The 57,671-nt window shown below is 69.2% G+C and carries 48 protein-coding genes, 1 tRNA gene and 1 pseudogene (1 of these 50 only partly in view); 25 read left to right on the top strand and 25 right to left on the bottom strand.

The window, feature by feature from the left end:
• The 11 genes from efeB to C5N14_RS04575 all read right to left on the bottom strand — a co-directional run.
• Positions 1-71, bottom strand: the start of a protein-coding gene (gene efeB / locus C5N14_RS04625; protein WP_117665822.1) for an iron uptake transporter deferrochelatase/peroxidase subunit. Its footprint begins 1,210 nt before the window's first position; only the first 71 of its 1,281 coding nucleotides appear in the window; it begins with the start codon at positions 69-71; its stop codon lies off the left edge, out of view.
• Positions 72-116: 45 nt separating this feature from the next.
• On the bottom strand, positions 117-1,250 hold the full coding sequence (efeO, locus tag C5N14_RS04620; protein ID WP_117665820.1) for an iron uptake system protein EfeO: 1,134 nt from the start codon (positions 1,248-1,250) through the stop codon (positions 117-119).
• Positions 1,251-1,270: 20 nt separating this feature from the next.
• Positions 1,271-2,215, bottom strand: a complete 945-nt coding sequence (gene efeU, locus C5N14_RS04615; RefSeq protein ID WP_243639160.1) for an iron uptake transporter permease EfeU — start codon at positions 2,213-2,215, stop codon at positions 1,271-1,273.
• Positions 2,216-2,395: 180 nt separating this feature from the next.
• Positions 2,396-3,895, bottom strand: coding sequence for an adenosylhomocysteinase (gene ahcY, locus C5N14_RS04610; protein WP_117665818.1), 1,500 nt, complete (start codon positions 3,893-3,895; stop codon positions 2,396-2,398).
• A 279-nt stretch (positions 3,896-4,174) separates the two neighbouring features.
• Positions 4,175-5,338: a mannose-6-phosphate isomerase, class I gene (manA, locus tag C5N14_RS04605; RefSeq protein WP_117665816.1), complete on the bottom strand. Its 1,164-nt coding sequence runs from the start codon at positions 5,336-5,338 to the stop codon at positions 4,175-4,177.
• A gap of 2 nt (positions 5,339-5,340) precedes the next feature.
• Positions 5,341-6,369, bottom strand: a complete 1,029-nt coding sequence (locus C5N14_RS04600) for a cation diffusion facilitator family transporter (RefSeq protein ID WP_117665814.1) — start codon at positions 6,367-6,369, stop codon at positions 5,341-5,343.
• Between the two features lie 25 nt (positions 6,370-6,394).
• The gene (locus C5N14_RS04595; protein ID WP_117665812.1) at positions 6,395-7,591 is read right to left on the bottom strand and encodes an SIS domain-containing protein; all 1,197 of its coding nucleotides are present in this window, start codon (positions 7,589-7,591) and stop codon (positions 6,395-6,397) included.
• Positions 7,588-7,773 (bottom strand): Trm112 family protein, encoded by a 186-nt coding sequence (locus C5N14_RS04590; RefSeq protein ID WP_117665810.1) that lies wholly within the window; start codon positions 7,771-7,773, stop codon positions 7,588-7,590. The genes C5N14_RS04595 and C5N14_RS04590 overlap by 4 nt, the downstream gene beginning before the upstream one ends.
• Before the next feature lie 61 nt (positions 7,774-7,834).
• Entirely contained in the window at positions 7,835-9,220 is a 1,386-nt protein-coding gene (locus tag C5N14_RS04585) for a phosphomannomutase/phosphoglucomutase (protein WP_117665808.1), read from the bottom strand.
• Positions 9,221-9,289: 69 nt separating this feature from the next.
• On the bottom strand, positions 9,290-10,432 hold the full coding sequence (locus C5N14_RS33930; RefSeq protein ID WP_117666873.1) for a hypothetical protein: 1,143 nt from the start codon (positions 10,430-10,432) through the stop codon (positions 9,290-9,292).
• A 217-nt stretch (positions 10,433-10,649) separates the two neighbouring features.
• A complete protein-coding gene (locus tag C5N14_RS04575) occupies positions 10,650-11,318 on the bottom strand; it encodes an endonuclease V (RefSeq protein WP_117665807.1) in 669 nt (222 codons plus the stop codon).
• Between the two features lie 215 nt (positions 11,319-11,533).
• On the opposite strand from C5N14_RS04575, the gene C5N14_RS04570 reads away from it, so the two are divergent.
• Positions 11,534-12,073 (top strand): hypothetical protein, encoded by a 540-nt coding sequence (locus tag C5N14_RS04570; protein ID WP_117665805.1) that lies wholly within the window; start codon positions 11,534-11,536, stop codon positions 12,071-12,073.
• A 90-nt stretch (positions 12,074-12,163) separates the two neighbouring features.
• Here the strand turns inward: C5N14_RS04570 and C5N14_RS04565 are convergent, their stop codons facing one another.
• Positions 12,164-12,889 (bottom strand): Clp protease N-terminal domain-containing protein, encoded by a 726-nt coding sequence (locus C5N14_RS04565; RefSeq protein WP_117665803.1) that lies wholly within the window; start codon positions 12,887-12,889, stop codon positions 12,164-12,166.
• 110 nt (positions 12,890-12,999) lie between these two features.
• Between C5N14_RS04565 and C5N14_RS04560 the strand changes: the two genes are divergently transcribed.
• Positions 13,000-13,335, top strand: a complete 336-nt coding sequence (locus tag C5N14_RS04560) for a hypothetical protein (RefSeq protein ID WP_117665801.1) — start codon at positions 13,000-13,002, stop codon at positions 13,333-13,335.
• Positions 13,325-13,858 (top strand): hypothetical protein, encoded by a 534-nt coding sequence (locus tag C5N14_RS04555; RefSeq protein WP_117665799.1) that lies wholly within the window; start codon positions 13,325-13,327, stop codon positions 13,856-13,858. Before C5N14_RS04560 ends, C5N14_RS04555 begins: the two co-directional genes overlap by 11 nt.
• Before the next feature lie 45 nt (positions 13,859-13,903).
• On the opposite strand, the gene eccCb is transcribed toward C5N14_RS04555, so the two are convergent.
• Complete coding sequence (gene eccCb, locus C5N14_RS04550; protein WP_117665797.1) at positions 13,904-18,256, bottom strand: type VII secretion protein EccCb; 4,353 nt, start codon at positions 18,254-18,256, stop codon at positions 13,904-13,906.
• 3 nt (positions 18,257-18,259) lie between these two features.
• Positions 18,260-18,745 (bottom strand): hypothetical protein, encoded by a 486-nt coding sequence (locus C5N14_RS04545; RefSeq protein ID WP_117665795.1) that lies wholly within the window; start codon positions 18,743-18,745, stop codon positions 18,260-18,262.
• Between the two features lie 275 nt (positions 18,746-19,020).
• Here C5N14_RS04545 and C5N14_RS04540 point away from each other — a divergent pair, with 275 nt between their 5' ends.
• From C5N14_RS04540 to C5N14_RS04525, 5 genes and pseudogenes are all read left to right on the top strand, one after another.
• Positions 19,021-19,848, top strand: coding sequence for a DUF72 domain-containing protein (locus tag C5N14_RS04540; protein WP_207892629.1), 828 nt, complete (start codon positions 19,021-19,023; stop codon positions 19,846-19,848).
• A gap of 296 nt (positions 19,849-20,144) precedes the next feature.
• Positions 20,145-20,267 carry a hypothetical protein gene (locus tag C5N14_RS33740; RefSeq protein ID WP_256371495.1) on the top strand — a complete coding sequence of 41 codons (123 nt, stop codon included), beginning with the start codon at positions 20,145-20,147 and terminating at the stop codon, positions 20,265-20,267.
• A gap of 572 nt (positions 20,268-20,839) precedes the next feature.
• A complete protein-coding gene (locus tag C5N14_RS04535; RefSeq protein ID WP_117665791.1) occupies positions 20,840-26,047 on the top strand; it encodes an ATP-binding protein in 5,208 nt (1,735 codons plus the stop codon).
• Entirely contained in the window at positions 26,044-27,210 is a 1,167-nt protein-coding gene (locus C5N14_RS31670) for a hypothetical protein (protein ID WP_128763515.1), read from the top strand. Before C5N14_RS04535 ends, C5N14_RS31670 begins: the two co-directional genes overlap by 4 nt.
• A 145-nt stretch (positions 27,211-27,355) precedes the next feature.
• A pseudogene (locus C5N14_RS04525) lies at positions 27,356-28,138 on the top strand (transposase family protein).
• Positions 28,139-28,234: 96 nt separating this feature from the next.
• Here the strand turns inward: C5N14_RS04525 and C5N14_RS31665 are convergent.
• Both C5N14_RS31665 and C5N14_RS04520 read right to left on the bottom strand, forming a co-directional pair.
• Positions 28,235-28,861, bottom strand: a complete 627-nt coding sequence (locus tag C5N14_RS31665; RefSeq protein ID WP_128763514.1) for a hypothetical protein — start codon at positions 28,859-28,861, stop codon at positions 28,235-28,237.
• Between the two features lie 591 nt (positions 28,862-29,452).
• The gene (locus C5N14_RS04520; protein ID WP_165878034.1) at positions 29,453-32,785 is read right to left on the bottom strand and encodes an NERD domain-containing protein; all 3,333 of its coding nucleotides are present in this window, start codon (positions 32,783-32,785) and stop codon (positions 29,453-29,455) included.
• Between the two features lie 414 nt (positions 32,786-33,199).
• Between C5N14_RS04520 and C5N14_RS04515 the strand changes: the two genes are divergently transcribed.
• Both C5N14_RS04515 and C5N14_RS04510 read left to right on the top strand, forming a co-directional pair.
• Entirely contained in the window at positions 33,200-33,733 is a 534-nt protein-coding gene (locus C5N14_RS04515) for a hypothetical protein (protein ID WP_128763513.1), read from the top strand.
• Positions 33,734-33,746: 13 nt separating this feature from the next.
• Positions 33,747-34,271 carry a hypothetical protein gene (locus tag C5N14_RS04510; RefSeq protein WP_128763512.1) on the top strand — a complete coding sequence of 175 codons (525 nt, stop codon included), beginning with the start codon at positions 33,747-33,749 and terminating at the stop codon, positions 34,269-34,271.
• A 186-nt stretch (positions 34,272-34,457) separates the two neighbouring features.
• Here C5N14_RS04510 and C5N14_RS04505 read toward each other — a convergent pair whose 3' ends face one another.
• The 4 genes from C5N14_RS04505 to C5N14_RS04490 form a co-directional block, all read right to left on the bottom strand.
• Positions 34,458-35,930: a site-specific integrase gene (locus tag C5N14_RS04505; RefSeq protein ID WP_117665781.1), complete on the bottom strand. Its 1,473-nt coding sequence runs from the start codon at positions 35,928-35,930 to the stop codon at positions 34,458-34,460.
• The gene (locus C5N14_RS04500) at positions 35,927-36,328 is read right to left on the bottom strand and encodes a hypothetical protein (protein WP_243639159.1); all 402 of its coding nucleotides are present in this window, start codon (positions 36,326-36,328) and stop codon (positions 35,927-35,929) included. The genes C5N14_RS04505 and C5N14_RS04500 overlap by 4 nt, the downstream gene beginning before the upstream one ends.
• Positions 36,325-37,221, bottom strand: coding sequence for a DUF2637 domain-containing protein (locus C5N14_RS04495; RefSeq protein WP_117666871.1), 897 nt, complete (start codon positions 37,219-37,221; stop codon positions 36,325-36,327). The genes C5N14_RS04500 and C5N14_RS04495 overlap by 4 nt, the downstream gene beginning before the upstream one ends.
• Positions 37,222-37,608: 387 nt before the next feature.
• Entirely contained in the window at positions 37,609-38,496 is an 888-nt protein-coding gene (locus C5N14_RS04490) for a replication-relaxation family protein (RefSeq protein ID WP_117665779.1), read from the bottom strand.
• A gap of 1,336 nt (positions 38,497-39,832) precedes the next feature.
• On the opposite strand from C5N14_RS04490, the gene C5N14_RS04485 reads away from it, so the two are divergent.
• From C5N14_RS04485 to C5N14_RS04480, 3 genes are all read left to right on the top strand, one after another.
• A complete protein-coding gene (locus C5N14_RS04485) occupies positions 39,833-40,489 on the top strand; it encodes an HAD family hydrolase (protein ID WP_117665777.1) in 657 nt (218 codons plus the stop codon).
• 262 nt (positions 40,490-40,751) lie between these two features.
• Positions 40,752-41,111, top strand: coding sequence for a hypothetical protein (locus C5N14_RS31660; RefSeq protein WP_128763511.1), 360 nt, complete (start codon positions 40,752-40,754; stop codon positions 41,109-41,111).
• Positions 41,112-41,335: 224 nt separating this feature from the next.
• Positions 41,336-42,031, top strand: coding sequence for a hypothetical protein (locus C5N14_RS04480; RefSeq protein ID WP_117665775.1), 696 nt, complete (start codon positions 41,336-41,338; stop codon positions 42,029-42,031).
• A 208-nt stretch (positions 42,032-42,239) separates the two neighbouring features.
• On the opposite strand, the gene C5N14_RS04475 is transcribed toward C5N14_RS04480, so the two are convergent.
• From C5N14_RS04475 to C5N14_RS04465, 3 genes are all read right to left on the bottom strand, one after another.
• Entirely contained in the window at positions 42,240-42,872 is a 633-nt protein-coding gene (locus C5N14_RS04475; protein ID WP_243639157.1) for a helix-turn-helix domain-containing protein, read from the bottom strand.
• Positions 42,873-43,278: 406 nt separating this feature from the next.
• Positions 43,279-43,941 (bottom strand): pentapeptide repeat-containing protein, encoded by a 663-nt coding sequence (locus tag C5N14_RS04470; protein WP_117665773.1) that lies wholly within the window; start codon positions 43,939-43,941, stop codon positions 43,279-43,281.
• Positions 43,942-44,313: 372 nt separating this feature from the next.
• On the bottom strand, positions 44,314-45,648 hold the full coding sequence (locus C5N14_RS04465) for an XRE family transcriptional regulator (RefSeq protein ID WP_117665771.1): 1,335 nt from the start codon (positions 45,646-45,648) through the stop codon (positions 44,314-44,316).
• Between the two features lie 480 nt (positions 45,649-46,128).
• Here C5N14_RS04465 and amcA point away from each other — a divergent pair, with 480 nt between their 5' ends.
• From amcA to C5N14_RS04410, 10 genes are all read left to right on the top strand, one after another.
• The gene (gene amcA / locus C5N14_RS33925) at positions 46,129-46,308 is read left to right on the top strand and encodes a multiple cyclophane-containing RiPP AmcA (RefSeq protein WP_117665768.1); all 180 of its coding nucleotides are present in this window, start codon (positions 46,129-46,131) and stop codon (positions 46,306-46,308) included.
• Positions 46,305-46,667, top strand: a complete 363-nt coding sequence (locus tag C5N14_RS33735; protein WP_371685797.1) for an NAD-dependent epimerase/dehydratase family protein — start codon at positions 46,305-46,307, stop codon at positions 46,665-46,667. The genes amcA and C5N14_RS33735 overlap by 4 nt, the downstream gene beginning before the upstream one ends.
• Entirely contained in the window at positions 46,574-46,906 is a 333-nt protein-coding gene (locus tag C5N14_RS33730; RefSeq protein WP_256371494.1) for an NAD-dependent epimerase/dehydratase family protein, read from the top strand. Before C5N14_RS33735 ends, C5N14_RS33730 begins: the two co-directional genes overlap by 94 nt.
• Before the next feature lie 425 nt (positions 46,907-47,331).
• Entirely contained in the window at positions 47,332-47,934 is a 603-nt protein-coding gene (locus C5N14_RS04440; RefSeq protein WP_117665764.1) for a DUF4254 domain-containing protein, read from the top strand.
• Positions 47,931-49,841, top strand: coding sequence for a nucleotidyltransferase domain-containing protein (locus C5N14_RS04435; protein WP_117665762.1), 1,911 nt, complete (start codon positions 47,931-47,933; stop codon positions 49,839-49,841). The genes C5N14_RS04440 and C5N14_RS04435 overlap by 4 nt, the downstream gene beginning before the upstream one ends.
• Positions 49,822-50,376 carry a phosphoribosyltransferase gene (locus C5N14_RS04430; protein ID WP_117665760.1) on the top strand — a complete coding sequence of 185 codons (555 nt, stop codon included), beginning with the start codon at positions 49,822-49,824 and terminating at the stop codon, positions 50,374-50,376. Before C5N14_RS04435 ends, C5N14_RS04430 begins: the two co-directional genes overlap by 20 nt.
• Positions 50,355-51,452 (top strand): glycosyltransferase family 9 protein, encoded by a 1,098-nt coding sequence (locus C5N14_RS04425; protein WP_243639153.1) that lies wholly within the window; start codon positions 50,355-50,357, stop codon positions 51,450-51,452. The genes C5N14_RS04430 and C5N14_RS04425 overlap by 22 nt, the downstream gene beginning before the upstream one ends.
• On the top strand, positions 51,440-52,585 hold the full coding sequence (locus C5N14_RS04420) for a hypothetical protein (RefSeq protein ID WP_117665758.1): 1,146 nt from the start codon (positions 51,440-51,442) through the stop codon (positions 52,583-52,585). Before C5N14_RS04425 ends, C5N14_RS04420 begins: the two co-directional genes overlap by 13 nt.
• Complete coding sequence (locus C5N14_RS04415) at positions 52,575-53,321, top strand: SDR family NAD(P)-dependent oxidoreductase (protein WP_117665756.1); 747 nt, start codon at positions 52,575-52,577, stop codon at positions 53,319-53,321. Before C5N14_RS04420 ends, C5N14_RS04415 begins: the two co-directional genes overlap by 11 nt.
• 17 nt (positions 53,322-53,338) lie before the next feature.
• Positions 53,339-53,932: a histidine phosphatase family protein gene (locus tag C5N14_RS04410; protein ID WP_128763510.1), complete on the top strand. Its 594-nt coding sequence runs from the start codon at positions 53,339-53,341 to the stop codon at positions 53,930-53,932.
• Here C5N14_RS04410 and C5N14_RS04405 read toward each other — a convergent pair.
• Both C5N14_RS04405 and C5N14_RS04400 read right to left on the bottom strand, forming a co-directional pair.
• Positions 53,898-54,338, bottom strand: a complete 441-nt coding sequence (locus C5N14_RS04405) for an NUDIX domain-containing protein (RefSeq protein ID WP_117665753.1) — start codon at positions 54,336-54,338, stop codon at positions 53,898-53,900. The two genes, C5N14_RS04410 and C5N14_RS04405, sit on opposite strands and share 35 nt — an antisense overlap.
• A 269-nt stretch (positions 54,339-54,607) precedes the next feature.
• Positions 54,608-54,683 (bottom strand) — tRNA-Lys (locus tag C5N14_RS04400).
• A 186-nt stretch (positions 54,684-54,869) separates the two neighbouring features.
• Here C5N14_RS04400 and C5N14_RS04395 point away from each other — a divergent pair.
• Together C5N14_RS04395 and C5N14_RS04390 are read left to right on the top strand one after the other, a co-directional pair.
• Positions 54,870-56,141: an Ig-like domain-containing protein gene (locus tag C5N14_RS04395; RefSeq protein ID WP_117665751.1), complete on the top strand. Its 1,272-nt coding sequence runs from the start codon at positions 54,870-54,872 to the stop codon at positions 56,139-56,141.
• Positions 56,142-56,350: 209 nt separating this feature from the next.
• Positions 56,351-57,649 carry an Ig-like domain-containing protein gene (locus C5N14_RS04390; RefSeq protein WP_117665749.1) on the top strand — a complete coding sequence of 433 codons (1,299 nt, stop codon included), beginning with the start codon at positions 56,351-56,353 and terminating at the stop codon, positions 57,647-57,649.
• Positions 57,650-57,671 lie beyond the last annotated feature (22 nt).

Genomic DNA, 57,671 nt, shown 5'->3' with positions numbered 1-57,671 from the left:
CCGGCCACCCCGGCGACCCCGGCGCCGGCGATCGTGATCGCCCGCCGCCGGGACACCCGGTTCCCGCTCATGCCGTCACCCTCCCGTGCTCTCGCTGCGCCCACCCGGGCGGTCGGTCATCGGGCGACGACCGCGGCGACCTTGCTGATCGGCTCGGCCAGCGCGTTGATGCTGTCCGACAGTTCCTTCAGCTCGGCCTTGCCCAGCGCGGTGTGCAGCTTCCAGCCGTCGCCGTCGCGGTGCTTGCCGAGCGCCGCCTCCACGTTGGCGAACTCCTTGTCGAGCTGGGCGACCAGCTCCGGGGAGCGCTGCTCCAGGGCCGGGCGGAGCGCCGCGATCGCGGCCTTCGAGCCCTCCAGGTTGGCGTTGAAGTCCCAGAGGTCGGTGTGCGAGTAGCGCTCCTCCTCGCCGGTGATCTTGCCGCTGGCGACCTCGTCGAGCAGCGCCTTCGCGCCGTTGGCGAGCTGGAGCGGGGTGAGCTTCTCGGCGTTGGCCTTGGCCACGATCGCCTTGACGTCGGTGAGGAGCTGGTCCGCGATCGGGCCGTCCTTACTGATGTCGCCGGTGGTCCACAGGTCCTTCTCGATGCGGTGGAAGCCGGTGAACTCCATGCCCTCCTCGACGACCTCCTCGCGGCCGTCGATCTTCGGGTCGAGGTCGCCGAAGCTCTCGGCGACCGGCTCGATCCGCTCCCAGTAGGTGCGGGCCACCGGGTACAGCGCCTTGGCCTTCGCCACGTCGCCGGCCTTGACCGCGGCCACGAACTCCTCGGTCTTGGTCAGCAGGGCGGCGGTCTGGCTGTTGACGTACCGCTGGTAGCTCGCGGTGGCCTCGGCCAGCGCGGCGTCGGGGGCGACGGTCGCGGCCGTGCCGCTGACCTTCAGCGCTCCCCGGATGCCCTTGCCGATCATCCCGGGCTTGCAGGCCGTCTCGTACGTCCCGGCGGGCAGCTCGACGCGCAGCTCGCGGCTCAGCCCGGGGGCGATGTTCTCCACCTCGCCCATCACCCGGTCCCCGGCCGCGTAGACGTAGAACTCGGTGACCTTGGCGCCGGAGTTGGTCACCTTGAAGGAGGTCTGGCCAGCGGGCAGCTCGGTCCGGCCGACCTCACAGGCGGTGTCGGTCGCCTTGACGGCGATCGGGCCCCCGTCGCCGGCCTCGGCGTCCTTCTCCGTGCCGCCACAGGCGGCGACGCCGGTGGTGGCCAGCACTCCGGCCGCGGCGAGCGCCATGAAGCGGGTGATACGCATCGGGGGTTCTCCTCGTGAGGTCAGGCGCGCGGCGACGCGGTCGCCGGCCCGGTTCCGCTGGTGGTGGAAGAGCCGGTGCCGGTGTGGACCGCCGGGCCGGGGGACGCGGCCGGCTCGGTGTGCGCGGGCCGCTCGGCGGCGTTCGTGGCGGTTCGGGCCGGGGCGGCGGGGCGGCGCAGGAAGAGCAGCAGCACCGGCAGGGCGTACGCGACCCAGGCGGCCGTCTCCAGCACGCTCGGCGCGGGGGTGATGTTGAACATCCCGGCGAGCAGGGCCGCGTACCAGGTGGTCGGGTCGAGGACCGAGGTGATGTCGAAGGCCAGGTCGTTCAGGCCGGGCAGCACGCCGGCCTCCTGGAAGTCGTGCACGCCGTACTTGAGGATGCCGGCGGCGACCAGGATCAGCAGGGCGCCGGTCCAGGTGAAGAACGTGGACAGGTTGATCTTCAGAGCGCTGAAGTAGAGGCCCACGCCGATGGCCACCGCGCTGGCGATGCCGCCGATCAGGGCCAGCAGCGGCCCGCTGTCCCCGGCCGCGCCCTGGGCGGCGGAGTAGAAGATGAGGGCGGTCTCCAGGCCCTCCCGGATCACCGCGAGGAAGGCCATCCCGGCCACCGCGACGGAGCCGACCGCGAGCGCCTCGCTCAACCGGCCGCGCAGCTCGCCGGCGATCGTCCGGGCGGCCCGGCGCATCCAGAAGATCATCCAGGTGACGAAGACGACGGCCGCGACCGAGGTGACCGCCTCGAACAACTCCCGGTCCTCGGAGCGGGCCAGCAGCGAGGTCGAGGTGTACTCGATCAGCCAGCCGAAGAGCACCGAGAGGGCCACCGCGAGGCCGACGCCCGCCCACACCTGGGGGAGCCGGTCCCGACGCTGCGACTTCACGAGGAAGGCGACCAGGATGCTGACCACCAGGGTCGCTTCCAGGCCCTCCCGCAGGCCGATCAGGTAGGTGGCGAACATCAGGGCTCCGTGATCGTCAGGTATGCCTCAGCTAACTTAGGGCAGCCATACCTTCCTCCTGTTCCGTGACCTCGTCAAGTCGTTCATGGCGACATCACCCGTCCGCGGCGCGGTCGCCCGCGGGCCCGGTACGCGAAGGGACCGGGCCCGCCGCGGCGGGCCCGGTCCCTGTCGTGCGGATCAGTAGCGGTAGTGCTCCGGCTTGAACGGGCCCTCCGGCGAGACGCCCAGGTAGGCGGCCTGCTCCTTGGTCAGCGTGCTCAGCTTCGCGCCGAGCGCGGCCAGGTGCAGCCGGGCGACCTTCTCGTCCAGGTGCTTGGGCAGCACGTAGACGCCGACCGGGTACTCCTCGGTCTTGGTGAACAGCTCGATCTGGGCGATCGTCTGGTTGGCGAACGAGTTCGACATCACAAAGCTCGGGTGCCCGGTGGCGTTGCCCAGGTTCAGCAGCCGGCCCTCGGAGAGCACGATGATCGCGTGCCCGTCGGCGAACTTCCACAGGTCGACCTGCGGCTTGATGTTCACCCGCTCGACGTCGGAGCGCTTGGCCAGGCCGGCCATGTCGATCTCGTTGTCGAAGTGGCCGATGTTGCCGACGATGGCCTGGTGCTTCATCCGGGCCATGTGCTCGTTGGTGATGACGTCGAAGCAGCCGGTGGCGGTGATGAAGATGTCCGCCTGCCCGACCACGTCGTCCAGGGTGGAGACCTGGTAGCCGTCCATCGCCGCCTGGAGGGCGCAGATCGGGTCGACCTCGGTCACCACGACCCGGGCGCCCTGGCCGCGCAGCGACTCGGCGCAGCCCTTGCCCACGTCGCCGTAGCCGAGCACGACGGCCATCTTGCCGCCGATCAGCACGTCGGTGGCCCGGTTGATGCCGTCGATCAGCGAGTGGCGGCAGCCGTACTTGTTGTCGAACTTGCTCTTGGTCACCGAGTCGTTGACGTTGATGGCCGGGAAGAGCAGGGTGCCGGCGCGGTGCATCTCGTAGAGCCGGTGCACGCCGGTGGTGGTCTCCTCGGTCACGCCCTTGATGCCGGCGGCGATCCGGGTCCAGCGCTGGCCGTCCTCGGCGAGGCTGCGGTGCAGCGTCTTCAGGATGACCGCGTACTCCTCGGAGTCGGCGGACTCGACCGGCGGGACGACGCCGGACCTCTCGAACTCGACGCCCTTGTGCACGAGCAGGGTCGCGTCACCGCCGTCGTCGAGGATCATGTTGGGGCCCTGGCCGTCCGGCCAGGCCAGCACCTGCTCGGTGCACCACCAGTACTCCTCCAGGCTCTCGCCCTTCCAGGCGTAGACCGGGACGCCGGCCGGAGCCTCGGGGGTGCCGTCCGGGCCGACGACGATCGCGGCGGCGGCGTGGTCCTGGGTGGAGAAGATGTTGCACGACGCCCAGCGGACCTGCGCGCCGAGCGCCACCAGGGTCTCGATCAACACGGCGGTCTGGATGGTCATGTGCAGCGAGCCGGTGATCCGCGCCCCGGCAAGGGGCTGCGCCTGCGCGAACTCGCGGCGGATCGCCATCAGGCCCGGCATCTCGTGCTCGGCGAGCTGGATCTCCTTGCGTCCGAACTCGGCGAGCGACAGATCCGCCACCTTGTAGTCGCCCTCGGCGAGGGTGCTCGGCCGGACCTCGGACGGCGTGCCGCTGGGGGCCGCCGGGAGGGTGCTGGTCATGGAAGCTCCTGTCGAACGAACGAAGTGCTGCGCGACCCTCCACCTTACGCGCGGTGGCGGACAGCGCACGGGGCGGTCGGTCGTGAACGGACTCTCCGCCCACTGTCCGGCCGCCCCGCGCATCCCCCCGGTTTGGTTCCCCGCGCGCTCTCGGACCTTCGTCGCGATAACGCTGCGTACCCATAGAGTCACACTGCGCCAGACTCGCGTCAAGCTATTCCGGGAATTTCGGATATGTGTCGGATGGCCGAGGCGACCCGCCCCGGAACGGGCGACGGATCAGTCGAGCCCGGCGGTGGCCACGTACGCCTCGCCCTCGCCGTCGAGGACGAGCGGACCGGCGTCGGCCGGGCCGATCGCGGCCTGCCCCGGCGCGAGGACGACGCCGCCCCGGCCGTCGTCGACCAACAGCTTCCCGGCCCGGCAGAGCACCACCCGGGGGCCCGGCACCGCGAGCCGGACCGGCGGGGTGTCGGCGTCCAGCCGCACCCGGTGCAGCGCGAAGTCGTCGACGGGCACCGGCCAGCGGACCACCCCGGCCGACACCGGCTCCGGGGCCACCACCGGGTCGTCGAGCACCTCGAAGCGGAGCACCCGCAGCAGCTCGTCGACGTCCACCCGCTTCGGGGTCAGCCCGCCGCGCAGCACGTTGTCGCTGGCCGCCATGATCTCCACGCCGGTGCCTCGCAGGTAGGCGTGCAGGTTGCCGGCCGGCATCCAGATCGCCTCCCCGGGGGCGAGCCAGACGTGGTGGAGCAGCAGCGCCACCAGCACGCCGGGATCGGCCGGGTAGTCGGCGGCCAGCGCCCGGGCCAACTCCGCGTCCGGCCCGGCGGCCTGCGCCGCCAGCACGTCCGACACCAGGGCGGCCCGCCGCGCCGCCGGCCAGCTCAGCAGCAGCCGGACGGCCTCCCGCAGCCCCGCCGGGCCGCCACGCAGCGCCGCCACCACCGGCTCCAGCGCCGGTACGCCGAACGCGGCCAGCGCCGCGGCCGACTCCGCCGGGTCGCGGAACCCGCAGAGCGCCTCGAACGGCGAGAGCGCGACCAGCAACTCCGGCTTGTGGTGCGGGTCGGCGTAGTTGCGCTCGCCCGCCGGGCGCGCCGCGTCAGCCGCGTACCCGGCGCGGGCCTGCTCCGGGTCCGGATGGGCCTGCAGGCTCAGCGGACCGTCCGCGGCGAGCACCTTGAGCAGGAACGGCAGCCGGGGGCCGAACCGCTCGACCACCCGGTCGCCGAGCCAGCGCCCCGGCTCGGCGGCCAGCAGGTCGACCAGGCTCGCCGCCGCGCCGTCGCGCCGCACCGTGGCCGGTGCGCCCGGGTGGGCGCCCAGCCACAGCTCGGCCTCCGGCCCGGCGCTGGGCACCGGGCGGCCCTGCAACTCGGCGATCGCTGAGCGGGAACCCCAGGCGTAGTCCCGAATCGACCCGTACAACGGCTCCATGCTCAGCTCCCAGCGCGGGACTCGCCGGCTGCGGGCTCCGCCGCGTACGGTACGGGGGCGGGCCCCTGGTCCGGAACGGCCGTCGGCGCCGCGGCGCCGGTGCCCGCCCGCTCGGCGGCGGCCGACCAGATGTCCGGCTCCAGATAGATCACCCGGGCGATCGGGACGGCCCCGCGGATCCGCGCCTCGACGGCGTTGATCCCCCGGGCCAGGTCCTCGGCGCTCTCGCACGCCGGGACCGCGATCTTCGCGGCCACCAGCAGCTCCTCCGGGCCCAGGTACAGCGTCTTCATGTGGATGATCCGCTCGACCTCGGGGCCGCCGGTGACGGCCTGCTCGATCGCGGCCAGGTCCTTCGGCTCGGCGCCCTCGCCGAGCAGCAGGCTCTTGGTCTCGATCGCCAGGACGATCGCGATGGCCACCAGCAGAATGCCGATCATGGCGGTGCCGGCCGCGTCCCACCTGCCGTCGCCGGTGATCAGGGTCATCCCCACGCCGAACAGCGCGAACACCAGACCGACCAGCGCGCCGAGATCCTCCAGCAGCACCACCGGCAGCTCCGGGGCCTTGGCCCGGCGGATGAAGTGCACCCAGGACTGGCTGCCCCGGATGTGGTTGGACTCCTTGATCGCGGTCCGGAAGGAGAAGCTCTCCATCACGATGGCCGAGACCAGCACGACGACCGGCACCCAGTGCCAGCTCTTGATCGGGTGCGGGTCGGCCGCCTTGTGCCACGCCTCGTACAACGCGAACAGACCGCCGACGCTGAACAGCACGATCGACACGATGAACGCGTAGATGTAGCGCTCCCGGCCGTACCCGAAGGGGTGCTCGGGGGTGGCGGCGCGCTTGGCCCGCCGGCCGCCGAGCAGCAGCAGGCCCTGGTTGCCGGAGTCGGCCACCGAGTGGATCGACTCGGCCAGCATCGACGAGGAGTTGGTCAACAGGAACGCGATGAACTTCGTGATCGCGATGCCGACGTTGGCCAGCAGGGCCGCGACGATCGCCTTGGTACCGCCGTTGGCGCTCATCTCTCCGCCTCGATGCCGCACGTACTCACTGGTTCGCCAGCTCCTTCATTTCTGTGATGGCCGGAACCGCCATCGGGTCCAGTCCGTGTGCCAGGGCCAGGTAGACGGAGGCGAAGTCCGGCACCGCCACCAGCGAGGCGAGCCGCTCCAGCGCGGAGCCGCCCTCGGCGGTCACCACGTCGCAGCGCACCCCACGCCGCTCGGCGAGGGTCTGCACGGCGTCGGCCCGGCGCTCCTCGACCGCCAACGGCTCGTCGGTGTCGTCCTCGGCGTTGAGGCCGCCGTCGCGCAGCAGCACCAGCCGCAGCCGGGTGCCCTCGACCTCGGCCTCCTCCCGGTCGGCGAAGATGTCCCGCTCCCCCTCGGCGAGGCCGCCGAACACGCCGTCGAGCAGACCGACCCGGCCCCGGCCGGCCTCGCCGAGCGCCCCGCTGACCACGGGGTAGCGGGCGTTGGCCGACAGGGTGTCGCCGAACCGGCGGGCCGCCACGGTGGCCAGCGGCGACGAGCCCCAGACGATGGGGATCGACCCGGCCAGGCCGAGGGCCAGCGACTTCGCGGGGTTGACGAACGACTCGGCCGTGGGACGGCACCGGTCGGCGTCCGCGTCGAGCCGCGCCGCCGTCTCGGCCAGATCCGCCTCGTTGACCTTCACGAGCCCGAGCGTACGGGCGGCGAGCAGGACCGGCACGGTGAGCGCCCAGAGGCTGGCCCGGGCCGGGGCGCGGCGGGGCACCGGGATGAACGGCGCGCGGGCCCGCTCGGCCACCGACTGCAACCGCGAGTCGGGGGCGCCGACGGCGACCAGCCGGGCGCCCCGGCGGTGCGCGGCCTCGGCGGCGCCGAGCGCCTCGGGGCTGCGGCCGGAGGCGCTGACCGCGATCACCACGTCGGCGGCGCCCACCCAACCGGGCACGCCGGCGCTGCGGTGCGGGATGACCGGGACCGGGCAGCGCGGCCCGGCGACCGTGGCCAGCACGTCCCCGGTGCGCCCGGCCGTGCCGATGCCGGCGATGACGACCGCCCGGGGGCGTCCGTCGTCGGCGAGCGCGGTCAGGTTCGCCTCGGCCGCCAGGGCGGCGGACTCCCGGACCTGCGCCCCGGCGGAGGCGGTGAACCGGAGCATGCCGCCCGGGTCGTGCTCGGCGAGGCCGTCCGCGTCGTCCAGCAGGGACTCGTCGGCGTCGCGTCGGCCGCTGACTCCGGCCGTTCCCTCCATCACGGCTGCTGCGCGGGTCCGCCGCGCGCCTCGTCGAGCAGCAGCACCGGCACGTCGTCGCGCACCTCGAAGATCCGGCCGCACTCGGTGCAGGTCAGCGTCTGCGCTCCGGCGTCGTAGTCGAGCGGGGCGTGGTGTGTGTCCGGACAGGCGAGAATCTCGAGCAACTGCGGGTCCAGGGCCACGGTGCGGCTCCTTCCACGGGTGCGGGGCGGCGGTCGGCGGTGCCGACCGGCGCAGGCGATCTTATCGGCGAACCCGGTCGAGCACCTCGTCGCGGAGCGAGATCATCCGTTCCTCGGTCGGTGCCTCGACGTTCAGCCGCAGCAGCGGCTCGGTGTTGCTGGCGCGCAGGTTGAACCAGGCGCCGTCGGGAAAGCTCAGGGTGAGCCCGTCCAGCTCGTCGGCGGTCGCCTCCGGGTACGCGGCACGCACCTCGGCCACCCTCGCCGCCTGGTCGGCCACCGTGGAGTTGATCTCGCCGGAGGCGACGTACCGCTCGTACTCCCGGGCCAGCTCGGACAGCGGCAGGTCCTGCTCGCCGAGCGCGGCGAGGGCGTGCATGGCGGCCAGCATGCCGGTGTCGGCGAACCAGAAGTCCCGGAAGTAGTAGTGGGCGGAGTGCTCGCCGCCGAAGACGGCGTTGGTGCGGGCCATCTCGGCCTTGATGAAGGAGTGCCCGACCCGGGTCACCACCGGCTTGCCGCCGTGCTCGGCGATGATCTCCGGCACCGCCCGGGAGGTGATCGGGTTGTGGATCACCGTGGACCCGGGGTGCCGGGCCAGCTCGCGGACCGCCACCAGGGCGGTGATCGCCGACGGGGAGACCGGCTCGCCACGCTCGTCGATGACGAAGCACCGGTCGGCGTCGCCGTCGAAGGCCAGTCCCAGGTCGGCGCGGTGCTCGCGGACGGCCCGCTGGAGGTCGACCAGGTTCGCCGGGTCCAGCGGGTTGGCCTCGTGGTTGGGGAACGTGCCGTCCAGCTCGAAGTAGAGCGGCACGATCTCCAGCGGCAGCGCCGGCAGCACGGCGTCGCCGAGCACGCTGGGCACCGTCCAACCGCCCATCCCGTTGCCGGCGTCGACCACGACCCTCAGCGGCCGGATGCCGGAGAGGTCGACCAGCCCACGCAGGTGGGCCGCGTACTCCGGGCGCAGGTCGCGCCGCTCGGTCGCCCGCGTCGACGCCTCGGCCGGACGCGCGGCGCCGGAGTCGAGCAGCGCCTGCGCCCGGTCCCGGATCTCGGCCAGGCCGCTGTCCTGCCCGATGGGGCGGGCACCCGAGCGGCACATCTTGATGCCGTTGTACTTGGCCGGGTTGTGACTGGCCGTGAACATGGCCCCGGGCAGGCCGAGGATGCCGGAGGCGTAGTAGAGCATGTCGGTGGAGGCGAGCCCCAGCTCGATCACCGACCGCCCCTGCGCCCGGACGCCGGTGGCGAACGCCTCGGCCAGGGCCGGGCCGGTGGCCCGCATGTCGTGCGCGATCACCACCGCGTCGCCGGGCTCCTCGGCGGCGGCGAGCACCTGACCGAAGGCGACGCCGAGCGCCTCGGCCGCCCGCTCGTCCCACTCGTCCGGCACCGTCCCCCGGACGTCGTACGCCTTCACGATCCGGGACAGATCAGACACGGGTTCCGCTCCTTGGCCGCAGGTCCTCAACGAACCCGAGCGTATCGGAGCGGCCCCTGTTCCCCCGCCTCAGCCGGGGAGGCGGGGCATGATCGTCGTCGCGTCGCCCCCACCGGCGGGCGCGGGCGGCTCGCCCGGTCCGCGCGGCGCCGGCGCCCCACCCGGACCGGGTGCCCCACCCTGCCCCGGCGCCTCGGGCTGGCCGGGCTGCCGGGGCGGGACGCCACCGGCCGGGTACGTCGTACCGCCGCCGTAGACCCCGCCGCCGCTGACCGGCCCGGCGGCGGGCGGGCCGGGGCGGGCGCCGTACACCCCGCCGGACGGGGGCGCGGCCGGCCGCCCGTACACCCCGCCGGCGGGTGGCGCGGGCGGGGCTGCCGCCCCACCTCCGGAGCGGTACGTGGTGCCGCCCGGGTTGCGCGGCACCGGCACCGGCGGGTATGCGCCCGGGGGGTCGGCCGGCTCCTTGTCGGCTCGGGACCGGCGCACCAGCAGCACGATCAGGCCGATGCCCACCACGACCAGGCCGACGCCGAAGAGCATGAACACCGACAGGCCGCCGGAGTTCTCCTCGGCGGCGACCGGGGTGGCCGAGCCGGCCCGGCCGGCGACCGCGGCCAGGGTCGGGCCGTCGGCGTCCACCGCCTCGGTCGGCGCGACGGTCGGGCGCGGCGACGGCTTACGCGTCGGGGTGGGTGACGGGCTCGGGCTCTTCTTCTCCCCGACCACCCGGGCCGTGGTGGCGTCCCGGCCGAGGGCGCGGCCGACCGCGTTGGTCGCCGCACCGGCCAGTTCCAGCCGGCCGCCCGGCGTGCCCGCCCGGAACGCCACGCGGTAGCGCACCGTGAGGCTCTTGCCCTTGCACAGCGTGGGGTTCGCCGGCGTCACCTGGCTCGCGGTCACCGCGCCCCCGCCGCCGGAGACCGACACCGGCCACCACCGGCCGGCCATGGCCACCTGGACGGCGGCATGGTCCCCGGCGAGGCCGTCGAGCCGCAGCCCCAGCCCGGTGCGGACGAGCACGCAGCCCTCGGTGCGCTTGCGCACCTCGACGTTGACCGCCCCCGGCGAGCCGCCCGGCCGGAAGCTGTCGGTCGAGCGCACCCGCACCGAGTCGCCGTCGGCCAGCGCCGGCGTCGCTCCGACGGCCACGAGGCCGCCCAGCATCACGCAGACCGTCGCGAGCCGCGTCGCCTGCCGACGTACCGCCATGATCACCTCGCCGTTCCTCCCCGGGTGGGGTCCGCGGGTCAGGTTACTACCGGGTGCGGGACCCGGTCGTTCGTCGAGCGCTCCGTATGTGCTCCGCGTTACGGAACCCGGCGCCGACAGCCGCCCGAGCGGACGCCGTAGGGGCCGGCGGAGGTCGGGGCGAGCCGGACGGCGGCGGGCGGGGCGCCCCGGACCGGGCCGGGCAGGCGGCGGGCCGTCAGCGGGCGGCGGCCAGCGCCTCGCGGCAGAGCCGGTCGGCGGTGCGGGTGGTCTCCGGCAGCCGGTACCTCGGCGTGAGCGCGAGCACCCGGGCGCAGGCGTTGTCCAGGCCCATCCGGTGCCCGACGCTGACGAAGACCGGTTTCACCCCGTCCCGGGTGCGCAGCACCCGGCCCACCACCTCCCCGCCGTCACGCAGGGGCGACCAGGCGCCCCGCCCGACGGCCGGCGGCTCCCACTCGCCGACCAGCGGCGTCTTGCCCACCCCGATCGCCGGCAGCCCGGTGACCACGCCCAGGTGGCAGGCGAGCCCGAACCGGCGCGGGTGGGCCAGCCCGTGCCCGTCGCAGACCAGCAGCTCCGGGCGGACGGTCAGCTTCTCCAGCGCGTCCAGCAGCGCGGGCAGTTCCCGGAAGGCGAACAGCCCCGGGACGTAGGCAAAGGCGGGCCGCCCCACGCCGACCGCCCGGTCCACCACGGCCAGCGTCCGGGCATCCAGCACGGTGACGGCCGCCGCGAGCCGGTCGCCGCTCTCGGCGTACGCGACGTCCAGGCCGGCCACCGTCGCGGGCGCGGTGGGACCCGGCCCGACCAGGTCGGCGAGGGGGCGCAACCGGTCCTGTACGGCGAGCGCCTCGGCCTCGGTGCGCGGCCGGGAACCGGTCACCGCTCCCCTTCGGTCCTCACCGGGTTGGGGCCGGTCGAGGCCACAACCGGTCGACGTGTCGGTCATGGGGCGAGCCTGGCCCACCGTTCCCGAGGGCGCAACGGCCAACGCCGGGCGGCGACACACCCGGCCCGGCCCAGCCCGGGTTTTCGCACACCTGTCGGGTAACTTCTTCTGGTCCGAAATTCCGGTCATCGACAGGAGAAGCTCAGCGCATGGGCAAGAAGACGATCCACGTCTCCGACTTCAGCGGCACCGTTCTGCGGCCGGACGACGAGGTGGTCCGCGTCGTGGTGCTGGAGCACCCCGACCTGGTCGCCGGCCCCGTGCAGCTCGACGCCACCACGGCCGAGGTGGAGAGCATCGACGACGCCGCGCTGGACGTCGCGGTGGTGGAGATCCACGACCGCCACGGCGGCGGCGAGCCCCGCCGGGTGGTGCTGACCGCCAGCGAGTTCGACGCGATGGCCACCGACGTGCCGATGGCCCAACTGCTGAAGACCGCCGAGCGGGTCCGCCCGCCCAAGGCCCGCAAGGCCGCCGACAAGCCGGACTACGGCACCATCGAGTACGCCGGCAGGCCGCACCGGGGCCGGGTCACCGAGGAGGAGGCCCGGCTGGTCCGCGAGCAGCTCGACGAGGTCAACAAGCGGCTCGCCGACGCCGGTATCCGGCAGGTCGACCCGGCCGACCCCGAGCACGCGCTCCGCTACGACTTCCCCGCCGCGACCACCACGGCGGCCACGGCCTCCTGACGCCCCTGCCCCCGCCCGCCAGTGGTCAGGACGGCGGGCGGCGGCGCGCAGGGCCCCTCCCCCGCCCCGAGGACGCGGGAGGGGCCCTTCCTACTCCTGCGCGGCGGCGAGAGCCTCGGCGACGGTGGCCTCGACGGCGGCCCCGTCCACGCCGAGGCCGGTGAGCACGCCGGCGCCGTTCTCCAGTTCCAGCAGGCCCAGCAGGACGTGCTCGGTGCCGACGTGCTGGTGGCCGAGCCGCAGCGCCTCCCGCATGGTGAGTTCGAGTGCCTTTTTGGCGCCGCTGTCGTACGGGATCAGGTCGGGCACCGCCCCGGCCGGAGCCGGCAGGGTCACGGTCGCGGCCTCCCGCACCCGCTCCAGCGGTACGCCCTGGGCGACGATCGCCCGCGCGCCCAGGCCGTCGGGCTCGCTGAGCAGCCCGAGCACCAGGTGCTCGGGGCGGATCTCGGCGTTGCCGGCGGCGCGGGCGGCCTCCTGGCCGGCCATCACCACGTTGCGGGCCCGCGGCGTGAAGTTGCCGAACCCGCGGTTGGGGTCGAGGGTCGACGGCTCGGTGGACGCCCTCGGCACGAACCTCTTCTGTGCCGCCTGCTTGCTCACCCCCATGCTGCGGCCGATCTCGGTCCAGGACGCGCCCGAACGGCGGGCCTGGTCGACGAAGTGGCCGATCAGGTGGTCGGCGACGTCGCCGAGGTGGTCGGCCACCACGACCGCCCCGGAGAGCTGGTCGAGGGCGTCGGTGTGGGCCTTCTTGATCGCCGCGATGAGGTCGTCGAGCCGGATCGAAGTGGTCATCTGGACAGGATTCGTCATGCGTCAACTCTAGGTTGACGACGCCCCATCGTCAACCTCAGGTTGACGCAGGCAGTGCCGGGCCGGTCCTCTACCGCTAGACTGGCCGCGGGCCGTGACGGGAGGACGCCGTGCGCAGGTACACCTCGCTCGACGTGGACGAGGCTGGCCTCGCCCGGCTGGCGGAGATCGTCGGGCTGGTGGCCGACGATCTCGCCGCCGCCGCGCCACCGGCCACCGGGGACGGGCCCACCACCCCCGGCCGCGCGGCCGGGCGCCCCCGGGCGGCCGGCGGGTCACCGGCCGAGCCCGGGGAAGCAGTCGCCGCCGGGCTGCGCCAGCTCGCCGCCGAGACGCGACAGGTCGCCGACCTGATGCGGGTCGTGGCGGGCTCGGTGACCGCCATCGACGAGATCGTGGCGGAGCAGTTCGCCGCGCTGGCCCGGGACCGACCCGATGACCGGTAGCGGGCCGGCGGCACCGGCCAGCACCGATGCCGACCGCCGCTGGCAGTGGCTGACCGGCGACCGGCCCCCGGCGGAGGCCGGCGGGGACGCGCGGTGGTGGGAGGCTGCCCGCACGGCGCGGGCCGCGGCGGAGGAGCTCAGCCAGGTGCAGCGAGCCCTGCCCGAGCACTGGCGCGCGGGCGAGGGCCGGGACGAGTGCGACGAGCGGCTGCGCCGGCTGGTCCACCGCCTGGAGGAGGCCCACGAGACGTACCGGATCGTCGCGGAGGCGCTGGCCGCCCGCGCCGACGGCTGGACGCTGGCCCGCCGGACAGTGCGGGAGGCCGTCGCGCAGGCGCACCGCGCCGGGCTGGTCGTCGCGCCGGACGGCACGGTCACCTCGCCGACCACCGCCGTGCCGACCATGGCGGTACGGGCGCTCGCCCGTCGCCTCTCGGCCACCGTCGTGACGGCGCTGGCCCGCCTCGACGCGGTGGAGTCGCGGGCCGCCGACCTGATCGCCACCGTCTCGCCGCCGCGCTGACCCCGGCTCCCCTCGACCCGCGCGCCGGTGGGCGCGGGCCGGGATTCAGGGCCGGGCGAGCGCAGTCTGGACCATCTGGCGGCCCTGCTTGCGCCGGACCAGGATCCCCCGCCCGGGTGGCAGCGGGCGGGGTCGCAGGGTACCCAGGATCTGCCCCTCCTCCGGGCTGCCCGACATCATCAGGCCGGGCGAGCTCAGTTCCCGCAGGCGTTGCAGCACCGGGTCGTAGAGCGCCCGGGCGGCGCCACCCATCCGCCGGGCGACGATCAGGTGCAGGCCGATGTCCCTGGCCTGGGGCAGCAGCTCGACCAGGGCGGTGAGCGGGTTGTTGCCGGCCGAGGCGACCAGGTCGTAGTCGTCGACCACGAGGTAGAGGTCCGGCCCCCGCCACCAGCTCCGGTCGCGTAGCTGGGCGGGGGTGACGTCACCGCCCGGCAGCCGGTTGCGCAGGGCGGTGGAGATCGATTCCAGCGACTGGGCGAACACCTGGTTGGACGGGGCGAACTCGAGCAGGTGCTCGCTCTCGACGGCGTCGAGCAGCCCGCGCCGGTAGTCGGCGACGACCACCCGGGCCTGTTCCGGGGTCTGCCGCGCGACGAGCTGCCGGACGATGAGCCGGAGCAGGTTGGTCTTGCCGCACTCCGGGTCGCCGAAGACGACCAGGTGCGGCTCGGTCTCCAGGTCGAGCAGGACCGGGGCGAGGGTCGCTTCGTCCAGCCCGATCGGCAACCCGGCCGCCACCGGGCCGACCGCCCGCTCCAACTCGGCCACCGGCAGCTCACGTGGCAGCAACCGCACCTGCGGCGCCGGCGGGCCGGGCCACGCCCCGGCGACCCGTTCCACCAGCTCGGCCGTGGCGTCGGCGAGGTCCTCGACGTCCCGCCGGCCGTCGACGCGGGGCAGCGCGGCGAGCGACTGGAGCCGGTCCGGGGACAAGCCCCGGCCGGGCGAGTTGACGGGCACCTGGGCCGCCGCCCGGCGGTCGAGGTAGGAGTCGGTCGGGTCGCCGAGCCGCAGTTCCAGCCGGGTCCCGAGCAGGTCCCGCAACACGGGCCGGAGGTCCATCCACCGGCCGGCGCTGAGCACCACGTGCACCCCGAACCCCAGCCCGCGCTCCGCCATCCGGGTCACCACGGCCTCCAGCTCCTCGTACTCCTGGCGCAGGGTGTGCCAGTCGTCGACCACGAGGAACACGTCGCCGTACGGGTCGTCGGCGAACTCGCCGCCCGCGCGCCGCCGCCGGTAGCCGGCCATGGCGAGCCCGTGCGACCGGAACAGCGTCTCCCGCGCCTCCAGGACGCCCTCCACCTCGGCCACCGTCCGGCGGACCGTCTCGGCGTCCCGCCGGCCGGCGATCCCGGACAGGTGCGGCAGCCCCGTGAGGCCACCCAGGGCGCCGCCCAGGTCGAGGCAGAAGAACTGCACCTCGCGCGGGGTGTGGGTGAGCGCCAGGGCGGCGACCAGCGTCCGCAGCAGGGTGCTCTTGCCGGACAGCGGCGCGCCGACCACCACGACGTTGCCGCCGGCGGCGGAGAGCTCGACCACCAGCGGGTCGCGGCGCTGCTCCCGGGGGTTGTCGACGACACCGACGGGGACGGTGAGCGGGGCCCGGTGATCCCGTTCGAAGGGCCGCAGGCCGTGCTCCGGGTCGACAGCCAGCGGCCCCAGCAGCTCGCCGATGCCCGGCGACTCGGCCAGCGGCGGCAGCCAGACCTGGTGCGCGGGCGGCCCGACCTCCCGGAGCCGGGCCACCAGGATGCTCGTGACGTCCCGCCCGGCGAGCTCCATGGGCAGCGGCTCGCCGTCGCGGTCGCGGGCACCGAGCGGGCCGGAGACGTACGTGGCCCGGAACCGGGTCATGGTGGTGCTGTCCGACTTCAGGTAGCCGTGCCCCGGCGCGTTCGGCAGCTCGTACGCGTCGGAGTTGCCCAGCACCGCCCGGCTCTCCATCGCGGAGAACGTCCGCAGCCCGATCCGGTACGACAGGTGGATGTCGAGCCCGCGCAGCCGGCCCTCCTCCAGCCGCTGGCTGGCCAGCAGCAGGTGGATGCCCAGCGACCGGCCGAGCCGCCCGATCTGCACGAAGACGTCGATGAAGTCGGGCCGGGCGGTCAGCAGCTCGGAGAACTCGTCGCAGACGACCAGCAGCACCGGCAACTCCCGCAACGGCCGCCCGGCCGCCCTGGCCTGCTCGTAGTCCCACCAGCTACCGCAGCCGGCGGCGCGCAGCAGCTCCTGCCGGCGCTGCACCTCCCCGGAGAGCGCGTCGGCCATCCGGTCGACCAGCGAGAGGTCGTCGGCGAGATTGGTGATCACGGCGCTGACGTGCGGCAGCTCGCTCAGCGCCGCGAAGGTCGCCCCGCCCTTGAAATCGATCAGGACGAGGTTGAGCCGGGCCGAGGAGTGCCGGGCCGCGAGCGCCACCACGATGGTCCGCAGCAACTCGCTCTTGCCGGAGCCGGTGGCCCCGATCAGCAGCCCGTGCGGCCCCATCCCGCCCCGGGCCGCCTCCTTGAGGTCGAGCAGCACCGGCGCGCCGGCCGGGTCGACGCCGATCGGCACCCGCAGGTGCTCCGCGCCCAACGGCGCGTCGGCCCCGGCGTAGGCGGACAGCGCGCGGTAGTCCGGGAGGCCGAGGGTGGTCAGCAGGTCGTCCGGCCGTTCCCCGGGCTGCCGCCGGCCGTCCGGGGTGGTCCCGCCCGACCGGACACCCGGCTCCGCACCGGCCCACGCCTCGGCGATCAGCGCCACCATCGCGGCCACGCCCTCCGGGCCCGCGCCGCCAAGCGCGGCGGCGGGATCGGCGGCGCCGGGGGCCAGGTCGGGCAGGGCGATGCGGAAGGTACGCCGGCCGTGCAGGGCCCAGCCCGGCAGGTTCATCGGCAGCCGGGCCGCCTGGTCGGGGTTGATCCGCGACTCCTGCGGCTGGGACAGCCGGGTCTCGATCCGGGTCTGGGGAAGTTCGAGCAGTTCCTCGGGGATCACCCGCCAGCTCCGCTCGACCACGGCGACGTGCACGCCGTACCCCAGGCCCTTGTTGGCCAGGTCGACCACCCGCGCGGTGAAGTCGGGCAGCAGGGTGGCGAAGTCCTGCCAGCGATCCACCACCAGGAAGACGTCCGGGTGCGGGCCGGCGCCGAGGGTGGCCCGGCTGGCCCGCAGGCTCGACGGCGACTCCAGCCCGTGCCGGCGGAACAACTGCTTGCGGCCCAGCACCTCCTGTTCCAGGTCGTCCAGCAGCTTGGCGACCTCGGCGACCTGGTCGTCACCGAGGACCTCGCGGACGTGCGGCAGCCTGCTCATCGACCCGAGCAGGTTCCCCCCGGACTCCAGGCAGTAGAACGCCACCTCGTCGTGGGTGTGGGTGAGCGCGAGCCCGCCGATGACGGTCCGCAACAGGGACGTCTTGCCGGTGCCGGTGCGCCCGACCACGAGGAGGTGCCCCTCGGCGGAGGCGAGGTCGAGCCAGACCGGCTCCCCGGCGGGCTGGTCGACCCGGTGGGCCTGGCCGACCGGCACCCGCAGCAGCCCGCGCCGCCGCCAGTCGACCGCGCAGAGCTTCACGTCGTCGGTGGGTTCCAGCGCACCGAGCAGGTCACCGAGCCGGAGGGCCCGCTGGTCGCGTCGCGGCCACTGGCGGTGCTGCCCGTCCCGGGACAGCGCGATGTGGATGTCGTCGCTGACCTGCCCGAACTGGCACGGCGACTGGGTGGTGGTCCGCCGGGGCAGCTCCATCCGCACGTACCGGGCCAGGTCGTCGGGGGTGATCCGGCCCTGGCCGGTCAGGTCGGCGGCGCCGGTACTCAGCCCCTGGATGACCGTCTCCGTGAAGGCCGAGCGACGCCCCGGGGACGTCTCGGACGCCGGCCGGCCGTCGTCGGCCCGCTCCACCGAGTTGGTGGCGGTGATGACGTACCGGCCGTTGCCCGCGTGCAGCTCGCCGTCGATGGCCAGGTCGTCGACGGTCTTCAGGCCGTGCCCCTCGAACGCCCCGCTGTAGCAGCAGTCGAGTAGGAGCACGGAGCTGGCCGCGTCGGACTCGTCCAGCAGTTCCCGGATGAGGGACGCGGACACGGACGTCGACAGCAGGCGGTCCCGTTCGGTGTTGGCCACCGCCAGGTAGAGCCGGCCCTTCTTGCCGCTGCGCAGACCGTGGCCGGAGAAGTAGAGCAGGACGAGATCCTCCGGGCCGGCGGCCCGCAGCATCGCCTCAAGGGCCCGCTCGATGGTGCTCTTCGACTCGTTCTCCAGCAGTTCGGTGTGGTCGAAGGCGCCCACGTCGGGGTCGGCCAGCAGGCTCAGCAGGTCCCGCGCCTCCTGGCGGGGCGAGAACAGGTTGCTCAGCGACTCGTCGATGTAGCGGTCGTTGGCGATCAGCAGGGCCCGTCGCTGTCCCACCGGTCAGCCCCGGGGTGACCCGCCCCGGGCGGCACCGGCGCCGTCGGCGGACCCGGGGGGCAGCGCGGCGGCGCCAGCCGTGGCCCCCGGGGGCAGCGCGGCGGCGGACGCCCCGGCGCCGGGGTCCGCGCCCAGCAACGCGGCCAGTTGCGTCACCAGTGCCTCGTCGACCTTCGTCGACCCGCTGATCACCAGCTCGCCGTCGCCCCGGCGCAGCCGGATGGAACGTGCCTTCGCCCGGTCGGCGTAGGCCACCGCGATCAGCGCGATCGTCCGCATCGTGGTCGCGGAGAAGACGCCGCCGACCACCAACATGCCCAGCTCCCAGGCCTGCTGGGACTTGCCGTGGGTGGTGACCGGGGACTGGGCGTGCGCGACCCGCAGCCCCCGCACGGTCCGTAGATCCTCCGCGAGCCCGTGGGCCAACTCGTCGACCCGTTCGGCGGAAACGGCCGCTGCTGGCTCCACCAGCAGGGAAAGCTCGGACACGCGCACCTCCCGGACGACGAGTGTCTACATTCAACACCACCCGGGCCAACGCAACCGCCCCACCGGCGCGGCGCCCACGCGGCCACCACACGACCCGGTGCCGGCTCCGGCGGCTCAGTGCCGCTGCGCGGGCGGTGCGGTCGCCACCACCGCACGGCCGTATACGGTGTCCGGTGCGGCCGGCGAGCGGGCGGGTGAAACTCGGGCAGACCGCCCCGGGGTGCGGTCCAGCTGTGGGAGGGGTCGGGGTCATGCGTCTTCACGTGGGCTGCGCGATGTGGACCCACAAGTCATGGCAGGGGCGGCTCCTGGCGCATCCCCTTGCACCGCACGAGCGCCTGCGTCACTACGCCGGTTGGTGCACCGCGGTCGAGGGAAACACGACGTTCTACGCGACCCCGGCCAGGGAGACCGTGGCGTCGTGGGCGCAGCAGACCGACCCCGACTTCCGGTTCGTACTCAAGCTGCCCAAGCTCATCACGCACGAACGCCGGCTCACCGACGTCGACGAGGCGGTCCGGGGCTTCCTGGACGCGATCGAGCCACTCGGACCGCGGGCCCACGCCCTCTGGATCCAACTGCCGGGATCGTTCGCCCCCACCGACGTCCCCGCGCTCGCCCGCTTCCTGCGCCGGCTCCCCGAGTCCCACCGGTACGCCGTGGAGGTTCGTCACCCCGCGTTCTTCGACGACCCCCGCTCGACGCGGCTTCTGGAGGACGCGCTCACGACTGCAGGTGCCGAGTGGATCCCGTTCGACACCACCGCGTTCTTCCGCAGCCCGCCGACCAGCGACGCGGAGCGGGAAGCGTGGACCAGGAAGCCGCGCATGCCGCTCCGGTCGCTCGCGCTCACCGACCGGCCGATCGTCCGGTACCTGGGCCGCGACGCCGCCGCGCAGACGATCGAGGGCTGGCAGCACTGGATCGACGTCGCCGTCGAGTGGCTGCGCGAGGGTCGCTCACCCACCATGTTCATCCACACGCCGGACAACGCCGACGCGCCCGTACTCGCCCGCCGCTTCCACGACGACGTCCGGGCGCGCGCACCCGAACTGGATCCACTGCCCCAGCCGATACCGGTCGAACCCCTGACCCTCTTCTGACCGCTGCCGGTTGCCGCCGACCGCCCCGCGCAGGGCGCTGTCGACGGTGGCCGAGCAGGCGCTTCACATGTCTCCCGCATGGCGGTGGCGCGGCAGAGAAAAGGACAGAGCCGCAGCCATCAAGGTGGCGCAGGAGGAACGGGGCACTCCACGGGCAACCGGGACCGGCGGGCTGAAAAGAAGCTGCGCGCCCTCTCTGATAGAGAGAACGCGCAGGTCATTGCTGGTGCGCCGCCAGGGACTCGAACCCCGAACCCGCGGATTAAGAGATTGATCTTGGTCGAGCCCTCGGGTCCATGTCGGTCGCTGGAGTCCACCTGTTCATGTTCATGGCCCTGCATTTCCAGGACGGCGTCCCGCTCAGTCCATCCGTTGCGAACCTGTCCCTGGCGGCGGAGCACCCGGTGAGCACCCACTAATGAGCCGGCGCAGGCGTGGCTGGCCACGCTCGCTGATTACGGCCGGACCTCGGGTCCGCTGTTCGTGTGCATCGATCGGCACGGCGGGGCTCGGCCGGGTACCTACCGGGCGGGCAGCGCCGACGGCCGGCTCACCGGCCAAGCCGTCGCGCTGGTCGTGGCCCGCACCGACACCGCCGCTGGCCTCGACCCGAAAGCCGCCTGGTCCGGGCACTCTCTGCGGCGAGGATTCGCCACCGAGACCTACCGGACCGGAGCGGATCCGCTAAATCGCCCGGGCCGGTGGATGGAAGGACGGCTACGCCACCCTGCTCGGCTACATCGACGACGTCGACCGCTGGCAGGCCAAACTAGCCCTACCAGCGGTTCATTTCGGCCACCGTACGGCGCGGACACCGGCACTATGCTGGCTCGAGTTCCGGTGCAGGATCCAGACCGTCCGGCGCACAGCTTGGACGGGGAAGGTCACGTGTCCAACATGGTCGAACAGACCATGATTGACTCACCCGAGCGAGACGGGGCCTCTCTTCCAGCACCCCACTCGCCGGATTGGGACCAGTTTGAGGACGCACATGAACCTGAGGGCGACGCACTACGGCTACGCATACCAGGACCTCATCACTGGCATCGCCCTTGTCGACCTGGTGCTTGGCACCGCCGAACACATCACGGTCGACACCAAAGGGTTCACTGGCGACCGGTTCGACGACCTGACTATCGCCTACAGGACCGGTCGGCGACTCCGTATCCAGATCAAGCACACGACTCTGGACCGCGAGCTGTCGAAGGACAGCTTTTCCGGGGACGGGAGGAGTCTCCGGCTCGACTTGCTGTTCGGCGCTCTCCTATCCGACCTTGACCAGCACCCCGGCACTACGTACCGGGTCATCGTCCGCGACGGCAACCCGGATGAGGACCTCGCCGTCGTGCTAAAGCCCGTTGACGCGGCAGGCGACCCTGGTCACCCGCTGCCGGGCGTCGCCACCCGCAGGTTCAAGTTCAACCCGACGGCCCTCCAGGAACTTGAACCCTGGAAGACGCGCCTTGCCGGTCTCACTGAGGATCGGATCCGCACGGCGTGCGAGCACCTCACGATCGACACCAGCGCCCCGGCTTCGACGCTCGACTTCTCCGCGCCCGGTCTGGCTGAGCGCGCGCTCCTACGTCGCGTTATCGAAGAGCTCGGCGCTGGCCGCACCCCTAACACCAACATTCGACCCGAGTATGCGGCGCTCGCCTTGGCTCATGCAGCCACTGGCGCCCGCGCACTCGACGGGAACGTCGCGCGGGAACACGTTCTACCCCAAGTCGGGCTCACCACCGACTTCGGTGCCGTCGCCGAAGGACACCCCATCGAACCGGCCATCGTCGTGCCCCGGGCCGGCGCTACCGCCGAAGTGCGTAAGCATGTCGACGCCGTCGCCCCCGCCGGCGGCCGCGTCGTCGTTACCGGAGAACCCGGTGTCGGCAAATCCTGGCTGTGCGAACAACTCGCAGACACCTACCGCGACGAAGGCTGGATTGTTGCCCGGCACCACTGCTGGCTCGGTGCCACCGACATCAACCGAGAGGAACGCGTCCTCACCGACGTTGTCATCGGAAGCCTTCTGCGGCAGCTCGAACAGATCGTGCCCGAAGCCACCACAGACCTGCGGCCCAGGTTCGCCGCTACCCTGGAAGCGCTCACCGTCGCAGTGCAGGCATGCCGCGAGACGCGCCCCGGGCAGAGCGTGCTTCTTATCGTCGACGGTCTCGACCACGTTGACCGGGTTCTGGGCCGGCGTACCAGCCGGAAGACGGACCCCTCCCGCCTACTGGTTGACCAGCTTGCCGCCATCGACCTCCCGCCCGGCGTTTGCATGCTCATCGCGAGTCAACCAGGTTCCCACCTCGCGAACGCAGCACCCGCGGCCGGGGACCTCGTCCAGATGCCCCGCATGTCGTGGGAGGAGATCTGCACTCTCGCGACCAAGCATGGGCTGCTCACCGAGCCCGGGGGGACCGAGCCGCTCGATGATGACGACGAACGCGCCATCGTCGATCTAGTCCACGGCCGTTCCGGCGGCAACGCGCTCTACGCCACCTACCTGTGCCGGTACGCGACCCGCACGTCACCGCTCGACGACGGCGCAGCGCCGGGCACGGTCAACGACATCATCCACCGGCTGGCGCGTGTCCCCGACACGGCCACTGACATCGAGGCGTACTACGAGTACCTGCTTGACGCCATGACCGACGACCAGTTGTTCGCCATCGGTATCCTCGCGCTGTGCGACTTCGCGCTGTCCGCGGACGAGCTCGGCGAACTGCTTCCCCCAATGGTGAAGACGTTGTTGGCATCCGCTCTCAAGACGCTCGCACCCGTGCTGAACTCGCAACCCGGCCTCGGTGGCCTGCGCATCCATCACGAAAGCCTTAGCCGGCACATCCTGCGCGGCAAGGACGACGAGTGGGTCGCGTCCATCCGTGAGAGCGCGGCGGCGTGGCTCGCGGCTCGCGGGTTCTTCACCGACGCGCGAGCGTTCCGGCACCTTCCCGAGCTCCTCGCGCGCTTGGACCGGTACGACGAACTGAAGGAGCTCATCCAGCCGGGGTTCGTCGCCGAAAGCATCCGCGCGTTACAACCGCCGGAGGCGCTGCAGCGGGTCGTCGGGATCGTTGCTCGTGAAAGCGAAGCACGGCTCGACTGGCCGACGCTGATCACCTGCGTCGAGACCCGCAAGTCAATCGACACTTACGAGACCGAGTCGCTAACCGACTCGATTGTCGAGTACGCGGACGTCGTGGTGGCCATCGTCGGTGCCGACGTCGTAGCCGAACGACTCATGTACGAAGGACGGCCCACATTCCCGTCACGGTGGGGGCTCCGCCTCTGTGAGTCAGTTGATCGAGCCGGAGCCGCGGCTCCGTGGAAAACGTACATCGACGCCCGAGAGTCCGAATCGAAACGCGAACGCTCCACCTACAGCTCGGACGGCGATGGCGCACTCCACCTGGCAATCCAGCTCGGTGCGCTCCGCCTCCGCAATCAGCGTGGTGACGTCCCGCCGGACCTGGCCGAACAGGTTGCCGAGAACCTAGAACTCGACCACGACGCGTCCCTTGAAGATCTGGTCGACGTGTTCACCGCCGGTCTCCCGGCGGGGTTCATGCCGGATGTTGCGGCGGCGATGACCGACCCCGACAAGGCAGCTCGGGTCTACCTGGCACTCGCCAACCTCGCCGCAGCCGGGACACCCGGCCTACCCGATCCGGCCGACCTCGCCCGGCAGGCGTGGGGGCTTGCGCCGGCACTCGACATCGTCGGGTACCTGAACCACGGCATCCCCGCCGGTGACGTTCTCGCAGGGCTGGGAACCATCGACCTTGACGCGGACATCCAGGCCGCCACCGACGCCATCCTCGGCCATCGTTCCGCCAACTACGGCAACATCCAGCGGTGGCTTTCGCTCCTCACGCTCGCCCACGCCCTCGACCGGAGCATCCCGCTCAAGTACGCCAGCCAGCTCGCGGGCGTCGGCTTCTATCGCGCCTGGCTGCGGTACGCGGTGGCGACCATCTGCGTCGCAGAGGACGTCGCCGCCGGCCTCACCACGGCAGAAGCAGCCTCCACGGCCGTCCAGGTCGCGCTCGCGGACCTCGCGGCTGAAGCACACCCGTTCACCGGTGACCCGCGGGCGTGCGACCTGTATTCCATTCACTCGCTCGTTCACAAGGTCGTCGAGAGCTCCCTCATCGTCGTCCAAACCAGCGATCTCGACCCGGTGCTCGCCCACCTCGTCGCCATCGGCGACGGCACCACCACCACGACCAACTTCGGACTGCCCGAGAATGGGCCCCTCGCAACCAACGACCTCCTCGAAATCCTGTCTCGCGTTTCCGACCACATCGGCGTCGGCGCCATCCACGCCCTGATCAAGGTCATCAGGGACCGACGCCGTGACACCAACACCCAGTACAGCATCACCGCCGGCTTCGAACTCGCGACCGCCCGCATCTGCGTCGCCGCCGGCGCGAAGGATGAAGCCGACGAATGCTGGCGCCGCGCCTGTCTACTCCTGGCGAGCTACGGCGGACATAAAGACCCCACCATCTTGGAAATCATCGACAGCATCCACGACATCGCCGACGTCGACATCGACGCTGCGCGCGCATGCCTAGAGAAGCTCGTCGATCTCGTATACCTGGTGCGGCAGCACACCAACGGCCGCGGCACCTCAGGCTTCGTGACCCGGTGGTGGGAGGAGGCTGCAACCATTGATCCGATTGCTGTGGGCATCGACGGCGCGGACACCCTCCTCGCCATGCTTGGGTTCGAGGACGTACGCGCGTACACCGCACACACGCACCTACTCGAAACCCAGGTCATGGCTGCGGACCCAATCGTCCTGGCGGCCCTCCGACTCACCGTCGGGACGGGCTGGCGTCGCCCGACCACGGACCTTGAGCTCCTCACCCGGCTCGCGAATGAGCTCGGCAGGAGCCCGCAGACGGACGTGATGCTCGCCATCGTCGCGAACAATGTCGCGGCGACCTACGACGACCAGCCGATGCTGTACTCCAGCGATCAGCCCAAGTCCGCGGTGACACCGGAGCTTGTCGACGCAGTCGTCCGATTGGGTGGCCCAGCTTTCCTGGCCCGGACGCCGCGCCCGGAGCAGAAGCGGAACAGCGCATGGGACTCCAGCCCGAAGCCTGACCCGCTGGAGTTGCAGAAGCGGCTCGTGAGTGACCAGCGTCCCGTCGTCCTCGATGGCCGGGCGGGTGCGATACTCGCGGCACGCGAATTCGACAACCAGCGGTATCGGGACAATGCGGTTCCCAGGTGGAACCTCGACGCGGTTACGAACGCCATCGGATGGCGCATCATTGAAGCGACCCTGACCTCTGGTGCAGAGGCGGGTATCGGGCTAGTTGACGACGTCGCCCGTGAGGTGTCCCGGTTTTCCGATAACGAGGTGTTCGCTGGTCTTGGCGAGGGCCTCGCCGCCCGCTGCAACGGCACCAGCGACGCGTTGAGGACGGTCGCGAGCTACTGTCTCACGCTCGCTTACATCCGTATCCGCGGCGGAGGCGGGTGGCGCTCGTTCGCCGGACGGGAACGTGTAAACCTGTGGACCACAGCACAAGAACTGGATTCGGTTACCGCGGAGAGGACGCTGGCGACGGCGGTCGCCGAGACGGTTGATTCAGATGCGCAGCGTACGTACGGGGTGACGCAGGCTGTGGTCGCAGCGTTCGCTTCGGCGCCGACCGGCGCGCCTGGTGGTACGGCGGTCGAGTGTTGGGAGGCTGCGTTCCCGGTCATTCAGCATCGGCTTCCGGGGATCGCGGAACGGGCCGGTCACACGTACCGGCCGACCGCGGCCCCTGACTCACAGGAGGCGTTGGAAGTTGCCATGGCGACGCTTGCGTTGGCGACGATCTCGCAGCCGCTGCGCGCGGACCTGCGACAGACGCTCATCGCCACCACCCTGCTCGTGACGTGCCGGCCGAGGATCGGGCAGGCGGCACTCGTCCACGTACTGCGGGCAGGGTTGGATGCAGGCCGAACCACATGGCTGTTGGACGTCGTACGCGCCTGCCTGCCGATTGGCGAGCTGACTGATGAGATGGCGGCAGAGTTAACGCGACTGGCAGGGACGGATTGGCTATCGGTGCGCGCGCTCGCGGACCAGATCCTCGATGCACACGGACGTCCGGTTCCGCACCCACCGACGACCGAACCGGCCCCGAAGGTGCGTGCCGCCTTTCACGACCTCATGAAGGAGCGCGAATGACGTCGGCGACACCGGAGGAGCGGGCTGACGGTCTCATGACCCTGTTTCTCGATGACCGCCTCGAGGATGCGAAGGAGCCCCCGGGACTGCGTGACGCAATCGTCGAGCGGCTTGTCGGGCAGGTCGACGACATCGGGAAACGTTTCGGCGAGCAGATCGACCATCTACGATCATCGTGGGCTAAACGGATGCCGGACGCGTACCTCGCGGACGAAGAAGTCGTCGAAAACGAACTGCAGGCTACTGCTGCCGGCATCCGGACGGCGCGAGCGCTAGAAGGAGTCCTATCAGACCCCCGACGATTCGAACAGACTCTTGCGCAACGCCTGGCACCGAACGCGCGATGGGCGCTACGCGGCGAAGCATCGAGGGTCCCCCGGCCCTCAACCCGAGCCAGCGTGCTCAACTGGTCGCTGACACCCATTCCTTGGATCGAAGACAACGCTGAGTGGCCCCCCGCCGGCGCAATCGCTCTCGCGGGTATCCGGCAACTCGCCGGTGCAGACGGCGAGCCGGTACGCGTCAGCGAGGAGCCGTACAAAGGATGGGTTCAACTTGCCATGTTCGAGCGGCAAGCAACACTCGCCACCCGCTCCCCCGACATCGCAGCCCGGCAAATACTCATCGCAACCGGAATCGAGGCGTGCGGTGGACGGCCGCCCGTCGACAGCATGCCGCTCTCCCGCGCCACACCGTACCCGTGGGCCGTCGGCTACAAACACCTCGCACCCAATCTCGACGCCGAACGAGCCCGCATCGCCCTCAGTTCCACCCGAAGACCCCTCGCCGCACTCATCGACTACGAGGGACAACCGGGCGCCCCGGCGCATGACCGTGGAGTTGGACTCCAACGCTTCACACTCGTCCCCCGGATCGAAGTCATCGCTCTCCTCGGGCTCCGCCCCGAAACACCAGCACTACGTCACGTCCTCGTCGACGACAACGGCACAGCAATTGTCGGCCGGCAATGGCGCGGCTTTCTCATCCACGATGGCAGCTATAGCCCACTCGAACCAGCCATCCACGGAGCCGACCTAATCCTCCGCCCCGACCTTTACGAAACCCTCGTAGACACCGTCGGTAAGGATCGACATTCCCTCGGTGTGAGCGTAAGCCATTCCGAGAACGCCCCATCACCCGGCCCACCAAAAGGCAGCGATTGACGGATCTGGCCTCTCCATATTGAGCCCTTTTCATCGTGACGGGGCTGGTCACGGACGGTGGGGCAGGGCAGGGATCCACGTAGGACGAGGCTACCGGTAAGACAGCAGTCGACCAAAACCCGATGCCCCAACCGGAAGCCTCGCTGTGTTGTCTTACCCTGCCGCGATTCCCCTGTCCAACCGCACCCTCAACCGCCTGTCGGACCTGATCCGCGGCCACCGCGTCCACCGCGGAAGCAGATGGCGACGTCTGAACCCCGGACGGCAGGCGCTGCTGGTCCTGGCGCACCTGCGCAACGGCGACACCTTCTCCCGCCTCGCCGCCGGCTTCGCCATCGGCACCACCACCGCCTGGAGGTACGTCCGCGAGGCGATCAACCTGCTCGCCGCCCTCGCCGACGACCTCAACGCCTGCGCCACAAGAGCAGCACGACTGGCCTACGCCATCCTCGACGGCACCCTCATCCCCATCGACAGAGTCGCCGACCAGAAGCCCTACTACTCGGGCAAACACAAACGACATGGCGTGACCGTGCAGGTCGTCGCCGACCCCGCCGGACGACTGGTCTAGGCCTCACCCGCCCTACCCGGCGCGGTCCACGACCTGACCGCCGCGCGGACCGTCGGCCTCGTCGACGCCTTGACCAGCAGCGACGTGATGACGTTCGCGGACAAGGGATACCAAGGCGCCGGCGGCACGATCCGGACCCCGTTCAAGCGCCACCGACACCGGCCCCGCTTGTCGCGGCGGCAGAAGGCCGTCAACCGAGGCCACGCCCGCATCCGAGCGGTCGGCGAGCGTGCCGTCGCCACCCTCAAAGGCTGGAAGATCCTGACCAAGCTGCGCTGCTGCCCACGACGCGCCACCGCGATCGTTCAGGCCATCCTCGTCCTACATGCCGTCGAGAACGACCGCTACTCAGAATGAAAAGGGCTCAGTGGTAGGAACAATCAATCCTGCCTCATCACGGTCGGGAGCCAGTTCGGCGCAAGGCTCCGCTAGGGGAGTAGCGCTTTCGAACCGTTACACCAGATGATTGCGGGTCCAAAGTAGAAGATCCGTGTACGCCGCGATGGCGGCATACAGATCCTCGCGCAATCCGGCCATCGTAATTAGTCGAGATTCACGAGTCCGGCGGTCCACTAGTTGCCACTCAACTCGTCGGGTCTTGCCTGGTCCGTCAGGGCGCGGATAAGCATCACCAATGACACGTATTATGCTTCCGTGTGCCAACTCGTTTCGACGCCTCACAGCACCGTACAGCGCCTCGCGCGGAAAGTTGCTGCTTGCTTCCAAGTAGCCACCACTCGACAGAAGCGACTCTACACGACTTAGTCGTTTTCCGATCATCCACTGGTCTATCTCACGTTGACGCCTTTCGGGATCGCTTGGCCTTTCTAGCTGGAGGATAACGTCTCCGAGAAGATCTTCTAAGACAGTGCTCTGAGTTATAACGAGACCTCGCCGTTCATCAAGTGCGCTGCGTTCAGCAACCTCTTCCCAGTCAAGGTCGGCCGCATCCTGGAATGATAGGAGAAGGTCGTAGTCGGAGAAGACGTTCAAAGGTTCGTTCGAGCCGTCGTCAAACGACACCTCCACAACTTCAACCGACATCTCCTCGAGGGCTCGGATGCTGTCCTCTTCCAGCATCCCGGCATAAACCCAGTCAACGGCGTACGAACAAGCAAGGTCGGGATAATCTGGCGTTCGAAAGTGGCAGCGCCAACCATTAGCGCTGGGAACTAACTCCGAACTCCCGCGCTGTACGTCGCCATGCCGTGGGCACCGCATGTGTGCGACGGATGGAACCGCTTGCCAGCGACGAAGTAGTGCGACTTGCTCAGGAGCAAAGGGTGCATGCACCTTTGGCGTGTGGGTCGGAAGTCCCAGAACTATTCGAAGGGCCACGCGATATCTCCACCATCTCGAACCGAAAGGCCAACTCGGTGCAAAGCTGCCGCTACTCCTAGCCTGCCGTAGCACCACCATCGTGTGTAGCTGCCTATGCCACTTGGACTTCGTTGATCTAGCAATATACCAAGCTTATCGAGGGCGTTTCGGGAGCCAGGAAAGGCAGGGATCGGTTCGGTGGCTCGTCGTCAATGATGAAGTCGCGGCGTTCGCTTCGGATCTGACTCCTCGGATCTCGATGTCGTCGAGTAGGCCGCATCGCGGCTGATGTCGAGGGTATGCGTCGGCGGCCGAGTTGAGCCTCCAGCATCTGCACCGGGCTGTCGTTGCTCATGTCGCAAGCCGCCTGATAGCGGCGATGGCTGCGCGACCGTGCTGGCGGTCGTCGACAAGCGGATGTAGCAGTTCAGCGGATGCTGCCGTGCCGACCTCGCCTAGGACTTGAATGATGAAGCCTGTCCGGTCAAAGAAGGCGTGGGGGTGGGGGAACAGCGAGATGAGCTGGTCTTCATGATGGAGACTCCACTCGCAGATGAGCCGAACGTCGGTGCGGCCTGTCTCGATCATCCTCTTGATGAGTGGCAGCTCTTCTGGCTCGCGATAGTGGTCCGATCCAGTGATCCAGAAGAGCGCATCTGCGGCTGCGGGTAGAGCTTCCGTGCGGAGCTTCGCCCAGCTCGCCGCGTAGTTTTTGGTCGGGTCGACTCGGTGGGTCTCAGCGCGGTAGGTCCAGAACAGGATCTCGCCGAGGATCTCCCATGCGCGAGAGGCGTCATTCTTGGGTTCAGCAAGTTGCGGCGGCTCCGCTACGTACTGAGCCCAGCCTTTGATGCCAACTCGGTAGTTCGCGGCGGTCTCTTGCACCCCCGGCCCTACTATCAAGCGTGTCGCCCAACGCTCGAACGCCGGCAACGTCGAGGGGTCTTCAAGTTGGATTAGGTCTCTCAGCAGAGTGTCCATGAAGAACGTCGAAGTCTCGTCGGCGAATGCAGCAATCGTTAGCAGTTGCGCTTTGGCAGAGCTTTCCAGTTCCTCGATCGCCGCCCAATACGGGGCGGCGATTGGATCCTCGAACTGGCTGCTGTAAATCCCGTAAGCCGCATTGCTGCTTGCTTTCGTTCTCGGCGATTGAATGATGGCTTGGATGGCGTCACTTACGAAGCCGTGATCATTTTGGTCCTCGATAAGCCCAAAGGAGTACATCGTTTCCACGAGCTGACTGGAGATGAAGATGTGCTTGGGCTCGAACTCCAAAAGCTGACCGATGATGTCATCGCGTATCGGACCGCCCTCGACCGTCTGCGAGTACCGTCGTACGGTGTCCAAGCCGTCAAGTTGTATGTGGTAGGCCTCACTCGCCAGACAAAGTCGGAGGAACTCTGGTAGGAGGGCACTGGCTGCTGGGTCGTTCGCTGACCGCAGGAGATGGCACAACAGGAGTAGGCGTCCGTAGTTCTGATCCGTAGTCGCGGCGAGGATCTCCGCTAGACTCTCGACCGCAACTTGGTCCTCGCCGCTCTTATGCCGGAACCACTTATTCATGCCAGCGTGGTTGACGGCGTCGAGTACCACTGCCGCTGGTGCTTTGGTGTGATTTCCGAATCCCCGCAGGGTGCAACTCACGACTATGCTCGGCGGCGGTCGAGTTCCTTCACGCTGCTGCTGGAAGGCTACGGACCGCCGGCATGCGCGGTCGGTCGCGTCGATGACTTCAACGACGAGGCCCAGCGAAAGGCCGCGCGGAGCGAGTGTGCCAAGCGCTCCGAGCACGGCAATGTCTGCTGGCGACAGCTCTGTGCCGTTGACTACCTCCATCTGGAATCCCTCGCTGAAGAATCTGTATTCAGTTCGGTCTAGGTCGTTGACGATCGTCCGAGTAACGCGTCGCGCCGCTGCCGCGCTAACCCTTGATGCCAGCTCGCCTGCAGCGCCCATGAGCGCAGTTGCGTAGAGGTGCCGGTCGTGCATCGCGTCCAGTAGGTGGGACAGTCGGGGCAGGTCGTCTTCCAGTTCGATCGCAAGTGCTGTGAGGTCGTGGTTCCGTGGCAAGCTGAGCTGCGCGGCAAGCTCGGTTGCCGCCGCGGACGCGAGTGACAACTCCTCGGCCACGAGGTACCGGCCGAGTAGTTCATGGCTGAATGCGACGCGGCCGTCACTGAGTTCCAGAACGGAACACCGCATCACGTCGTCTAGGACGCCGATCGGTGCCCCAATGTCGTTCAGGTAGCGCTCGATAACTCGTACGGCATCGTTGACCGGCAGTGAAACCACAAGGCGATGACCCATCGTACTGGCGATGCGCCGAAGTGCCTGGCGGCAAATGGCAGGTGCGGAACCATCGCGCAGGCGGCGCCACAGGAATGCGGCGAATAGTTTCGCCCGGGTCGGCGCTCCGTCGATTTCGAGGGCGCATTCTGCGGCGATAGCCAGTTCGTACGCGCTCGAAAATGGCCCGCATTTGTCTTCGATGGCCGGCGCGCCGTACGAAGTGAGCAGGGCGACACGTTGGTCTGATGACAAGACTGTCGTTTGCACCGTGGTTGCCTCAGTTCTAAGCGGAGGCGACGGCACAGACTGGCTGGTTACCAGAACGAGGGGATCGAGGCGAAGGTCTAGCGCCCTAACGTCTCCAGCGAACTGTTCACGCATTGCTTCCGGGCATTCATTCAGTCCATCCAATACGATTAAAAGTCGGCGCCCAGTACGTCTGATGGCCTCCTCGAGCTGCGTGAACGTCTTCGTGCTGAATCGGGCTACGCTCCTGTTCAGCAACGTCGACAGCCGGCCGTCGTAGCTTCGGACGGCCACCCAAACAGGTACCAGTTCGTCGGACATAGCTAGCGTGGAATGCCGGGCGAGGTGGCTCTTCCCGCTGCCAGACTGCCCGACGAGCAGCACCATTCCCGCGTCGTGAGCAAGCCTCATAAGCTCATCGTGCATGATGTCGTTGCCGTCAGCGACGAGCGACAACGGAACTAGCGGCGGCAGGCCGGCGCTATAGAAGTCGCGGTATCGGCGGAGATAGTCCTCGACCTCCAACGCTCGATCCTCGGATGAGAGGCCGGCGTCGCCGATCGAGGACCTGGCGTTCGTCAACAATCTCGCCCTTATGTACTCGTCCCAGTGTCGCCGCGTCCATGGCGCTGGGTCGCCAGCGGACAGCAGCAGCTGCAGGAAGGCCGGGTATCCCAGCGTGGTGACCCTGTAGTCAGATGGCACCTGCGACCTCGGGTCGAGCGTCGGGAAGACAACCACGACAGTGTCGATGTGCTTGTAGAACTTGTCTCGTACCGGTCCGGGAAGACCTGTCGCCACTAGGTCGTGCATATCATCACTGATGGCAAACGTGCAGGTTGCGGCCTGCATGTAGGGATTCTGCCGCTCGATCAGACGCAGCGAGCCATCCTCGTCCTGAGTTCTCCATGGCCCGTTCGTGCCGCCAACGAGGATCCCCCGGTAGCTCTTCAACTCAACGTGGCAGACCCGAGCATCCGTCACGATGAGAAAGTCCACCTGCCGCGCCCCGCGCCCGGTATAGAAGTTCGCCAGCACGAGCGCGGAGACACCTCCCCGGCCAAGATCTGCCCGCAGCTCTGCCAGAAATTGCAGCTCGGACCGTTCGAGAGGCTCGTCTCCCCAGTAGATGTCGATGTTCGCGGCCATCAGCTCCCACCATGCGTGAAGACACGACGACAAGACGCCAGGGTGACTGAGAGTACGCTGCATCTCTGACAGCCACCGCTGCTGATGTGACTGTCCAGCATCAGCAGGGCAGACCGCGCCGCCCAGTCCGTCACCCTCATGCTGGAGGCCCAAACGTCCACCGAGCAAGCGTCAACGAGGGCGTGCCGCCGTTCGGCCAGGCTCAGCGCCCCGGCGCCTGCGCCACGTGCCTTGCCTGAGCCTGAGGGGTGGGTGCCTGGCGGGCTACGACGTGCGGGCCGTGAGGGTTCCGGTATCGCGTGAGCCCCGGCGTTCGGGCATTCTGTGCTCATGCTCGTGGTTGTGACCCCGCTATCGGGTCCCTCGGACTCTGGCTGGTTCCGGTGGATGCCCGTGGCGTCAGCCGTCGTCGCAGTGTTCGCGCTGCTGGTTGCGCTGTCAAACCGCAACACTTCACGGCGCGCGTTGGCCCTTTCCTTGCAGCAGGAAGAGCGGCGAGCGGCCCGGCTGACCGTCACCCTTGATGACTCCGCATCATGGCGTCGTCAGGACGCACCACGGTGGGTCGGCATGAAGATCCTCGCGGTCAACCCCACTGACCGTGATGCCGCCGTCGTCAGCGCTGATCTGCACATTGCCTACACCCTGCAGTCCGGTCATGCGATGACGGTCAAGGTTCGCCACGAGACCACCGGCGATGCGTTCCCGACTGAGGTGGAGGCTCTGGACCTACCTGCGCGGCTGCAGGCCAACGGCGCGGTCGCCGGTTGGCTGACGTTCCGGCTACCTGCCGACTTGTTCCCTCCGGGTGCGGGGATTCATCGTTATGACGCTGTTCTGCAGGACAGCCGGGGTATCGCCGCGACAGCCAGCGCGTCTGTTCTACGAGAGGTGGGTCATGATCAGAGGTCGGACGATCAAGAAACGGCCGGCGAGACGGAGAGTTGATCCTGCCGACATCGTGCCCGTCGTCGCGGACGGATCAATTGCTGGCCCGGTCGCTGACGGCCGGATGGTGCCACTGGTCATCATAGATACCGCCACCCGGCCTGACCTCGATGAACTGGTACGGCTACACGATCACCTGTCACCTGGTGACATCACATACAGGTGGGGCCAGGTAGACCGCGACGACGATCAGGTAGCCCTCTCGCTACAGTTCACCCGGCCGATCGAGCTCCGCGCGACCCTGTTGTTCAGCATCGAGCACGAAGGCATCATCGTCGACGCTGCTCTCAATAGCCGGGCCCTCTACCTACAGCCGGGTCGGCCGGGCGACCGCCTGAAGCATGACCCTAACCGGCCGAAGATCCTCATCGAGGCGCCCGACGACGATTTCCGGGACCGATGGGAAGGTGTCGTGATCCAGCGCCTGACCAAGGTGATACGCCGCCGGAAGCGGATGCCACGCGCAGAAGCGCGTCAACTGGCCGCAGAGTGGCTTGACCAGTCGCGCATCCTGAGCCGGTTCCGGATGCCAACGTGAGACAGTATCCGCCTCTACATGGGCAGGACGGCCGACCTCCTGGCCACAGGGCCCGCGCAGCCATCGGTAACGGCTCGGATGATCTACAACTTTCTCTTTATCGCGGTCAAGGCGCTGATACTGCGTAGGGCCGGCCGGGAACTTCGCCAGCTGGCCCTACGCAGTATCAGGTGGTGAACTTGCGAACTATGCCGGCCTTGCGGTGCTACCGCGTCGTGGAACGACGGCGGCGGTTGCTTCGGCGGCGGCGTGTGAGATTTCGGGTAGGACGTCGCCGTAGAACTTGGCGGTGAAGTGTGGGCTGGAGTGGCGGAGTCGGTTGGAGATGACTTTCATCTGGACGCCGGCGGCGAGGCCCATGGTGGCGGCGCCGTGGCGGAGGTCGTGGAGTCGGATGGGTGGTAGTCCGGCTTGGGTGGCGAGGTGGTGGAAGTGGTCCGTGACGTCGGCGGGGTGGAGCCGGCCGCCGGTGGGCGTGGTGAACACCAAGCCGGTTCTGGTCCAGGTGGTGCCGGCGGCGAGGCGTTCGCGGTGGTGGCGTGCGCGGTGGGTGCGGAGGACGGTGACGGTTTCGGTGTCGAGGGCGATGGTGGCTTCGCTGTCGCTGGTCTTGGGGGTGTCGATGGCGGTGGCCCAGCCTTGTTGGACGAGTTGCCAGCGGACGGTGAGGGTGGCGGCGTCGAGGTCGAGGTCGTCCCAGTGCAGGCCGCAGGCTTCGCCTCGGCGGAGGCCGGTGAAGACGATGAGGTGGTAGAGGGCGTAGAGCCGGTCGCCTGCGTCGTGGGTGTGGTCGAGGAATCTGCCGGTGTGTTCGGGGGTCCAGATCATGACCGGGCTGGGGGTCTTGCCGGTGTCGCGCCAGGTGCGGACGCGTTGCTCGGTCCACACGGTGGGCTTGGGGGCCCGGGCGCGGGGTAGCTCGACCAGGAGGGCGGGGTTGAGGTCGAGGTAGCGGTGGCGGCGCATCGCGTCGTTGAGGGCCTTGCGGAGGGTGGCGTGGATGACGTGCATCGTCCTCGGGCCGACGACCCGCTGGTTCTTGACCTGGTCGCGTTTGGCCTGGTTGCGGCTGGCGCGCAGGGTGGCGATGGTGGTGTTGCGCTCGGCGATGGCCTCGTACATGGCGTCGATGTGACCCGGGCGAAGCCGGTCGATACGCAGGTGCCCAAGGTGCGGGATCAGATAGAGGCGGATGTGTCCCTCGTAGGAGCGCAGGGTGCCCTTCTTGATGTTCTTGCGTCCGGCGAGCCAGTCGGTGAGATATACGGCCATGGTCGGTAGTTCGGTAGGGGTGATGTCCAGGTGCAGGGTCCGCCGTACCTGGTCGGGGGTGGGTACGGGTGCGCCGGTCTTGACGGCGGTCTCGATGAGGTCCCCGGTCTTGACCATGACGTGTAGGTCGCTGGCGTCGGGTACGGCCAGGGCGGCGCGGATACGGTCCAGCACGGTGTCGGCGTCGGCTTGGGTGGGGTAGGGGCCGTGACGGAGTGGGCGGCGGGTGCCGTCGGCGCGGGCGGGTAGTTCGATCTGCCAGTGCCACTGCCCGTGGTTACGGGACCAACCACCGCCGGGCCGACGCAGATCAGGACAGGAGCGTCCCAGGCGGCGGCCGGTGGTGGTGTCGCGGCAGCCGCAGCGTTTGAAGATGGAACCCTTCACTCGTCGTCTCCTGGGTGCTCGACGTGGTGCCGCCAGCGGTGGCGGGTGTAGTCCGCTGGTGGCGGGGTCGTTGCATCCACGCTCGACACCCCGACGGGATCAAGTCGCCGGCTGACGTCGGGATCCGGGGCAGGCTGGTCGAGGAGGAGGAGCTGGAGGAGGCCGGTGACGGGGACGATGATGCGGGTCCCGGCGCGGATCAGTGGCGTGGGAAAGGTGTCGGTGGCGGCGAGGCGGTAGGCCTGGGACCGGCTGATACCGAGGACGGCCGCGGCGGTGGGCAGGGTGGTGGCGGCGCCGAGCGCGCGGATCCGCTCGGCGGTCCACGGCACGTTGGTAGGCGTGTGGGGGCCGGCGGCCGGTTGGGTGTGGGGGTCTGGGGTGGTGTGGGCGTTCATGGGGTGGGGTCTCCTGACTGCGGTGGAAGCGGTGCAGAGGTACGCGCGGTTCTAGGCGTGGCGGGTTCCGGTGCTGTCGGCGGGGTGCTGCGGTCGGCGGGTCCGGGAGTCTGCTGGCCGGTGGCTGGGTTTGTTGGGGCCTGGTCGGCTTTGAGGATCTTCAGTAGTTGGGATGCGCGGGTGTTGGACATGGTGTGGCCGGTGGCGCGGAGCGCGGTGGCCAGGGCAGCGCGGGTCAGCGGCTGGCCTTCGGCGGCGAGGTCTTCCTGGGCGCGTCTGGCGACCAGGAGCAGGACGTCGGTGTCGGTGGGGTGGGTGGACGGTCCGCGCCGCGACGGCCGATGCTGGCGGACCGGTCCACCGGTCCGGGAGTGGCCCGGTCCGGCGTCGGAGTGATTGGTGGGGTGGTGGACGGTCCGCGCGGGCAAACGCCGGTCCGCGGTCGGCAGCAGGGACGGCTGGACATCGCTGCGGTCCGGCGGAAGCTGGCTTGCGGTGGCGATGGACGGGTCCGCGGGTCGGGCGGTGGACGGGTGCGTTCCGGCTGGTGTGGGTGGGGGTGGGGTGTTGGTGTAGCCGAGGGCGATCTTGACCATGACCAGGAAGCCGAGCGCGGGCACGGCCGCGGCGGTCCAGCCGATCGGGGACGGCTCGGCCTCCACGACCTGCGCCGCGAGTGACAACGTCACCGCGCAGGCCAACACCGTCGCCGGGAACGCTGTCGAGACCTGGGCTCGTTTGCGGCGGCGCAGTTCCAGGCCGGAGGCGATGGACATCAACTCCAGCACGATCGCGTCCGCCCATGCCAACCACCCCGGCTGACCGTGAGCAGCGGCCACGTTGTGGACATGGGTGAAGCTGGCCGCACCCGCCGCCCCACCAATGGCCAACATGATCACGACCTGAACGAACCCCTCCACTGGGCCTCGTCCCGGACCGGCGTTCGGATCACCGGGTGCGGTCGTGGTCGCCCACCTCCCCCGGCCGGACCACCAGCACGCCCGGCCCGCCCGTACGTGCGGACCGGACCAGGGGGCGGACGGTCCCGGCGTGCCTGACCAGGACCGTGGATGGCCCGGTCCGGGGTCGGTCCGCGGATCGGCCACGCGGGCGCCGGGACGATACCTCGGTCCGCTCGCTGTCAGGGCTGTCCGGTGCTGTCACCGGTCTGTCAGCAGCCTCCAGTGAGACGCTGACAGACCAGTGACAGAACGGCTCCGGGGTCGTCACCGTCGCACATGCCGACCGCACTGTGAAGAGGTCCGGGGAGATGTCGTCGGTCATGCCGCCTCCCCGGTCGGGTCACGGTCGTCGAGGACCCAGGCCGACAGGTCAGCCAGCGTGGACCGTTGTCCGTCACCGCCGGCCACCGCCCATACCGCCTCGGCGGGGCACAGGCCCGCCGTGGTGGCGTGGTCGCGGGCACCGGTAGCCGCCGGCACCCGCGGTGGCGTCTCGGCCAACATCCGGCGCAGGTTGCGTTCCCGGGCGGCGGAATGCAGCCAGAACAACACCGGCCACGCCCGCCCCATCGCGGCGAACCACTCCCGGTAGCCGACCAGCTTCCCGGTCAACACCGACAGCGGCTCACCACCGGTGTCGTACTCCACGAAGAACGGCACCACCCTGCCGCCGGTAACCCACAGGCCGTAGCCGTCTGGGCGGACCCGGGGTTGGTAGGCGCGCACCAGAGCCGGATCCTCTGGCCTGGTGAACACCCCCGACCGCAGGCACGCCGCCTCCGACAACCACTCCCCCAACCGAGCATCCGGATGAGTGCGGGCGTAGCCGGCAAGGTCGGTGAAGAAGCCGTTCACCCCCAGGCGGTGCTCCAAAGTGCGGCTCGACGTCCAACGGCGCCGCTCCACCCGGGCGTGATCACGCCGAGGCGGACGCTCATCACGACCAGCGGCAACGACCTCCGCGCCGAGCTGATCGATCACGTAGTGGTACGGGTACGAGCCGCCGTCAGCGCGCTGCGGACGGAACCGCGCCACCAACCGCAACCGGTACAACGTCCGCAACCGCCGCTGACAGAAATCCAGAGACGGATACAAGGCGTGCGCGATCTGGAACGACGTCAACACCCCGTGGTCGTAGAGCCAGCCCAACAGCACACGGTCACGTGCGGTCAGTTGGGACTGGACCCGAAGAACCGGATCATCCACCAGCCACCACCTCCCCTCCAGTACGGAATGCCAGCCCCAGGGGGAGAGACCCGAGACCAGGAGGGGTCTGTCGCAGGACAAGCCAGCAGCGCTGACAACCGACCTGACCAGCGGTGCGAGACACGACAGGGGGTCCGTCGGGACGTCCGGTTGAAGACTGACCTCAACACCGACACCAACCCGGACCCCGCAATGGACACTGAAACCGGATCTGCCACCGCCACCGGCACCGAGCCGGAGCGCACAGAGACGAGATGAACCACGAACACAACAACTCCTTGATCGAGAACAATGAGAATGCGCGACGACATTCACGACGCCGCAGGGATAAACAGCCACAGCCAGTGCGACGGACTGCGGAGAAGCGCACTGTGGAGTTGCCAACGAACACGCCGACCGGGCATCCGGTCGACCCGAGAGCGGATGAGGACAGCAACGACCGACACGACCACCAGAAGGGCGGTCGCGGCAGCAGTTTCGGAAGCAGGGCGGCATACCGCCGCGCCGGCAGGCGGCGCAGCGCAGCGGGGGACAAAGCCCCGGGAGCCGTCGACATCACGGCTCGATAGGGCGTCGACTCAACCCGCCGGAGAAAGATCCTTCATCGCGAACCCCCTACCACTCAAAACCAACGACGATCCGCCCGCCCCGAGCCTCGAACGACCGACCGGCGACGCTCCCCTACGGAACGTCGCCAGCCTGGCCGATCGAACCCGGCAGACAGACCGCCACGCGATCACTCGCGTACCAGTACGCCTCCCCCGGCAGCACCCTGTCAACCAGCATCGCCAGCAGCCGATCACGACGTCTCCGGACCCAGCCGGACGCACCGACACCCGCCAACCCGCACTGGACCCCAGCGGCACAAATCCACGCCCGCAATAGGCAGAAAAATCTTGACCAACGCTCGTAAACGTCTCACCTCATGAGACGATCTTCTGACCCGAAGCACACTTGCGGGCCAGGAATCGAGCCCGGAGAGGGCCCGTTCGCATGACCGAGGCGCAGACGACCTCCGCCTCTCACACCGCCCGACGCGGCTTCTGGTGCCCAACTTGCCGGTGTGATCCTCAGAGACCAGGCCGACCTACGCCCCCACCCCACCAGCACCAATCTCGGGGCCGCCTCATACCACGCGCACGGCCTGCCGCCGCCCCAGTCCCACATCGAGCGGTCACGATTGAGCCGATCCCACCACCTCATGCCCACCGGCCAGCAAGGTCGAAGACGCTCGCCCAGCGCCACGGGGTAACACTTCACCCTCACCGCGCCAAGCGGCTCGGCTCGGCTCGGGGCGCACGTTGATCTACCGAAGGGCACACGGCACAATCGCCAGGTGATCACCAGCGTGTTCTTCGATGTGGGCGAGACCATCGTCGACGAGTCCCGCGAGTACGGCACCTGGGCAGACTGGCTCGGCGTACCACGCCACACCTTCTCCGCCGTCTTCGGCGCAGTCATCGCCCGCGGCCTCGACTACCGGGAAACCTTCCAGGTCTTCCGACCAGGGTTCGACCTGACCCAGGAACGGCAACGCCGCACCGCAGCAGGACAACCCGAATCATTCACCGAAGACGACCTCTACCCCGACGCCCGCCCCTGCCTGGCCGCGCTACGCGCGGCAGGGCTCCACGTCGGCCTCGCCGGCAACCAGACAGCACGCGCAGAAACCATCCTGCGCGCCCTGAACCTCCCAGTGGACGTGATCGGCACCTCGGACGGCTGGGGCGTAGAGAAGCCCTCCCCCGCCTTCTTCGACCGCGTAGTCACCGAAGCCGGTTGCCCAGCCGACCAGGTGCTCTACGTCGGAGACCGCCTCGACAACGACATCCGACCAGCACAAGAAGCAGGTATCCCCACCGCACTCATCCGCCGAGGGCCCTGGGGACACATCCTCAACGACACAGCGATCAGCGACCGCTGCCTGTTCCACCTCGACTCACTCACCGAACTACCCGACCTCATCCGCAAACACAACAAGCCGACCACCTGACCACTGCCCAACCGCTCGAATGAAGCTGCCCAGCACGCGGTAAGCGGCATTTCCGGGCGTCGCGGGACAGCATGGGTAACACAGAGCGTGACGGCCATGCAGACGCGCGATCAGCTCACCGAAGAGTTGCGGACTTCCGCGCAGCGGTCGCAGTTGTCGGCGCCGACTGTCGGCCCCAGTAGCCCGCACGGCGGGCGCAGGATCCGCCGACCGAAGCGGGGGTTACGGTGGATAATTAACAATCCGACGATGAGGCTGCAAAATGATCAATGTCCAGGAGTTCGCGCAACGGCTGAGTACTCTCGGAGCTGATGCGTTCACCAGCGACGACGTCGTGGACCTGGCGACCGCGGCCGATGTGCGCATCAGCGCAGACGTCGAGATCGACGCCACCCTGGCGCAGCGCTTGCTCGACCAGATCTCGCCCACCCTGCCGGTCACCGGGGCCCAGATCGCGGCGACGCAATGGCCGCCACCGGAGTCTTCCCGTCCTGCAGCGCCTTCGGTGTCGTTCTCCAGCCCTGGTGCCGTCGACGGACCGGCTGATCAGCCGACCCGACGCCGCAGTTCTGGGTCTGCGGGTAGCGGTCGGCGACCCGGCTCCCGACGAACTGGCAGGTGAACCTGCAGTCCCAGCTTCTTCAGCAACCGCCAGACTGCTCGCCGCAGCCGTCGACCACGACGCGAGCTGCGAACCCAACTCTCGCCGCCATCATCGGCTGAACTTCGTCCTCCTGTCCGGCTCCGTACGCCCGGGCAGGCTCGACGCACGATGATCCCGGTAAAGCACGCGGATCGCGGCAATAGCGGATGGGCGTTGTGCCCGTCTCACCCGGGTGACAGGCGGTGGCCGAGACCATGGAAGCTCGCTTCATGGATTCGTTGCTCGCTGACCTCAACCACCCGGCGATCGAGGCGTTCCTCGACGCCGTGGACGAGGTCATGAACAGCAATACGCTTATGCTCAAGGTCCGCGCCGACGTCCCGGTACAACCGGGCAACCGGGCAGCGATCCTGTCCGACTTCCTTCGCGCCCCTTTGTTCCACGAGATGATGCTCACCGCGGACCGGGCGCGCGGCTGGTGGATGTTCCACGAAATGCCGTATGAGCCGACCGCAGCGGCGCCGATCCCGGCTGCGGGCGCCCCGGGGTCGCTGGTCCGCGACGGGTTCCGACTGACCCTCAGCCCACTCGACGGCACCGGCATGGCCGCCCGCCTGCGATGGATGCTCACCAGCGCCTGCAGCCCCTACCGCCGCCACCTCGACGAGAACCGCGCGCGAGACCTGGCCGGGGAGTTCCTCCGGCACGTGTTCGACTCCGGAGGCGGCCTCTGTCCCGTCGAGCCGGACCGGCGGTCGGGGACCGAAACACCGTGGGAGTTCTACACCGTACGGCCGGACTTCCTGCGGGGCATGGACGAGCACGCCGACGAGCCGTACCAGCCCGCGTACTTCGAAGGCTGCGAGTCGGCCGACACCGCAACGTTCTTCCACCAAGGCGAGGTCTTCTACCTCCTGCTCACCAACGGCGCCCCATAGAGCCAACACAGTTCGAACGGGTATACAAATGTATGGTCGTCGATTTCTGAACTTCCTGTCATCGGCATGAGAGGGTGCCTCAGTTGCCCATCTCCGGCGAGACAGGAGATTCGCTCACCAGCAGAACCCACGGTTGTCGGCGGGTGCCGTCGGCGCTCGGCTACGGCGAGCGGCCCTGTCGGTGTGCCTACCTCACTCTCGCGCTGTTCTACCCGTGCTGGTCGGGGGTGTTGAGGATCAGCAGGAACCGGGCTTTGGTGTCGGTGTCGGCGAGTGCGAGCGTCTGGTCCAACACCGCCTGCGCGGCCATCTTCGGTGGCGTGGGCGTGCGTCGGTGTTCCCAGCCGGAGACGGCCGCGTCGCTCGCTCCCAGCCGTTGAGCGAAGTCGTGGACGGTCATCCGTAGCGCCTCCCGAAATGCGCGGACCTCCCGCTCGGTCCACCGACCGACGACCACCGCCTCACACTGGCACCTTCTCGGCTCCGCCGGTGCGCTCGGCTGCGCCTGAATGGTGGGAGCGATGAGGCGGGCAGCGCGTTGCCGACGCTCGCGGTCACGTGCCGATGCCCGCTGCTCGTGGAAGTCCCGCACCAACGCGGCGACCTGGTCGAAGGCGGCCAATAGCGCCCCGTTGGCACCGACCACGTCGTCGGCGTCGCACCAGAAACCCCGGATGCTCATGTCCCGACCGGTCTCAGCGTTGGCGAGCGTGCTGCGCGAGTAGCAGATCCGCTTGGCCAGTTGCGCCTGCGTCATCCCGGCAGCGGCACGCCATCCGGCCAGCTGCCGGCCAAGATCCTTACGTTGCTCGGCCACCAGCCCCGAGGTGATCCCGTCCACCGAGCCGAACCCTCTCGGCAGGACCGGCGTAGACCCCACTCCCCCACCCCGTCGAGTCGACTGCACACCTACGGTCATCGACGCCCCCACCGGCCCACGAACCGATACCCGAGCGACCAACCAGTCACGGCAAGAGAACCAGCCGGCAGAAGTACAGAGTCGTCCGCTACGGCGGTGAACGGCCAGATGCGCGCACCGAGCTGCCCACCCAGGACAAAGGCTTGGGCGTCAGCACCGTCGGAGCGCTCCACCGCGAACGCGGTCGTATCAACGTACAACCTCACCGGCAACGCCGCCGCCCCCGCGGCCGGTAGCCCACGACTGACATTCCACCGTTCCACTGCGACACCAACAGACCCGACGAGCGCGGCCACAAGCCGACCGACGGGCACTCCCCATCCGAAGATCATTGAGCCCGCACCGCGAGGTGGAGTTCACCGATAGCCAGGTGGGTCAGGTCAGGCAACTGCTCCTCGGTGAGCGTGACCCCGTACAGGTTCGCGAGAGCGGTCTTCAGGCCACGCAGCGAGTTGCCCCGCAGGTCGGCACCCTGGAGCTGACTCGACGCCAGTTCGAGGCGAGCCAGCTGGCACGATCTCAGGACGACCTTGGGGAGCCGGCAGGAGGACCAGGTGGCGTCGGTAAGGATGCAATCGACGAACGCCACCGCTCCGCCAGTGGCGACCCGGCTGAAGGTGGCGTAGTCGAAGCGGCAGCCGTCGAACAGGACATCCTTGAGACGGACGTCGGTGAGCCGGGCACCGGTGAACCGCGACCCTGTGACGACGCTGCGTTCGACGCTGAGCCCGGACAGGTTGGCGCCGGAGAAGTCGGTGCGGACGATCTCGCAGCCGAAGACCGTTCCCCCTGCCCAGGTGCTCTCGCTGAGGTCCGAACCGGTGATCCGGCTACCCCGAACACGGACCTCGTCGAGGGCGACACCCCGCCAGGAGGCGTTGTCGACATGGAGGTCGGTGAGATCGGCATCGGGCTCGGTGGTGCTGTCGAGATCGTCGGGGTCGAGATCGGGAAGCAGGATCGTCACGTCGCCGACTGCGGTGGTTCGCATGGGTCCTCTACCTGTTGGACGGCCACGCGGGAGGTCGCACCACGTGGCGGGAGGGTCTGCCGAATCAGCGGGTCACTTCGTCTTCTTGTTCCAGTTATCCCAGCTCGGCCGGCTGCCGACCTGGCCACTTTGATCAACGTTACCTTCCGTAATGGTTAGGTCGCGGATGCGCAGGCGGCTGTCGCTGGCACAGCACCGTGTGAGTGCTTACCGGTCGGTCGAAGCGCCCGACACGGGGAATCCATTCGGTGCCCAATGCTCCATGTCGATGTCGTTGACGACGGATAGAACCAGCGACCCAGGTCTGCTCCGGCTTTAATCGCCCACGGAGCTACCCGATGCCGGTTATTGGCGAATCGACGCCGGCCCGCTCTAACTACCAGGTAGCGCGGCGCGACTGGCGGTCAACGCGGTGACGCGTTCGTCGAGTCGGGCACCGTTGCGGCTGTCGCCGAGTACGTTGCGGACGCTTCGGACCCGGTCGAGGCCGGTGCCGTACCAGTCGGTGTGTAGGGCATCGACGGCCTGGTTGAGGTACTCGGCAGCCCGGTCACCGTCATTGCCATGGGCGTTGGCAAGGTCGGCGAGGACAACGCTGCGCTGTTTGGCGCCGGCCCCGGGGAGAGCGGCGAGTGCCTGATCCAGCTGGGTGGCGGCTTCCCCGTGGTCGCCATCGGCAAGAGCGGCGTAGCCGGCGAAGGAGTGCAGACGCGTGTCGTCGTAGAAGTCGAACCATTCAGGCGGCACAGGGCTGCCATCAAGCGCCTTCGATGCCAGATCGATGTGATGGCGGCTGGCCGCCGCTGCTCCGGCCCGGCCCTCGACCTCCGAGGCGACGCAGTGCAACCAGGAGCGAACCATGGGGCTGACACCGTGCCAGGTGTGTTGGAGGGCTGCGTTGGTCAGCGTGCGGGCCTTCGCGGGATCGTGGCCGAAGGCGGGAATGAACGCCATATGGCCGAGAACAGCTGCGGCCAGAGCATGGTCGCCGGCTTCGCGGGTGGCAGCGAGGGCGACGTCGTAGCAGCGTTCGGCGACGGCGGGTTGGCTGAGGTCGAAGAAGGCGAGTCGGGCGGTGAGCAGTGCGGACTCCGCGAGCGCTCCGGCGAGACCAGTCCGATCGGTTCCGGTCGCGGCGCGGAGGAGCCCGATGCCGAGCTGAGTGTGGGCGTAGGCGGCCTCGTACAACGGCCGGGCCGGACTGGTCCAGTACAGCTCTCGCTGACAGCGCACGATCTGCCGGTACGAGTCGGGGTCGACGGTCTTGCCGCCGGCGTGCGCGGCGTGGGGATCGAGTGATAGCAGCGGCGCGACCAAGGGCAGCATGCTGGCACCGACGAGCGCACGTAGTACGGACGCCCGGTCCCAGCCGTTGCCGTTGTCGTCTCGGGTGAGCATGTCCCACAACCTCCTGAACTCGTGCAGTGTTTCCGCAGCCGGGCGTACGGCCAGTTCGTCGGGGGTGAGCAGGCCAAGGTCGCTCGCTGGCTTACCGAAGATCGCGACCAGGTGCTTGCGGTAACGCGGGTCTGGCCACCGATCCCCGGTCTCCCAGCGTCGCACCGTGTTGGCGTTGAGCCCGGTGTCGGTCTCGCCTGCGCGGCTCATCTCGGTGCGGATGCGTTCGGTGGTCTCCTCGTAGGACCAGCCGCGTTGGAGTCTCTCCCACGCGAGCTGCCGGTTCGGGGAATAGCGCCGTCCCGCCATCGCGCACCTCCGGACATCGCCTGTCGACGTGGATCACGCTAGCCACTGCCGCTACAGGTCGTCACTACCTGGTTGCGACTGGACGGGTAGTGGACGGTACCGGCCCACGGCTGGGAACGGTTCGCTAGAGCTGGACATCGAACGCCGCCGTTGCCGGTGGCACCGGTGTCCACCGATGACCGTCAACGGCATGGGGTTCATGGTGGACGTACTGATCAGGACTGACAAGGCGTCGCCCCAGCTGGGTTCAGATGTCGTGATGGCTGTCGGCGCAAGTCCCGTGAGGTTGGTTCCTCGCCTGCGTACCGCCGTCGAGGCTGCGCAGGCGGGTGATCGGCGGGGTGCTCCCAGCCGCCGCCTCCCGGTGGCGGGCCTGCCGGTCTTCCGGTGGGTCCGCCACGCCGGCGGCCGACTCCGCAGACCTGGCGCACGTCCTCGGCGATCACGGCGCGGCATGGGCGGGTCGGAAGCGGGACCGCGATGACGGTGTACGTCTCCCGTAACGCCGCTACGACAGCCACCGGTTCGACAAGATCCGAACGACCGGGTGCTATGCCGGTGATCGATCAGACCACGCTTCCCCAGGTAGACCCACCCCTGTACACCCAAGTCTGGCGTCGGCTCTTCGAGCAGAGCCCGGGAAGGGAGGAGCAGCGATGATGTCTCGTGTCTTGGTCACCGGAGCGGCCGGCTTCATCGGCTCGCACCTGGTCGACGCGCTACTGGGCAGAGGAGTCAGGGTCGTCGGCCTGGATCGGCGGCGGGTCGGTGAGCACGCCCTCGCGGACGAGAACCTGGCCCAGGCGGTCGTCAGTCCCCTGTTCACGCCGTACTGCCTGGACTTGGCCGTTGACCAGTTGGACGACGTGGTGGCTGGCTGCGACACCGTCTTCCATCTCGCCGCGCGGCCGGGTGTACGGCCGTCGTGGAGTCGCGAGTTCTCGACTACACCCAGACCAACGTGCTCGGCACACACCGGTTGCTGGAGGCCTGCACCCGCCAGGGGGTGCGCCGGCTGATCGTCGCCTCGTCGTCGAGCGTCTACGGTCCGGCCGACCGGCCCAGCCGCGAAGACGACCCCACCTGCCCGGTCTCCCCCTATGGGGTAAGCAAACTGGCTGCGGAGCAGCTATGTCTCGCGTACGCCCGGCGAGCTGACAGCCCGCTCAGCGCCGTCGCGCTGCGTTACTTCACCGTCTACAGGCCTCGGCAGCGGCCCGACATGGCGATCAACCGAGTTCTCGATCGAGGGATGTGACGGTCGGCGCCGCAGCGGCCAAGCCGTTGGGTCCTTGGTAACGGCGGCGGCGATCGGTGTCGGCTGGAGCCAGCTCGCGTGACCCGCTCGCCGCCGCCGCGCCGATCAGAAAGAGAAGTGGGGAGTCATGGCTACGTATCTCGGCGGCGAGCAGATCGAGGAGGCGCAGGCCGTTCTGGCAAGACACGTCGTGTCCTGCGCCAACGGCCGATGCTTGGCCTGCGATGTACCGAGTCCGTGTCCCGCGCGCGAGCGGGCTACGGGCACCTTCTTCCGGTCGCTGCGGTTGCCCCGACGCACGCCCGCTGCATCCCGTCCCGAGTTGTGCGGTGCCCGCCGCACCGCCGTGTCGGGCTCGTGGTGGTCGGCGTGACGACAACGCGCATTTGCCCCATGCGGCTATCGCTATCGATTCGCTTCACGGCATGCCGAACGAGGCAATTGGAGGCTTCATCGTGCCCCTTGATGCTGTAACTAACTCGGCCAACCCTGCAGGCCAGCTCGGCAGGCAGAACGTCCTCCCGGCCTCTGGTCTGGTCATCGGCTCGTTCCGGGACGACTCCGCCTGCTTGATGTCTTCGTGGCGGGTCCCGTTGCGGGCTTCCGGGCGACTTGCCGTGCACCACGGCGACCAGTGGTCAGCTGAGATGATCTCTCGGGATCCGAACGCTGATGATCATGTCGTAGCCGCTGCGAAGCGGTCCATCGATCTGTTGAACCGCGTTCGGGTGGACCTGGTCACGGAGATCGACACGTGGGTCGACCGCGTGCTCGATGATCCGGGTACCGGACCGCTGCACACCGAGACGATCGGCTCGGTCATCGACCGGTTGGCTATTGCCTGGGTGCGGTGCCAACGCCTGATCGACCACGAGGGGCAAGAACGGAGCGCCAGCCAGGCCGATACGGCTTTGCGGCAGTTTCGGGAGCTGGCGCGTGCGTACGACGATCTTGTGCGGGATGTTCGCGAGGGTTGCCGACGGATTCCTCGTTGGTGTGCCCTCAAGAGCTACGGCGAGCGCCGATGAACGTCGCGGTGACGCTCAACGGTGCGGACAACGTCGGCAAGTCCACGAATGCGCAGTGGCTGGCCTCGGCGACACCGGGGATCACCCTGACCGGGACCATCGACCGGTGGGACCCGCAGTGGGCGGAGGTGTCACGGGACGACTTCAGCCGATGGTGGTTCGTCGACAGCACCACTGACGAGCACGTCGATCTCGTGTTCCGTTCCTTCGCCGCCCGGTGCCAGGGAGGCGGCAGGTTGGCGTTGGAGGACCGGGGCTACCCGATGCTCGTCGCCACCTGCGCGGCGACGGCCGCGGTGAAGGACGGAACGCCGATCGGTGAGGCCCTTGCCGAGGTAGAAGCCCGAGCGCTCCGATACCTCCCCGTCGACAGACGCGAACTCCACATCCTGCTGCGGCACGATCCTGATCCTTCTGTCGAGGCGCGGCAGGCGTTGGCCCGGGACCGGGCTCCCGCATCCGATCAGTACGCCGCCTACCAGCGCCAACTAGCCGAAGCCATCGAGCTCCAAGTCCATCGAGGGGACTACCACCGGTTGATCGTGCGTGGTGATCGGCCACTGCTCGATGTTCAGCGTGAGGTTCGCGAGGCCGTCGCCCGCTTCGGCGTGCCCGTCACACTGCTGGCTCCGGATCGCGTCGACCGGCTCTGGGTCCTCGCCGGCATGTCCGAGAGCGGAAAGAGCACCGTCGGGGAGTTACTCCGTACCGAGCACGCCGTCACGCGGCTGAAGATCGGATATCTGCTCCGCCTTGCGGCCGACCGGGTCGGCGTGACCGACCCGTACCAGGCGTGGGATGAGCTGACCGAGGCACGGATGCTGTCCGAGGAGATCCTCCGCTTCGCCGCGCTCAATCCCGGCTCCCACCGGATCAGCGTCGAAAGCGCGCATCGCTTCGAAGCAACCAGGCATGTACGGCAGATCTGGGGAGATCGCTGCCAGATCATCTATCTCGATGCGCCGCCGGCAGTGCGTCTGGCCCGTGGCGAAGAATCACCCGATTCGCTAGCGTCTCGGGACGCGACGAAGCAGAACCGGGGCGCCGAGCGCATCGCGGCGATCGCCGACTCCGTCGTCGACAACACGGGCAGCCTCCTCGCCCTGAAACGAGCGGTCGCCGAGCTGGTTCACCGCGCTACCGGCGACCGACACCCGCCACAACGTGAGACTCCGGTGCCGGCGGCCCTGCAACCTTTCCTCGCCGCCTACGCCGCCGAGTTGGTCGACGACGAGACGGCACTGGTCGCGGTGACCGGAAGCCTGGCCTACGGAAACTGGCAGCCGGGCTGGAGCGACGTGGATGTCCTCGTCGTCCGGGACACCCTTCCGGTGCGTTGGCTCGCCAACCGATCGCTCCCACCCACCGGCCCGGACGGGGCGAAGATCGCGCTGTCGGCGTTCACCACCAACGAGGCGCGCACCGGCAGGCTGCCACCACGCCTGCTCTACGCGCTGCGGCAGATCGCGCACGACGGCCGGGGAGTGCTGTATCGCCGACCCGGTCTCGTACTCCATGTCCTCGACCGGGCCGCCGACGAGTGCGCTGCCTGCGGTGACCTACCGCTGGTCGTCATGACGCTGCGGCGGCTGGCCGCCCGACCCGACACCGATGTCAGGGCGCTCTACAAGCACGTCGTCCTCGCCATGAAGATCATGCTCCGAGCGGACGGCATCGACCTCGACGCCAGCGACGAAGTCCGCCGGGCCTTCGCCGGCCGACATCCCTCCGCCCGCGTCGACCTGCCCTCGGTCACCGACGCCAGTCACGCCGACTGGCGCTCGGACAACGAACTCACGGAACGAATCCGCCGCGCCGCCAGCGACCTGCTGGCCTACGACGAGACCCTCGGCCACACCCGCGACCATGGAAGGACGACGGAAGCCAATGACGGCCACCGCACGTAAGGCGATCACCGCCGACCGAGTAGCCCGACTCGGAGTCGGCGACACCACCCGCCCGGTCAGGATCGTTCACGAACTCGACGGTGTCCGCAGTGACACCGCGCCGGATCAGGTGATGGCCGCCGGTGACAACCTCTGGCGGCTTTGGTGCGAGCATCCCGCCTACCGGCCGCACGACGTGCTGCTCGGCCTGGACGCTGGCGGCATCATCCCCACGCTCGCGGTCTCCTGGGCGAGCGGCAGCCACTACCGCATCGCCTGGAAGGTCAACCTCGACCTGCCGGAGAAGCTCGTCTTCCACGAACCTCACGCCCGCCGACTGGAGGTGTTCGCCTACGGCCGCTTCAAGGGTCAGCGCGTCCTCATCGTGGACGACGAGATCACGACCGGGCTCACCCTCACCAACCTCGTCACCGCGCTCCGCAGTGCCGGAGCCGATGTCACAGGCGTGCTCTGTCTGGTCGAGGACACGACCGGAGACGGGCGGGAGCTGCTCGAACAACACGAGGTCCCGCTGTGCGTACTGACCACGCTCTGACCGACACCGACAGCCCGACCTGTTGGCGGGGCGGACCGACGCTCGTCCGGCGCAATCGGGCCCCGCTTGGCCGGCTCCTGCCGTACCGGCGGGCTGCGGGAGAGCTGCCACCACCGAATGCCGCCCTCGACGCGGTGCACGAAAGCGGCTGGCACCTCGACCTCGGCGCACGAGGGCTCGGCGATGTACTGCTGGGTCTCGCCCTGGCGCAGGCTCTCCACGAGGCCACCCGCGACCGGTACCCGCAGCCGGCATACGTCGGCCCCCGCGCGGATCTCCTCGCCCGATGCACCCTGCCGCTCACCGTCACCTCCGCGAACGGCCACCACTCGATCGGCACCGAAAGCCCGACACCGCGCACCTTCGACGCCGTTCCCGAGATCCCGCCGACGAGGCTCGACATCGTCGACGCCAACGTCCTCCAGGTACACGCCACGCTGCCGATGCGCTACTACCTCGACATCGAGCAGACCCTCGGGGTACGGCTGCCTGCTGACAGCGACCCGTGCCCACGGTTCCGCTCCACGGAGCAAACACCGACGCCCTACCACGTCCTCTTCGTGTCCACCACCAGCCGGCCAGAGCGCAAGGACTACGGCATCGCGAACTTCGCGGCAATCGCGCGCTGCCTCACTGCTCACCGACCTGACGCACCCTGGCGGTTCGCCCTGATCGCCGCGCCGGACCGAGCGGCACCACCGCCCATCGCGCAGATCGAGGTCTTCCACGGTCCGACGGCCGTGGACTGCGTCGATCTGTTCGCTACCGCCGAACTGGTCGTCGGCAACGACACCGGCCTGACCCACCTCGCCGCCCTCACCGAAAGACCGGACGGTACCGGGCCTACCGTCGTCGGCCTGTACGGACGGCACGCGCACACCAAGTGGACTACCGGCTCAGCCCGTCACCACGCCGTGGCGACGCCGTTCTCGCAGCTCATGTCCATCGCCGACGCGTGCCCAGTCCGGGACGGCTACGACGACACCGTCTGGTCCACCGCCAGCGACCTGCAAGCCGTACCGGCCGAACTGATCGCGCGTTTCGCCGGCCGGTGCGTTGGCTGGTGGGACTCGTGATCCGCGTCGCCCGCCACCGGCGGTTCACCGCGAACCACACCTTCCATCTCAATGTCGGCGCACGCCGACTGTTCGTCAAGGCCAACCCGAATCCTGCCGAGGCTGCCGCCGAGATCGCCGGGTACCGGCGGATACAGCACCACTATCCGCTCCCCGCCCTACACGCGCACCACCGCATCGGCCGTTGGACCCTGACCGTGTACGACCGGCACCGGCCCGACCAGCCCGACACCGGCCTGCTCCTGGACGCCATCACGGCCGGCGACGTCGGAGACCTTGCCAACCTCGACCACGGGCTCGACGCCATCCTCGACCACTACCGGCACGTCATCGGCACCACGATGCGTCACCTGCCCGCCTCCCAGACCATCGGCAAGCTCTATCGCGACCGTGCCCAACCCGGCGGCCGGCTCGACCTGTACTACGGCCACAACCCCAACCTGCTGACGATGCCCGACAGGTCCGCCATCCGCTGCAGCGACCTACACGAGACGACCCTCGTCATCAACGGACAGCCTCGACGACTCGACTTCGACGCACTGGTCACCGATCTCCGCACCGCCCTGCACCCGGACCAGCAGACATGGGCAGCGACGACCCAGGGCGATCCCACCGACGTCAACATCGGCCTGGACGACCAGAACCGACCCGTCTGGTTCGACTACGACACCGCCGGCCTCAACTCCCTCGCGGGGGAGATCGCCTGCTTCCTCTGGTACCAACGGCTACACGCCGCATGGCTCGTGCCGCGCTACAACCCCGGAGCCTTCGCCGACCACCGGCGGGCAATCACCGACGCCGTCAGACCACAGGTCCGACTGGCGAGGCTGTCGGCCCGGACGATCGCGATCGACTACCAGCACCGGCCCTCGGCAGCGCGCCAACACACCATCGCCCGCTACCTCGGCCAGTTCGCCCGACCACTCGCCACCAGCATCGGCACCGACCTGCTCACGTGGCTACGGCCGTACCTCGCCATGCGTCTGCTGGCCGTCTACCCGCTGCACCAGATGGAGCCGTCGGACGCCGCGTTGTCGATCGGCTTGCTCGCAGACCTCTACGCGCCCGAAGCCGACCTGGCCCAGTTGCTGGGACTCACCACGACACCTGGGAGGACAGTCCATGAATCGTGATGTCGCGATCGTGACCGGGGCCGGCGGCGGCATCGGGGCCGCGATCGCCGCCCGTCTCGCTGCCGACTTCGACCTGGTTCTGGCCCACGGCCACGACGATGACGACCTCGGGGCGGTAGTCGAGGCGGCCCACCAGCGCGGCGCACGCACGAGCACGGTCATCGGCGACCTGACACGGTCCCGGACACAGGCGCTGTTCCAATCCGCAGTCGATGCCCACGCCGACCAGCTGGTTGCCGTGGTCACCAACGCTGGCGCATACCCCCGAATCCCCTGGCACGAAATGCACCTGGACACGTTCCGCAGTCAACTCGAACTCAACCTGGTCACCCACGCCGCGTGCATCCGCGCCGTCACGCCCGCCCTGATCGCGAACGGCCGCGGCCGCATCGTGGCCGTCTCCTCGATCCTGACCCAACTCGGCCGCATCGACCTGGCCGGCTACATCGTGGCCAAGAACGGGCTCGAAGGCCTCGTCCGGGCCCTGGCCCGTGAACTCGGCCCGAACAACATCACCGTCAACACGGTGCGCCCGGGTTCGATCGAGGTCCCCGCCGAGCACACCGTCGTCGACGACCACGCCGCCATGGTGCAACGCCAACTCGACCGGCAGTGCATCAAGCGTCGTGGCCAGCCTGCGGATGTGGCCGCCGTCGTCGCCTTCCTGCTCTCCCCCACAGCAGGATTCATCACCGGACAGGCGCTCAACGTCGACGGCGGCTGGCACCTGTCGTGAACGGCCAGGTTCTCTGGATGCGCCACGGCACCTGCCTCGACGGCCTCTGCCGCCCCCGCGCCCACGCCCGTCCCGACACGCCGCTGACGACGCGTGGGATCGCCGAGGTCGTCAGCACAGCCCGCTGGCTGCTCGACCGGAACGCCAAGCCGAACATGATCCTCACCAGCACTCTTCTGCGGGCGACGATGACTGCCGGCATTCTGGCCGAGATCCTTGATGTGCCGATCGCGCCGCCAGATCCGCTCTACGCGGAGTGGCGCGCACCCGACTGCGTGCTCGGTCTGAGCCCCGACGACTACCCGAGCGAGTACCAAGCATGGCGCAGCGAGCGCCTTCGTGATCCGGATTCGGCTCTCCCTGGTGGGGAGAGCCTCACCGCGCTACGACAACGCGTGTTGGAAGCCGTATCGCGCGCCCACCAGGCCGCCCAGCGGGGCGTGGCCCTCATCGTGTCGCACCGCGTCTTCATCGGTGCCGTAGCCGCAAACCTGAACGGTGCCCGCAGCCCGCAAGACAATTTCCAGGCAGCCCGGGACTTCAGACTCAGACCGGCGATGGTCTGGCCAGCCTGCCCTACACCGAAAGCAGAGCCTCCTCGTTGGAGATGATGAACTCCTTCAGCGCATCCGGCTTGAGATCCACCGCAGCCAGCTTCTCGATCGCCACCCGGTCGAGCTGGTAGCCGCCACGCGACGGATCAGCGAACTCCTCCCCGGTCCGGGCGTCCTCGTTCAGCTGACGTAGCCGACAGGCGAAGAAGTGCTGGACAGAAACGCCTTCACCAGCGGAGGCGGTGAACAGGAACACCTGGGCGAACCGGTCCGCCTCGGCACCGAGCTCCTCGTGCAACTCGCGGCGAAGCGCCGCCTCCAGGGAGACATCCGTCGACTCCAGGCCGCCGCCCGGCGTTGTCCAGTACGGTGCCTGGCCGGGCTTGATCCGCTTGATCAGCACAAGACGGTCGTCCTCATCCAGAAGAACGGCCCGCACCGACCTACGTACGATCTGACGCACGACTTGCCCCTATCCGCGCCCGGGAATCACTAACCGTAGCGAAAAGTACCCGGTTGCGGTTTTGGGCGCACAACGAGGTACCTGGCAAGCCGCCGCACCCGCTGACGGCGCGTCAGGCAGTTGATCCATCTCTCCACCGACACGCCACCAGTCCACGGGCAGCCGGAACGGTCCAACGGCTCCCGAGCACCCACCGAGCACCGGACCACCGGCACGGAAACGAGAAAGACTCCGACCCGGGGTAGAACCCCAGGTCAGAGCCTTGCTGCTGGTGCGCCGCCAGGGACTCGAACCCCGAACCCGCGGATTAAGAGTCCGCTGCTCTGCCAGTTGAGCTAGCGGCGCTCGTTGGCAACGGGGAGAACATTAGCACGACGTCCGAAGCGCGTTCCAATCCGATACCCGGCTCCCCCCTTCGGGCACGCTTACCGGACATAACCCGCTAAATCTCGCGCTCCAATGACGTACAGGCGGCACACCCTGGCCCCCATGCGGCACGATGTCCGCCAGGTACGCGAGACAGGGGTGGGAATGGGCAGGTTCGCGCGGGCCGGGGCGAAGGTGGGCGCCCTGAGCCTGATGGCGTCGCTGGCACTGACCGGGTGCGGGGACGACCAGAAGAAGGCGGAGTTCGTCGACGGTGCCCCCTCCGTCGGCAGCAGCGTCGCTGCGGAATCGGGGACCGCCCCGGCGGAGCCGGGCACCAGCTCCGGCCCGCCGCTCACGGTCAGCCCGGCGGACGGGGCCAAGAACAGGCCGGTCAGCGCCGAGATCTCCGCGGATATCCCCGAGGGCGGCAAGGTCACCGATGTCGCCCTGACCGCCGCCAACGGCGACAAGGTCGCGGGCCGCTGGCGCGTCGACGGCTCGTCGTGGGTGCCGAACAGCGCCCTGAAGTACGGCACCCGCTACACGGCCGTGGTCACGGCCGCCGGCGAGGGGGGCCAGACCCGACAGGGCACCAGCACCTTCACCACGATGGCCAAGCCGAAGTCGACGATCACCTCCGGGCTCTACCTGTTCAGCGACAAGACGTACGGCGTCGGAATGCCGGTGGTCGCCGAGTTCCACCCGGGCATCCCGGCCAAGGACCGGAAGGCGGTGCAGAAGCGGATGTTCGTGCGCACCGACCCGCCGCAGCCGGGTGCGTGGCACTGGGTCTCCAACGGCACGCAGGCGTACTACCGGGCTCCGGAGTACTGGAAGCCCGGCACCACGATCACGGTACGGATCGCGCTGGCCGGCATCCCGCTGAGCAACGGCAAGTACGGCAACGTCGACCGGAGCGCCACCGCCAAGATCGGCCGGTCGTTCGTCATGAAGGTCGACAACGCCACCAAGAAGATGACCGTCTACGAGGACGGCCAGGTCGTCCGCACGATCCCGGTCAGCCTGGGCAAGAAGAGCACCCCGTCCTCCAGCGGCACCATGGTCGTCATGGAGAAGAAGGAGTCGACGGTCTTCGACACCCGGGACGATCCCAACCCGGCCAACCGCTACGTCACGGAGATCGACTTCGCCCAGCGGCTGACCTGGGGCGGCGAGTACATCCACGCCGCGCCGTGGTCCGAGCACGTGCAGGGGCGGCAGAACGTGTCGCACGGCTGCGTGAACGTCTCGATGGCGCAGGCGAAGTGGCTCTTCTCGCAGACCAAGGTCGGTGACCCGATCACCATCAAGGGCACGGAGCGCAAGCTCACCCCCGGCAACGGCTGGACGGCCTGGAGCATGAGCTGGGCCGAGTTCGTCAAGGGCAGCGCGCTGCCCGTGCCGGAGGGCGGCGCCGGCCCGGCCCTGGCCTGACACGACGACCGCCGCGGGAGGGCGGGGCACCCGGCCTCGGGTACCCCGCCCTCCCGCCGTTTAGGAACAGTGCTCGCAAAGGCCGGTGTTTTATCAGCATTCGGACATGATGGTCCGCGTGTTTCTCTTCACCCCCCGCAACGGGTACGTGTTCCCGTGCGTCAGTGAGAGACGATGGGCAACCGGGGCACCACGACAGTGAGGGAATCATGCGCGCGACCCAGGACCAGCTGACCCGGCGGGACGGCCGCCGCCGGATGTTCGCGGCGGGGCTGCTCGCCGCCGTACTGGCACTCACCTCCGCCTGCACGAACGACAGCGGCGAGGGCAAGTCGCCGGCCTGGCAGGGCGGTGGGGAGAGCGCACCGAAGGCGTCCGCCACCATCACCGAGCCCGCGGCCGACGCCAAGAACGTGCCGGCGTCCACCGGCATCGCCTTCACCGCCAAGGACGCGAAGGACACCACCGTCGAGCTGAAGGACTCCGCCGGCGGGGCCGTCGAGGGCAACCTCGCCGCCGACGGCGGGAACTGGCTGCCGAAGGGCGCCCTGAAGTACGGCGAGACCTACACCGCGACCGTCACCGCCACCGGGGACGACGGCAAGCCGGCGCAGGCGACCAGCACCTTCACCACGATGGCGAAACCGAGCAAGCAGGTCCGGATCAGCAGCTTCCTCGGCGACGGCCAGGTCGTCGGCGTAGGCATGCCGCTCATCGTGAAGTTCAGCCGGGCCGTCCCGCAGAGCTACCGCGACGACGTCCAACGCCGGATGACGGTGACCTCCACGCCCGCCCAGGAGGGGATCTGGCACTGGGTCAGCCCCACCGAGATCCGGTACCGGCCAAAGGAGTTCTGGAAGGCCGGCACTGCCATCTCGTACCGGATCCAGGCCGGCGGCCTCCCCCTCGGCGACGGCTGGTACGGCCGGGCCGACTTGGCGGTCGACCTCAAGACCGGCCCGGCAGTGATCATGACGGTCGACAACAAGACCAAGCGAATGACGGTCACCAAGGACGGAAAGGTGATCAAGACTGTACTGGTCAGTCTGGGCAAGAAGAGCACCCCGTCCTCCAGCGGCACCATGGTCGTCATCGAGAAGCTACGCAAGACGGTCTTCGACACCTTCGAGGAGTTGGGCCCCGAGGAGGGCTACCGCACGAAGATCGACTATGCCCAGCGGCTCACCTGGGGCGGTGAGTTCATCCACGCCGCCCCCTGGTCGGAAGGGCAGCAGGGCAGCGTCAACGTCTCACACGGCTGCGTGAACGTCTCGATGAAGGACGGCGCCTGGCTGTTCGCCAACACCCGGGTCGGCGACCCGATCACCGTCAAGGGCACCGAGCGCAAGCTCGCCAACGGCAACGGCTGGACCGACTGGAACATGAGTTGGGCCGAGTACGTCAAGGGCAGTGCCCTGCCGTACGACCCAGACGCCGCCGCCTCCCCGAGCGCCGAGGCAACCCCCGACGACACCACCGAGACCCCCAGCGCCGAGCCGACCACCTGACCGACAGCCCCGGACACCACGA

This window comes from Micromonospora sp. MW-13, assembly GCF_003434305.1.
Lineage (GTDB): Bacteria > Actinomycetota > Actinomycetes > Mycobacteriales > Micromonosporaceae > Micromonospora.
The sequence above is the reverse complement of the archived record's forward strand: the minus strand, read 5'-3'. Positions and strand labels throughout refer to the sequence as shown.

What these genes read in the sequence shown, in the direction of transcription:
- efeO (WP_117665820.1), bottom strand. Translation starts at nt 1,250, where the DNA reads ATGCGTATCACCCGCTTCATGGCGCTCGCCGCGGCCGGAGTGCTGGCC.
- efeU (WP_243639160.1), bottom strand. Translation starts at nt 2,215, where the DNA reads ATGTTCGCCACCTACCTGATCGGCCTGCGGGAGGGCCTGGAAGCGACC.
- ahcY (WP_117665818.1), bottom strand. Translation starts at nt 3,895, where the DNA reads ATGACCAGCACCCTCCCGGCGGCCCCCAGCGGCACGCCGTCCGAGGTC.
- manA (WP_117665816.1), bottom strand. Translation starts at nt 5,338, where the DNA reads ATGGAGCCGTTGTACGGGTCGATTCGGGACTACGCCTGGGGTTCCCGC.
- C5N14_RS04600 (WP_117665814.1), bottom strand. Translation starts at nt 6,369, where the DNA reads ATGAGCGCCAACGGCGGTACCAAGGCGATCGTCGCGGCCCTGCTGGCC.
- C5N14_RS33930 (WP_117666873.1), bottom strand. Translation starts at nt 10,432, where the DNA reads ATGGCGGTACGTCGGCAGGCGACGCGGCTCGCGACGGTCTGCGTGATG.
- C5N14_RS04570 (WP_117665805.1), top strand. Translation starts at nt 11,534, where the DNA reads ATGGGCAAGAAGACGATCCACGTCTCCGACTTCAGCGGCACCGTTCTG.
- C5N14_RS04565 (WP_117665803.1), bottom strand. Translation starts at nt 12,889, where the DNA reads ATGACGAATCCTGTCCAGATGACCACTTCGATCCGGCTCGACGACCTC.
- C5N14_RS04555 (WP_117665799.1), top strand. Translation starts at nt 13,325, where the DNA reads ATGACCGGTAGCGGGCCGGCGGCACCGGCCAGCACCGATGCCGACCGC.
- C5N14_RS04540 (WP_207892629.1), top strand. Translation starts at nt 19,021, where the DNA reads ATGTGGACCCACAAGTCATGGCAGGGGCGGCTCCTGGCGCATCCCCTT.
- C5N14_RS33740 (WP_256371495.1), top strand. Translation starts at nt 20,145, where the DNA reads ATGTCGGTCGCTGGAGTCCACCTGTTCATGTTCATGGCCCTGCATTTC.
- C5N14_RS04535 (WP_117665791.1), top strand. Translation starts at nt 20,840, where the DNA reads ATGAACCTGAGGGCGACGCACTACGGCTACGCATACCAGGACCTCATC.
- C5N14_RS31670 (WP_128763515.1), top strand. Translation starts at nt 26,044, where the DNA reads ATGACGTCGGCGACACCGGAGGAGCGGGCTGACGGTCTCATGACCCTG.
- C5N14_RS31665 (WP_128763514.1), bottom strand. Translation starts at nt 28,861, where the DNA reads ATGCTGGAAGAGGACAGCATCCGAGCCCTCGAGGAGATGTCGGTTGAA.
- C5N14_RS04520 (WP_165878034.1), bottom strand. Translation starts at nt 32,785, where the DNA reads ATGGCCGCGAACATCGACATCTACTGGGGAGACGAGCCTCTCGAACGG.
- C5N14_RS04500 (WP_243639159.1), bottom strand. Translation starts at nt 36,328, where the DNA reads ATGAACGCCCACACCACCCCAGACCCCCACACCCAACCGGCCGCCGGC.
- C5N14_RS04495 (WP_117666871.1), bottom strand. Translation starts at nt 37,221, where the DNA reads ATGTTGGCCATTGGTGGGGCGGCGGGTGCGGCCAGCTTCACCCATGTC.
- C5N14_RS31660 (WP_128763511.1), top strand. Translation starts at nt 40,752, where the DNA reads ATGATCAATGTCCAGGAGTTCGCGCAACGGCTGAGTACTCTCGGAGCT.
- C5N14_RS04470 (WP_117665773.1), bottom strand. Translation starts at nt 43,941, where the DNA reads ATGCGAACCACCGCAGTCGGCGACGTGACGATCCTGCTTCCCGATCTC.
- C5N14_RS04465 (WP_117665771.1), bottom strand. Translation starts at nt 45,648, where the DNA reads ATGGCGGGACGGCGCTATTCCCCGAACCGGCAGCTCGCGTGGGAGAGA.
- amcA (WP_117665768.1), top strand. Translation starts at nt 46,129, where the DNA reads ATGACGGTGTACGTCTCCCGTAACGCCGCTACGACAGCCACCGGTTCG.
- C5N14_RS33735 (WP_371685797.1), top strand. Translation starts at nt 46,305, where the DNA reads ATGATGTCTCGTGTCTTGGTCACCGGAGCGGCCGGCTTCATCGGCTCG.
- C5N14_RS04440 (WP_117665764.1), top strand. Translation starts at nt 47,332, where the DNA reads ATGCCGAACGAGGCAATTGGAGGCTTCATCGTGCCCCTTGATGCTGTA.
- C5N14_RS04435 (WP_117665762.1), top strand. Translation starts at nt 47,931, where the DNA reads ATGAACGTCGCGGTGACGCTCAACGGTGCGGACAACGTCGGCAAGTCC.
- C5N14_RS04430 (WP_117665760.1), top strand. Translation starts at nt 49,822, where the DNA reads ATGACGGCCACCGCACGTAAGGCGATCACCGCCGACCGAGTAGCCCGA.
- C5N14_RS04415 (WP_117665756.1), top strand. Translation starts at nt 52,575, where the DNA reads ATGAATCGTGATGTCGCGATCGTGACCGGGGCCGGCGGCGGCATCGGG.
- C5N14_RS04410 (WP_128763510.1), top strand. Translation starts at nt 53,339, where the DNA reads ATGCGCCACGGCACCTGCCTCGACGGCCTCTGCCGCCCCCGCGCCCAC.
- C5N14_RS04395 (WP_117665751.1), top strand. Translation starts at nt 54,870, where the DNA reads ATGGGCAGGTTCGCGCGGGCCGGGGCGAAGGTGGGCGCCCTGAGCCTG.
- C5N14_RS04390 (WP_117665749.1), top strand. Translation starts at nt 56,351, where the DNA reads ATGCGCGCGACCCAGGACCAGCTGACCCGGCGGGACGGCCGCCGCCGG.